The organism is Acidimicrobiia bacterium, assembly GCA_036271555.1.
In the GTDB taxonomy this organism is placed as follows: Bacteria; Actinomycetota; Acidimicrobiia; order IMCC26256; family PALSA-610; genus DATBAK01.
The window spans coordinates 1-57671 of the sequence record DATBAK010000020.1 but is presented as its reverse complement, the minus strand read 5'-3'; the positions used below and the strand labels follow the sequence as shown (position 1 = coordinate 57671).

51 protein-coding genes and 1 pseudogene (1 of these 52 running past the window's edge) are annotated in these 57671 nt (G+C 70.9%); 27 read left to right on the top strand and 25 right to left on the bottom strand.

The genetic code is table 11. The features are described from left to right. Positions 1 to 420, bottom strand: the 5' portion of a protein-coding gene (locus VH914_06945; protein ID HEX4490926.1) for a sigma-70 family RNA polymerase sigma factor. 66 nt of this gene lie to the left of the window's left edge; the window shows 420 of its 486 coding nt (coding positions 1–420); it begins with the start codon at positions 418 to 420; its stop codon lies beyond the left edge, outside the window. A 116-nt stretch (positions 421 to 536) separates the two neighbouring features. Next, entirely contained in the window at positions 537 to 2885 is a 2349-nt protein-coding gene (locus tag VH914_06940) for a UvrD-helicase domain-containing protein (GenBank protein ID HEX4490925.1), read from the bottom strand. A 345-nt stretch (positions 2886 to 3230) separates the two neighbouring features. On the opposite strand from VH914_06940, the gene obgE reads away from it, so the two are divergent. The 7 genes from obgE to rsgA all read left to right on the top strand — a co-directional run bounded on the left by obgE (position 3231) and on the right by rsgA (position 12290). Beyond that, positions 3231 to 4460 (top strand): GTPase ObgE, encoded by a 1230-nt coding sequence (gene obgE, locus VH914_06935; protein HEX4490924.1) that lies wholly within the window; start codon positions 3231 to 3233, stop codon positions 4458 to 4460. After that, positions 4460 to 5554: a glutamate 5-kinase gene (gene proB, locus VH914_06930; protein ID HEX4490923.1), complete on the top strand. Its 1095-nt coding sequence runs from the start codon at positions 4460 to 4462 to the stop codon at positions 5552 to 5554. Before obgE ends, proB begins: the two co-directional genes overlap by 1 nt. A 223-nt stretch (positions 5555 to 5777) precedes the next feature. Continuing rightward, positions 5778 to 7199, top strand: a complete 1422-nt coding sequence (locus VH914_06925) for a trypsin-like peptidase domain-containing protein (GenBank protein HEX4490922.1) — start codon at positions 5778 to 5780, stop codon at positions 7197 to 7199. Positions 7200 to 7348: 149 nt separating this feature from the next. After that, entirely contained in the window at positions 7349 to 8611 is a 1263-nt protein-coding gene (locus VH914_06920; protein ID HEX4490921.1) for a glutamate-5-semialdehyde dehydrogenase, read from the top strand. 42 nt (positions 8612 to 8653) lie between these two features. Beyond that, on the top strand, positions 8654 to 9550 hold the full coding sequence (locus VH914_06915; protein ID HEX4490920.1) for a MoxR family ATPase: 897 nt from the start codon (positions 8654 to 8656) through the stop codon (positions 9548 to 9550). Positions 9551 to 9722: 172 nt separating this feature from the next. Next, a complete protein-coding gene (locus VH914_06910) occupies positions 9723 to 11171 on the top strand; it encodes a VWA domain-containing protein (GenBank protein HEX4490919.1) in 1449 nt (482 codons plus the stop codon). Between the two features lie 78 nt (positions 11172 to 11249). Next, complete coding sequence (rsgA, locus tag VH914_06905; protein HEX4490918.1) at positions 11250 to 12290, top strand: ribosome small subunit-dependent GTPase A; 1041 nt, start codon at positions 11250 to 11252, stop codon at positions 12288 to 12290. Here rsgA and VH914_06900 read toward each other — a convergent pair. Continuing rightward, positions 12287 to 12970, bottom strand: coding sequence for an ACT domain-containing protein (locus tag VH914_06900; protein ID HEX4490917.1), 684 nt, complete (start codon positions 12968 to 12970; stop codon positions 12287 to 12289). The genes rsgA and VH914_06900 overlap by 4 nt on opposite strands. A gap of 133 nt (positions 12971 to 13103) precedes the next feature. Here VH914_06900 and nadD point away from each other — a divergent pair, with 133 nt between their 5' ends. The 4 genes and pseudogenes from nadD (at position 13104) to VH914_06880 (ending at position 16517) form a co-directional block, all read left to right on the top strand. Beyond that, positions 13104 to 13679, top strand: a complete 576-nt coding sequence (gene nadD, locus VH914_06895; protein ID HEX4490916.1) for a nicotinate-nucleotide adenylyltransferase — start codon at positions 13104 to 13106, stop codon at positions 13677 to 13679. After that, positions 13679 to 14860, top strand: a complete 1182-nt coding sequence (locus tag VH914_06890; GenBank protein ID HEX4490915.1) for a LytR C-terminal domain-containing protein — start codon at positions 13679 to 13681, stop codon at positions 14858 to 14860. Before nadD ends, VH914_06890 begins: the two co-directional genes overlap by 1 nt. Before the next feature lie 49 nt (positions 14861 to 14909). Continuing rightward, positions 14910 to 15236, top strand: a pseudogene (gene rsfS, locus VH914_06885) (ribosome silencing factor). 66 nt (positions 15237 to 15302) lie between these two features. Next, the gene (locus VH914_06880; protein ID HEX4490914.1) at positions 15303 to 16517 is read left to right on the top strand and encodes a hypothetical protein; all 1215 of its coding nucleotides are present in this window, start codon (positions 15303 to 15305) and stop codon (positions 16515 to 16517) included. Positions 16518 to 16535: 18 nt separating this feature from the next. On the opposite strand, the gene VH914_06875 is transcribed toward VH914_06880, so the two are convergent. Together VH914_06875 and VH914_06870 are read right to left on the bottom strand one after the other, a co-directional pair. Next, positions 16536 to 17159 (bottom strand): class I SAM-dependent methyltransferase, encoded by a 624-nt coding sequence (locus VH914_06875; GenBank protein ID HEX4490913.1) that lies wholly within the window; start codon positions 17157 to 17159, stop codon positions 16536 to 16538. Between the two features lie 11 nt (positions 17160 to 17170). Then, positions 17171 to 19087 carry an ABC transporter ATP-binding protein gene (locus tag VH914_06870; GenBank protein ID HEX4490912.1) on the bottom strand — a complete coding sequence of 639 codons (1917 nt, stop codon included), beginning with the start codon at positions 19085 to 19087 and terminating at the stop codon, positions 17171 to 17173. A gap of 243 nt (positions 19088 to 19330) precedes the next feature. On the opposite strand from VH914_06870, the gene VH914_06865 reads away from it, so the two are divergent. The 3 genes from VH914_06865 (at position 19331) to VH914_06855 (ending at position 23895) form a co-directional block, all read left to right on the top strand. Next, positions 19331 to 22360 (top strand): EAL domain-containing protein, encoded by a 3030-nt coding sequence (locus tag VH914_06865; GenBank protein HEX4490911.1) that lies wholly within the window; start codon positions 19331 to 19333, stop codon positions 22358 to 22360. 53 nt (positions 22361 to 22413) lie between these two features. Beyond that, positions 22414 to 22902: a carbonic anhydrase gene (locus VH914_06860; GenBank protein ID HEX4490910.1), complete on the top strand. Its 489-nt coding sequence runs from the start codon at positions 22414 to 22416 to the stop codon at positions 22900 to 22902. 111 nt (positions 22903 to 23013) lie between these two features. Continuing rightward, on the top strand, positions 23014 to 23895 hold the full coding sequence (locus tag VH914_06855) for an SDR family oxidoreductase (GenBank protein ID HEX4490909.1): 882 nt from the start codon (positions 23014 to 23016) through the stop codon (positions 23893 to 23895). A gap of 171 nt (positions 23896 to 24066) precedes the next feature. Here the strand turns inward: VH914_06855 and VH914_06850 are convergent, their stop codons facing one another. Together VH914_06850 and VH914_06845 are read right to left on the bottom strand one after the other, a co-directional pair. Then, positions 24067 to 25458: a hypothetical protein gene (locus VH914_06850; protein ID HEX4490908.1), complete on the bottom strand. Its 1392-nt coding sequence runs from the start codon at positions 25456 to 25458 to the stop codon at positions 24067 to 24069. Positions 25459 to 25662: 204 nt separating this feature from the next. Beyond that, a complete protein-coding gene (locus VH914_06845) occupies positions 25663 to 26097 on the bottom strand; it encodes an MscL family protein (protein HEX4490907.1) in 435 nt (144 codons plus the stop codon). A 110-nt stretch (positions 26098 to 26207) separates the two neighbouring features. Here VH914_06845 and VH914_06840 point away from each other — a divergent pair, with 110 nt between their 5' ends. The 3 genes from VH914_06840 to VH914_06830 are packed head-to-tail and all read left to right on the top strand — an operon-like array spanning position 26208 to position 29083. Then, a complete protein-coding gene (locus VH914_06840; GenBank protein HEX4490906.1) occupies positions 26208 to 27515 on the top strand; it encodes a chloride channel protein in 1308 nt (435 codons plus the stop codon). Then, positions 27515 to 27931: a MarR family winged helix-turn-helix transcriptional regulator gene (locus VH914_06835; protein ID HEX4490905.1), complete on the top strand. Its 417-nt coding sequence runs from the start codon at positions 27515 to 27517 to the stop codon at positions 27929 to 27931. Before VH914_06840 ends, VH914_06835 begins: the two co-directional genes overlap by 1 nt. An 18-nt stretch (positions 27932 to 27949) precedes the next feature. Beyond that, complete coding sequence (locus VH914_06830; protein HEX4490904.1) at positions 27950 to 29083, top strand: FAD-dependent oxidoreductase; 1134 nt, start codon at positions 27950 to 27952, stop codon at positions 29081 to 29083. A 6-nt stretch (positions 29084 to 29089) separates the two neighbouring features. On the opposite strand, the gene VH914_06825 is transcribed toward VH914_06830, so the two are convergent. After that, the gene (locus VH914_06825) at positions 29090 to 30694 is read right to left on the bottom strand and encodes a peptidase S8 (GenBank protein HEX4490903.1); all 1605 of its coding nucleotides are present in this window, start codon (positions 30692 to 30694) and stop codon (positions 29090 to 29092) included. A 183-nt stretch (positions 30695 to 30877) separates the two neighbouring features. On the opposite strand from VH914_06825, the gene VH914_06820 reads away from it, so the two are divergent. Continuing rightward, on the top strand, positions 30878 to 31258 hold the full coding sequence (locus VH914_06820; GenBank protein ID HEX4490902.1) for a hypothetical protein: 381 nt from the start codon (positions 30878 to 30880) through the stop codon (positions 31256 to 31258). Positions 31259 to 31364: 106 nt separating this feature from the next. Here VH914_06820 and VH914_06815 read toward each other — a convergent pair whose 3' ends face one another. The 5 genes from VH914_06815 to VH914_06795 form a co-directional block, all read right to left on the bottom strand. Next, the gene (locus VH914_06815) at positions 31365 to 32057 is read right to left on the bottom strand and encodes a DUF222 domain-containing protein (GenBank protein ID HEX4490901.1); all 693 of its coding nucleotides are present in this window, start codon (positions 32055 to 32057) and stop codon (positions 31365 to 31367) included. 378 nt (positions 32058 to 32435) lie between these two features. Continuing rightward, a complete protein-coding gene (locus VH914_06810; protein ID HEX4490900.1) occupies positions 32436 to 32645 on the bottom strand; it encodes a hypothetical protein in 210 nt (69 codons plus the stop codon). A gap of 74 nt (positions 32646 to 32719) precedes the next feature. Beyond that, entirely contained in the window at positions 32720 to 34279 is a 1560-nt protein-coding gene (gene ligD, locus VH914_06805) for a non-homologous end-joining DNA ligase (protein ID HEX4490899.1), read from the bottom strand. Between the two features lie 33 nt (positions 34280 to 34312). After that, positions 34313 to 35188 carry a Ku protein gene (locus VH914_06800; GenBank protein ID HEX4490898.1) on the bottom strand — a complete coding sequence of 292 codons (876 nt, stop codon included), beginning with the start codon at positions 35186 to 35188 and terminating at the stop codon, positions 34313 to 34315. A 29-nt stretch (positions 35189 to 35217) separates the two neighbouring features. Beyond that, positions 35218 to 36102, bottom strand: a complete 885-nt coding sequence (locus VH914_06795) for an aminoglycoside phosphotransferase family protein (GenBank protein ID HEX4490897.1) — start codon at positions 36100 to 36102, stop codon at positions 35218 to 35220. A gap of 245 nt (positions 36103 to 36347) precedes the next feature. Between VH914_06795 and VH914_06790 the strand changes: the two genes are divergently transcribed. Then, positions 36348 to 37418, top strand: coding sequence for a cellulase family glycosylhydrolase (locus VH914_06790; protein ID HEX4490896.1), 1071 nt, complete (start codon positions 36348 to 36350; stop codon positions 37416 to 37418). Between the two features lie 3 nt (positions 37419 to 37421). On the opposite strand, the gene VH914_06785 is transcribed toward VH914_06790, so the two are convergent. From VH914_06785 to VH914_06775, 3 genes are all read right to left on the bottom strand, one after another. Beyond that, positions 37422 to 38108, bottom strand: a complete 687-nt coding sequence (locus tag VH914_06785; GenBank protein HEX4490895.1) for a glycoside hydrolase family 16 protein — start codon at positions 38106 to 38108, stop codon at positions 37422 to 37424. A gap of 386 nt (positions 38109 to 38494) precedes the next feature. After that, the gene (locus VH914_06780; GenBank protein HEX4490894.1) at positions 38495 to 39523 is read right to left on the bottom strand and encodes an NADPH:quinone oxidoreductase family protein; all 1029 of its coding nucleotides are present in this window, start codon (positions 39521 to 39523) and stop codon (positions 38495 to 38497) included. Beyond that, a complete protein-coding gene (locus VH914_06775; GenBank protein ID HEX4490893.1) occupies positions 39520 to 40800 on the bottom strand; it encodes a hypothetical protein in 1281 nt (426 codons plus the stop codon). The genes VH914_06780 and VH914_06775 overlap by 4 nt, the downstream gene beginning before the upstream one ends. Positions 40801 to 40854: 54 nt before the next feature. Here VH914_06775 and VH914_06770 point away from each other — a divergent pair, with 54 nt between their 5' ends. Together VH914_06770 and VH914_06765 are read left to right on the top strand one after the other, a co-directional pair. Further along, positions 40855 to 41205: an FxLYD domain-containing protein gene (locus VH914_06770; protein HEX4490892.1), complete on the top strand. Its 351-nt coding sequence runs from the start codon at positions 40855 to 40857 to the stop codon at positions 41203 to 41205. Positions 41206 to 41303: 98 nt separating this feature from the next. Further along, positions 41304 to 42365 carry a hypothetical protein gene (locus VH914_06765; GenBank protein HEX4490891.1) on the top strand — a complete coding sequence of 354 codons (1062 nt, stop codon included), beginning with the start codon at positions 41304 to 41306 and terminating at the stop codon, positions 42363 to 42365. Positions 42366 to 42669: 304 nt separating this feature from the next. Here the strand turns inward: VH914_06765 and VH914_06760 are convergent, their stop codons facing one another. From VH914_06760 to VH914_06740, 5 genes are all read right to left on the bottom strand, one after another. After that, positions 42670 to 43254: a hypothetical protein gene (locus VH914_06760; GenBank protein ID HEX4490890.1), complete on the bottom strand. Its 585-nt coding sequence runs from the start codon at positions 43252 to 43254 to the stop codon at positions 42670 to 42672. Between the two features lie 104 nt (positions 43255 to 43358). Next, a complete protein-coding gene (locus VH914_06755; GenBank protein ID HEX4490889.1) occupies positions 43359 to 44930 on the bottom strand; it encodes an HD domain-containing phosphohydrolase in 1572 nt (523 codons plus the stop codon). Positions 44931 to 44958: 28 nt separating this feature from the next. Next, positions 44959 to 45240 carry a DUF4242 domain-containing protein gene (locus tag VH914_06750; protein ID HEX4490888.1) on the bottom strand — a complete coding sequence of 94 codons (282 nt, stop codon included), beginning with the start codon at positions 45238 to 45240 and terminating at the stop codon, positions 44959 to 44961. Between the two features lie 18 nt (positions 45241 to 45258). Beyond that, complete coding sequence (locus VH914_06745; protein HEX4490887.1) at positions 45259 to 45633, bottom strand: DsrE family protein; 375 nt, start codon at positions 45631 to 45633, stop codon at positions 45259 to 45261. Then, on the bottom strand, positions 45630 to 46049 hold the full coding sequence (locus VH914_06740) for a nuclear transport factor 2 family protein (GenBank protein HEX4490886.1): 420 nt from the start codon (positions 46047 to 46049) through the stop codon (positions 45630 to 45632). Before VH914_06740 ends, VH914_06745 begins: the two co-directional genes overlap by 4 nt. A 95-nt stretch (positions 46050 to 46144) precedes the next feature. Here VH914_06740 and VH914_06735 point away from each other — a divergent pair, with 95 nt between their 5' ends. The 3 genes from VH914_06735 to VH914_06725 all read left to right on the top strand — a co-directional run bounded on the left by VH914_06735 (position 46145) and on the right by VH914_06725 (position 49654). Then, on the top strand, positions 46145 to 47218 hold the full coding sequence (locus VH914_06735; protein HEX4490885.1) for an ABC transporter substrate-binding protein: 1074 nt from the start codon (positions 46145 to 46147) through the stop codon (positions 47216 to 47218). A 4-nt stretch (positions 47219 to 47222) separates the two neighbouring features. Beyond that, the gene (locus VH914_06730) at positions 47223 to 48269 is read left to right on the top strand and encodes a TIGR03857 family LLM class F420-dependent oxidoreductase (protein HEX4490884.1); all 1047 of its coding nucleotides are present in this window, start codon (positions 47223 to 47225) and stop codon (positions 48267 to 48269) included. A 158-nt stretch (positions 48270 to 48427) separates the two neighbouring features. Further along, positions 48428 to 49654, top strand: a complete 1227-nt coding sequence (locus tag VH914_06725) for a GAF domain-containing SpoIIE family protein phosphatase (GenBank protein HEX4490883.1) — start codon at positions 48428 to 48430, stop codon at positions 49652 to 49654. Positions 49655 to 49681: 27 nt separating this feature from the next. On the opposite strand, the gene VH914_06720 is transcribed toward VH914_06725, so the two are convergent. The 4 genes from VH914_06720 to VH914_06705 all read right to left on the bottom strand — a co-directional run bounded on the left by VH914_06720 (position 49682) and on the right by VH914_06705 (position 55520). Continuing rightward, positions 49682 to 52027: a CocE/NonD family hydrolase gene (locus tag VH914_06720; protein ID HEX4490882.1), complete on the bottom strand. Its 2346-nt coding sequence runs from the start codon at positions 52025 to 52027 to the stop codon at positions 49682 to 49684. A gap of 163 nt (positions 52028 to 52190) precedes the next feature. Then, positions 52191 to 53732 (bottom strand): alpha/beta hydrolase domain-containing protein, encoded by a 1542-nt coding sequence (locus tag VH914_06715; protein ID HEX4490881.1) that lies wholly within the window; start codon positions 53730 to 53732, stop codon positions 52191 to 52193. Between the two features lie 140 nt (positions 53733 to 53872). After that, positions 53873 to 54580 carry a hypothetical protein gene (locus VH914_06710; GenBank protein HEX4490880.1) on the bottom strand — a complete coding sequence of 236 codons (708 nt, stop codon included), beginning with the start codon at positions 54578 to 54580 and terminating at the stop codon, positions 53873 to 53875. Positions 54581 to 54842: 262 nt separating this feature from the next. Next, a complete protein-coding gene (locus VH914_06705; GenBank protein ID HEX4490879.1) occupies positions 54843 to 55520 on the bottom strand; it encodes a TetR/AcrR family transcriptional regulator in 678 nt (225 codons plus the stop codon). Positions 55521 to 55636: 116 nt separating this feature from the next. On the opposite strand from VH914_06705, the gene VH914_06700 reads away from it, so the two are divergent. From VH914_06700 to VH914_06690, 3 genes are all read left to right on the top strand, one after another. After that, entirely contained in the window at positions 55637 to 55780 is a 144-nt protein-coding gene (locus VH914_06700; protein ID HEX4490878.1) for a hypothetical protein, read from the top strand. Between the two features lie 20 nt (positions 55781 to 55800). After that, positions 55801 to 56934 carry an acyl-CoA dehydrogenase family protein gene (locus VH914_06695; protein HEX4490877.1) on the top strand — a complete coding sequence of 378 codons (1134 nt, stop codon included), beginning with the start codon at positions 55801 to 55803 and terminating at the stop codon, positions 56932 to 56934. Beyond that, positions 56935 to 57671 (top strand): cytochrome P450 (locus tag VH914_06690; protein HEX4490876.1); only part of this gene is annotated, 737 nt, incomplete at its 3' end.

Sequence of the window (57671 nt, the reverse complement as noted above, 5' to 3'; positions counted from 1 at the left end):
CGTCGACTCCGACACGCCGAGCGCGGCCGCGGCCGCCGGGTAGGTCCAGTCGTGCACGCAGATCAAGACGACCGCGCTGCGTTGGCGCGGCGACAGGTGCTCGAGCGCGCGCGGCAGGCGGGGGTCGAAGGTCGAGTCGGCGCCCGGCGCGGCGTCGGGCAGCCCGACCGGTCGCCGTCGATAGCGGCGCGCCGCCGACTGCCCGACGCGCACGAGATAGCCGGTCGGGTTCGCCATCGCGCCGACGCGCGCCCATCGCTCCCACGCGTACGCGAGCGCGTCGGCCGCGGCCTCGAGCCCGACCTCCAGCCCGTAGCGGGCCACCAGCACGCGCCGCAGGTCGGGTCCGCACCGGGCGACGAAGGAGTCGAAGTCCTCGGTGATCGCCACGACCTCGCCCTCACCCACGATTGCGCTCACTACCGCACGTAACCGCCGACGGCCAGCAATCCGTCACACGCGTCCGCCGGGCTCGCGGTGGTACTGCGTTGTTCGGCGATACGCCGACAACGCAGTACCACTAGGAACGGTGGGGCTCAGATGAGGTCGAGCGCCTCGGGCAGGGGCTGGGCGTGGACGACCGCGAGGGTCTTGGTCGCACGCGTGATCGTGACGTAGAGGAGGCGCAGCCCGGCGCGGTCGGTCTGCACGAGCTCGGCGGGCTCGACGACGACGACGTGATCGAACTCGAGGCCCTTGGCGTCGGTCGCGTCGAGCACCGCGATCGGCGCGTCGAGCGCGACTGCGGGGTCCGACGCCGCGCCGCGCGCCGCGAGCCGGTCGACGAGATCCGCGTGGCACGCAGTGGGTGCGATGAGCGCGACCTTGCCGCCGCGGTCCGACGCTTCGGCCGCAACCTCCGCGGCCCGCGCCACGAGCTCGTTCGCCGCGACCGCGACGAACTGCGGTCGCTCACCAGTGCTGCGCACCGATCGTGACGGCTCGACCGTCGGCGCCGCCGCCGCGAGCAGACGGTTGGCGACGTCCATGATCTCGCTCGGCGTGCGGTAGTTGACGGTGAGGGTCGTCGCTCGCGGCGGGGTGTGCCGCGGCAGCAGCGCCAGGATCGAATCCCAATCCGCGACCGCGGCGGCGCGGCTCGCCTGCGCAGGATCGCCGACGAGCGTCATCGATCCCGACGGGCATCGCCGCGACAGCATCCGCCACTGCATCGCGTTGAGGTCCTGCGCCTCGTCGACGAGCACGTGCCCGAACACGCGCGGCTCCGGGAGATCGCTCGGCTCACCGTCGCCGTTCTCGCCGTAGCGCGCGAGCAGGCTCGCGCCGCTGATCGAACGACTGAGACCGAGCTCGGCGACGACGCCCTGCGCAGTCTCGAGGGCCTCGGCGTCGTGCCCGCGTCGGCGCCGGGAGCGCGGACGCGCGGCTTCGACCGGGCCGAGCAGCGCGTCGGCCTCGTCGATGACCGCGACGTCGGAGTCGGTCCACGATGCGTGCGCGACGTCGGCCGCGCGGGGGCGGTGCAAGCGGTCCTGCTCGTCGGCATCGAGGATTCCGGAAGCCGCGGAGCGCACGAGCGCGCGGAACCCCAGGAGATCGTTCACGAGCTCCGGGCCGGAGATCACCGGCCACATGCGATCGAGCGCCTCGCGAACCTCCGGGCGGCGGCGGATGCGCTCGCCGAGATCCTTCTCCCACCCTTCGGGCAGCGGATCGCCTTCGGACAGCGCGCGGCCGATCAACGGATCGGGCCCGCTGATCGCGCCCCGCGATCCGCCGAAGAGCGTCAGGCTCGCGCTCCCGTTGTCGACGCGCGCTTCCTGGTACGCGCGGATCGCCGCGGTCTTGTAGCGCGCGACGAGCATGTCGATCGTGCGCCGCACCACACTGCGCCGGCGTTCGTTGTGGGTACCGCGCTGGCGGCGGGCGCCGTGCACGACGCGCGCGGAGTCGTCGCGGCGCAAGGTGACGCGCAGGCCGTCGATCACGAAGTTCAGGTCACGCGGCAGCGGGCGCTGCCGATCGCTCACTGCCTTCGCGATGATCTTCGCCATGCGTCCGTCGCCCTTGAGCGCGGCGACGGGGCGAGGGTCGCGACGCCGTGCGTCGAGCTGCGGCTTGAGCCCCGCGAGCGTCGAGAGCTGCACGTCCTGCTCGCCGAGCGACGGCAGCACCTGCTCGATGTAGCGGAGGAACACCGGGCTCGGCCCGATGAGCAGCACGCCTTGTGAGGCGAGCCGGCGCCGGTGCGTGTAGAGGAGGTAGGCGGCGCGGTGCAGCGCGACCGCGGTCTTGCCGGTTCCGGGACCGCCGCCGACGACGAGGATGCCGGGCAGCTCGGCGCGGATCGCCTCGTCCTGCTCGAACTGAATCGTCGCGACGATGTCGCCCATGCGACCGGTGCGATCGCGTTCGAGCGCGCCGAGCAGCGCGCCCTCGCCGCTGACCTGCAGGCCCGCAGACTCGCTCGCGTCGCGGTCGAACACCTCGTCGTCGAGCGCGATGATCTCGCGCCCGTGGCGGGTGATGAAGTGGCGCCGCCGCACGACGCCCATCGGCGCGACCGCGGTCGCGCGGTAGAAGGGCTCGGCGACGGGCGCGCGCCAGTCGATGACGAGCGGCGAGTGGTCGGCGTCCTCGACCGCGAGGCGGCCGATGTAGTACGGATCACCGGACTCGAGGTCGAGGCGGCCGAAGGCCAGCGGTGTCTCGCCGATCTCGAGGTCCGCGAGGCGACGCTGCGTGATGTTGTGGGCGATGTCGCGCTCGAGTCGGGCCTGGTGGGTGCCGCCCGCGCGCACGTCGGAGTAGGCGTCCTGGACCTGGCGGGCGGCACCGCGCATGGACTCGAGCCGCGCGTACGCCGCGTCGAGATAGGCCTGCTCGCTGTTGATTTCCGGGTCCCAGACCTGCTGCTCGGTCACGCACGACTCCCCGTGGGGGAAGAGAAATTCTACGCTTTCTGGTCGCACTCGCTGCGCTCGCCGCTCGGTGCTCTTGGTCGCGCTCGCTGCGGGCCGGGATACCCGTCCCGCGGGCGCTCGCCGCTCGGTGCTCTTGGTCGCGCTCGCTGCGGGCCGGGATACCCGTCCCGCGGGCGCTCGGCGCTCGGTGCGTTTGGTCGCGCTCGCTGCGGGCCGGGATACCCGTCCCGCGGGCGCTCGCCGCTCGTGCAGCGGGGTGGGAGCGCACGTGGTCGTGTGCTCGCGCCGCCCAGGCGCCCCTGCTTCCGGGGTGTCGACCGACCCGCTCCGTATCCTGTGGCGGCGATGTCCAACTTTGTCGACGAGGCCCAGATCAACGTGCGTGCCGGTGACGGCGGCGCCGGCGCGGTCTCGTTCCGCCGGGAGTCGCACACGCCCAAGGGCGGGCCCGACGGTGGCGACGGCGGCAAGGGCGGCGACGTCTGGCTGCGGGCGAACCGCAACGTCGCTTCGCTGCTCGCCTTCCGGGACCACCCGCACCGCCGGGCGACGTCGGGCACCCATGGCAAGGGCGACAAGCGTCACGGCGCCGGCGGCTCCGACCTCGTCGTCGATGTTCCCGAAGGGACGGTCGTCCGGGGCCGAGACGGCAGTCTCCTCGCCGACCTCCTCCGCCACGGCGACCGTTGGCTCGCAGCGAGCGCCGGCCGCGGCGGTCAGGGCAACGCGCGGTTCCTGTCGAACGCGCGGCGGGCGCCGGCGTTCGCCCAGCAGGGCGAGTACGGCGAGGAGCGCTGGCTGAAGCTCGAGCTGAAGTTGATGGCCGACGCCGCGCTCGTCGGCCTGCCGAACGCCGGGAAGTCGACCTTGATCGCGGCGGTGAGCGCGGCGAAGCCGAAGATCGCCGACTACCCGTTCACCACCCTGGTCCCGAACCTCGGCGTCGTTCGGTTCCACGAGCACGAGTTCGTGCTGGCCGACATCCCGGGGCTCGTCGAGGGCGCGGCCGAAGGCCGCGGGCTCGGCCACCAGTTCCTCCGCCACATCGAGCGGGCGCGGGTGCTCGTGCTCTTGCTCGACCTCGCGCCGGTCGCGGGACCGACGCCCGCGGAGCAGCAGGCGATCCTGCTCGGTGAGCTCGGCCGTTACCTGCCCGAGCTGCTCGACCGGCCCCGGCTCGTCGTCGGCAGCAAGGCCGACGTCGCGACCGAGCCGTACGACGGCCTGCGGGTGTCGGCCGCGACGCGGGACGGACTCGACGAGGTGCTCGGCCGCGTCGCCGCGCTGATCGACGACGCGCGCGCGGAAGCCGACGCGCCCGATCCCGTCGTCATCCTGCGGCCGCGCGAAGAAGGGATCTCGATCGAGCGCGAGGGCGACAACGCATGGCGCGTGCACGGGAAGATCGCGGAGCGCGCGGTCGCGGTGTCGGACATCGCGGATCCCGACGCGCTCGTGTACGTGCAACAGCGGCTGCAACGCATCGGCGTCGACCGCGCGCTCGCGCGCGCCGGCGCGCGCGACGGCGACGTCGTGCGTATCGGCGGCACCGAGCTCGAGTACGAAGGCGACTGATGGCGACAGGACTCTCGGTCGTGAAGATCGGCACGTCGTCGGTGACGCGCGCCGACGGCGAGATCGACGACGTCGCGCTCGCGAAGCTCTGCGCCGACATCGCGGTCGCGCGCGCGGAAGGGCATCAGATCGTCGTGGTCATGTCCGGCGCGGTCGCGACGGGACTGCCCGCGCTCGGCTTCACGCGCCGTCCGACCGACACGGGCACGTTGCAGGCGATCGCGGCGGTTGGGCAGCCGTTGCTCTACGCGCGCGTCGCCTCGCTGCTCGAGCCGCACCGCATCGTCGCCGGCCAGGTGCTGCTCACCCCGATGGACTTCTTCTCGCGGAGTCAGTACCTGCACGCGCGCGAGACGTTGCGCCGATTGCTCGAGCTCGGCGTGCTTCCGATCGTCAACGAGAACGACACGATCGCCGACGACGAGATCCGTTACGGCGACAACGACCGGCTCGCGGCACTCGTGTCGCACCTGCTCGGCGCGCGCACGCTCCTCCTGCTCACCGACACCGGCGGACTCTTCACCGCCGATCCCGGCCTCGACTCGGACGCGTCGCTCATCGAGGAGATCCTCGAGGTCGACGCCGCGCTCGAAGCGGTCGCGGGTGCGAGTCGTAGCGCGGCGGGGAGCGGAGGCATGGCGAGCAAGCTCGCAGCCGGGAAGATCGCGGCGTGGTCGGGCGTGCGCGCGGTGATCGCCTCGGCGAGAACGGAAGGCGTCGTGCTCGACGCGCTCGAAGGTCGTCCGGTCGGCACGGTGTTCCCACCGCGCGCGCAGCGACTCGCGAGCCGCAAGCTCTGGATCGCGTTCGCGCGCGGCGCCACCGGTCGCATCGTCGTCGACGCCGGCGCGCGCGACGCGCTGATGCATGGTGGTCGCTCGCTCCTGCCCGCGGGCGTGCGCGGAGTCGAAGGCGATTTCGACGTCGACGACGCGGTGGAGGTCGTCGGCCCGGACGACCGCGCCTTCGCGAAGGGCCTGAGCCGCTACCGGGCGCGGACGCTCGGCACGATCCTCGGTCGCCGCACCGCCGACCTCCCCGAAGGCGCCCCGCACGAGGTGATCCACCGCGACGATCTCGTCATGCTGCCGTGATCCTGGTCGCACTCGCAGACGCTCGCCGCTCCGGGACGCGGGATGGGAGCGAGTCGGGCCGTTCGCTCGCTCCGCTCGGCCATTCGGGCACTCGCCGCTCGGCGCTCGGCCCCTCGGGTCTGAGGCGCTCTCAGCTTCTGCAACGCTGTTCAGGATGCCCACAGGGAACTCACAACTTCGGTGGGGATGATCGGAGCATCGCCCGCCCTGCAATGGAGCGCCCATGTTCGACCCCTTCGGTGACCGTCTCGGCCGCGACCCCGAGTCGGAGGCAAACCCCGAGCCCGAATCGGAGCTGCAGACCGGTTCCGAGCCCCCCGCCGCGGCGGAGCCGGCGCAGCCGACCGAACCGACGCCCGCGGTCCCGCCGCCGAACGACCCCTTCGCGCCGCCCCGGTACGAGCCCGCCCCGCAGCCGGCGAGCCCGTACGACTCCGGCGCCTACCGACCTCCGGGCGATCCCGCGCCCGCGCCCGCGCCCGGCTCGACCTGGAGCGCGAGCACCCCGGCCGACGACACCGCCTCGTATGCGCCGGTACCCCCGGTCGCGCCGCCGCCCGCGCCGCGCCCGTCCGACGGAACCGGCGGGTCGTCGAGCCACTTCTGGACGCCGGTGCTCGCCGTGCTCGTCGTGCTCTCGGTCGTCCTGAGCAGCATCGCGGTCGCGCGCTCGTCGGGGCACACGACGAAGATCATTCAGGCCGGCACCGACGCGACGACCGCGACCGTTTCGACGAGCCCGACGGTGTCGGGGAGCGGCAAGAGCTCCGAGGAACCCGTCGCCGCGGTCGCGCAGACGCTCGCGTCGTCGGTCGTTCAGATCGAGACCAGCCAGGGACTCGGTTCCGGCTTCATCTACGACACCGACGGTCACGTCCTCACCGCCGCGCACGTCGTCGAGGGTGCGGGCAACACGGTGACCGTGCGCCTCGCCGACGGAACGAAACAGACCGGCCGCGTCGTCGGCTCCGACGAGAACACCGACGTCGCCGTGGTGAAGATCGACCTCGGCGGCACGAAGGCGAAGGCCGCGAGCCTCGCGCTCAGCAGCCCGTTGCAGGTCGGTCAGACCGCGGTCGCGATCGGCAGCCCGTTCGGTCTCGAGCAGACCGTCACCGCGGGCATCGTCAGCGCGGTCGACCGCGCGATGCAGACGCCCACGGGCGCGATCGACATGGTGCAGACCGACGCGCCGATCAACCCCGGGAACTCCGGCGGTCCGCTCGCGGACCTCAGCGGCCGCGTCATCGGCATCAACGACCAGATCGAGAGCGAGTCGGGCAGCAGCAGCGGCGTCGGCTTCGCGATCCCGATCGGCACCGCCAAGGCGGTCGCCGACAAGATCGTCTCGGGCCAGCCGGTCACGTTCGCCTTCCTCGGCGTGCAGAGCCAGGACTCGGGTCAGGGCATCGTCGGGAACGGCGCGCTCATCGTCAGCGTCGAGAACGGATCGCCCGCCGGCAAGGCCGGCATCCAGCAGGGCGACATCATCACGAAGATCGGCTCGACTCCGATCTCGGACGCCACGTCGCTGACCGCGATCATCCGCCAGGCGCAGCCCGGCGCGACCGTGCAGGTCACGTACCAGCGCAACGGCCACGCGCACACCGCGAGCGTCACCTTGGGTTCCACTTCCGGCACCTGACCCGGACGGGGAGGTCGATCGTTCCCGCCCGAACGGGCAGGTCGCTTCGCGGCGGCCTGCCCGTCGTCCTTCCCATCGCGCCTCACGGAGCGGCGACCGCGCCCGAAAGGGCGAAAGAGTGCGACCATGAGCACCGGTAGGCTCGGCGGATGGCTGAGACCCCGGCGGACCGGGTCGTCGACCTCGGGCGCCGGGCACAGGTCGCGAGTCGCGTGCTCGCCACGGCGCCGAGCGCCGCGAAGAACGCGGCCCTCCTCACGGCCGCCGATCTCCTGGCCGACCGCCGCGCCGACCTCCTCGCCGCGAACGAGATCGATCTCGAAGCCGCGGCCGCGAACGGGATGGAGGCGGGCCCGCTCGACCGCCTGCGGCTCACGGACGCCCGGCTCGCCTCGATGGCCGACGGGCTGCGCACCGTCGCCGCGCTGCCGGATCCCGTCGGCGAGGTGCTCGACGGCTGGCGCCGGCCCAACGGGCTGCTGATCGAGCGGGTGCGCGTCCCCCTGGGCGTGGTCGCGATCATCTACGAGAACCGGCCCAACGTCACGACCGACGCGGCCGGGCTCTGCCTGAAGTCCGGCAACGCCGCGCTGCTCCGAGGCTCGGGCAGCGCGCTGCGCTCGAACCTCGCGCTCGCCTCCGTGCTGCGCGACGCGCTCGTGAAGTCCGATCTCCCGGACGACGGCGTGATCCTCGTCGACGACCCGTACCACGAGACCGCGGTCCAGGTGATGAAGCTCACCGACTACGTCGACTGCCTCATCCCGCGCGGTGGGCCCGCGCTCATCCAGAGCATCCGCGAGCACGCGACCGTCCCCGTCATCATCGACGGCGACGGCAACTGCCAGATCTATGTCGACGCGTCGGCCGACCTCGACAACGCGATCGCGATCGTGGTCAACGCGAAGACGCAGCGGACGAGCGTGTGCAACGCGGCCGAGTCGTTGGTCGTGCACGCGGCGGTCGCCGACGAGTTCGTGCCGCGTGCGGCCGACGCGCTGAGCGAGCGGGGCGTGGAGCTCGTCGGCGACGACACCGCGCAACAGCTTGCGCCGCAGATCGCGCCCGCAACCGACGACGACTTCGGGCGCGAGTTCCTCGACCTGAAGATCAGCGTCGCGGTCGTGCCGACGCTCGACGCCGCGATCGCGCACGTCAACCGCTACGGCACCGGGCACACCGAGGCCATCCTCACCGCCGACCTCGACGCGGCTCGTCGCTTCACACGCGAGGTCGACGCCGCCGCCGTCGTCGTGAACGCGTCGACGCGCTTCACCGACGGCGAGGAGTTCGGCTTCGGCGCGGAGATCGGCATCTCGACGCAGAAGCTCCACGCGCGCGGACCGATGGGGCTGCGCGAGCTCACGACGTACAAGTACCTCGTGTGGGGCGACGGTCAGATCCGTAGCTGACCGCACCCACGACCGAGCACCGAAGAAAGCGAGACGCCCACCATGGCCCAACGGTTCGAATCCGTGGCCGACGTCACCGACCGGCTCCGCGGAGTCGACTACCTCGCCGACCCGTCGATCTCGGGCGCGGTCTATCTCGCGGACCGGCTCGAGAAGCCGGTGCTCATCGAAGGACCCGCGGGGGTCGGCAAGACGGAGCTCGCGAAAGCGGTCGCGCAGAGCTCGGGCGCGCGTCTCATCCGGCTGCAGTGCTACGAGGGCCTCGACGAGAGCAAGGCCCTCTACGAGTGGAACTACAAGAAGCAGCTGCTGCGCATCCAAGCGGATCGCGAGCACGAGCGCGACTGGGACACCGTCGAGAGCGACATCTTCTCCGAGTCGTTCCTGCTCACCCGTCCGCTGCTCGAGGCGATCCGCGCCGACGAGCCGATCGTGCTGCTCATCGACGAGGTCGACCGCGTCGAGATCGAGACCGAGGCGCTGCTGCTCGAGGTGCTCTCCGACTTCCAGGTCTCGATCCCGGAGCTCGGCACCATCGTCGGTACGCAACGGCCGTTCGTGTTCCTCACGTCGAACAACACGCGCGAGCTGTCCGAGGCGCTGAAGCGGCGCTGCCTCTACCTCCACATCGACTACCCGGAGCTCGAGCGCGAAGAGGAGATCGTGCGCATCCGGGTGCCCGAGATCGACGCGTCGCTCGCGAGCCAGATCTCGAAGGTCGTCGCGTCGATCCGCGCGCTCGACCTCAAGAAGGCGCCGTCGATCTCGGAGACGATCGACTGGGCGCGCACGCTGCTCTTCCTCGGTCGCAACGAGATCGGTCCCGAGACGCTGGGCGAGACGCTGCACGTGCTGCTGAAGTACCAGTCGGATCTCACCAAGGCGCGCAAGGACCTCGGCGTCGACGGCTCGCCGCCGCTGACGGGAACCCGGCGCTGACGTTGCCGTCGTGCAATGGGCGAAGCTCGATCAGGGACTTCGGATCGCTCGTGAGTCCCGACCCGCAGCGGGCGCGACCATGAACGCGGCGGAGCGCTCGAGCGGAGCGAGCGGCGCGGCCTCGGCTGCTCCCATCCCGCGTCACGGAGCGGCGAGCGAGGCGAGCGCGACCATGAGTGCGACCCTGCTCGACGTGATGCAGGGATTCGTGCAGGAGCTGCGCGCCGCGGGCCTGCCGGTGTCGATGACGGAGAACCTCGACGCGATGCGCGCGGCCGAGCACATCCCGTTCGACGACCGCGACGCGTTCAAGGCCGCGCTCGGCACGACGCTCGTGAAGCACCACGGTCACTGGCCCGCGTTCGAGACCGTCTTCGACGTGTACTTCTCGCTGTTCAGCGCGGGTGTCGACGCCGAGATGGCGGAAGGCGAGGGGGCCGACGGCGCGGAGGGTGACGGCGAGCAGTTCCGCGCGCCCGGCGACGGTGGCGGCGCGATGGGCGACGTGAGCAACGAGGAGCTCGCGCGCATGTTGCTCGAGGCGCTCATGCGCATGGACCGCGAGCAGATGCGCGCGCTCGCGGCCGCAGCGGTGAGTCGCTTCGCGGGCATGGAGCCCGGGCGTCCCGTCGGCGGCGCGTACTACCTGTACCGAACACTGCGGCAGCTCGACGCCGAGGGTCTCGTCGGCCAGATGATGCAGCGCGCGCAGGACGCGGGCGACATCGGCGACGGGGCGTTCGACGAGCGCCTCGCACGCGAGGACTTCGAGTCGCGGCTCGCGGTCCTCAAGCAGATGGTCGAGGCCGAGATCCGGCGCCGCCTCGTCGCGGACCGCGGCATCGAGGCGATGGCGCGCACGCTGCGCAAGCCGTTGCCCGAGGACGTCGACTTCATGCACGCGTCGCGCGACGAGATGCAGGCGTTGCAGCGCGCGATCTACCCGCTGACGCGCGCGCTCGCGGCGCGCCTCGCGCAACGGCGCAAGCGTCGCAACCGCGGCCACCTCGACTTCCGCAATACCGTGCGCCATTCGCTGTCGTACGGCGGCGTGCCCGCGGAGCTGAAGTTCAAGAACCCGAAGCCGTCGAAGCCGGAGATCATGGTGATCGCCGACATCTCCGGCTCGGTCGCGAGCTTCGCCCGCTTCACGTTGCAATTCGTCTACGCGATGTCGTCGGAGTTCTCGAAGGTGCGTTCGTGGGTGTTCATCGACGGCATCGACGAGGTGACGCGCTTCTTCGACGAGGCCGACGAGATCGGCGAGGCGATCCACCGCGTGAACACCGAAGCCGACGTCGTGTGGGTCGACGGCCACTCCGACTACGGCCACGCGTTCGAGATCTGGCACGAGCGCCACATCCGCGAGGTCACGAACAAGACGTCGATCATCATCCTCGGCGACGCGCGCAACAACTACCACGCGTCGCAGGCGTGGACGCTCGGCGAGATGGGCAAGCGCGCGCGGCGCGTGTTCTGGCTCGACCCCGAGCCACGCGGCTACTGGGACACCGGCGACTCGATCGTCTCCGAGTACGCGCGCTACACCGACGGCGTCCACGAATGCCGCAACCTCCGGCAGCTCCAGCGCTTCGTGACCTCGGTCGTCGACGGAAGTTGACTTGGTCGGGCTCGCTCGCGCCGCTCACGCGCTGATGCCTGAATCCGTACCTGGTACTGCATCGATTGCGCATACGCAATGAGTGCAGTACCGGCGGAGTTGGCGCGGCTGGGGTGGGACGACGAACGGGCCGCCGAGGCCGCGGCGCGGGTCGAGCCGAACGACGTCGTCGGGCGCGTGGGGCGCGTCGACCGCGGGTGGATCACCGTGTTCACGGGCCGCAAGCCGCTGCGAGCACGCGCCGCGGGCCTCGGCCGGCACCGTGATCCGATGCGCCGGCCCGCGGTGGGGGACTGGGTGATCGTGCGCGGCGACGCGCTCGTCGAGGTGCTGCCGCGTCGAAGCGCGCTCGTGCGCGGTGTGACCGAAGGCGGAACCGACGCGGCGGCGGCCCAGGTCGTCGCCGCGAACGTCGACCGCGTGTTCATCGTGCATGCGATCGACGTGCCGTTGCGGGCGCGCCGGTTGGAGCGCGAGCTGGTCGTCGTGCACGACGCGGGCGCGGAGCCCGTCGTCGTCTTGACCAAGGCGGAGCTCGTCGACGACGTCGACGCGCGCGTCGGTGCGGCGCGCGCCGTCGTCGGCAGCGTGGCCGTACACGCCGTGAGCGCGCGCACGACGGCGGGGATGGACGCACTGCGCGCGTCGGTCGAACCGGGCCGGACCGTCGCCATCATCGGGCCGTCGGGCGCGGGGAAGTCGACCCTCATCAACGGGTTCGTGGGCGAGGAGCTCCTGCCGACCGGTGAGGTGCGCGAGAACGATCGGCGCGGACGGCACACGACGGTCGCTCGCGACCTCGTGCTGCTCGACTCGGGCGGGATCGTCGTCGACACTCCCGGCTTGCGGTCGGTCGGACTGTGGGATTCCGACGACGGGTTCGAAGAGGCCTTCGCCGATGTCGAGGCGCTGGCGCGCGACTGCCGCTTCGCCGATTGCCTGCATCGCTCCGAGCCGGGCTGCGCGGTGCGCGCCGCGGTCGCGCGTGGCGACCTCGACGAGGATCGTGTCGACGCGTACGTCCACCTCGACGCGGAGCTCGACCGGCTCGCCGACCGCGAGGTCGAACGCGACCGCGAGGAGCGCCGGCGCGCGAACCAGCGCCCCCGCCCGAGTTAGGAGCCGGAGCCCGAACCGAGGGCGGGGAGGCGGTCGGCGATGCGCGCGAGCGAGAGGAGCTGACGGCGCTCCAGCGCGCGGAACGGGTGTCCCTCGCGACCGGAGAGCAGCGTCGCGCCGCGTGCGGGCATCGAGCCGACGGCGAGGTCGTCGGGGCCGGTGACGCCGCTTGCCACGAGGGGCGACGCGCCGGTGCCCGCGGCGAGCGCCTCGAGCACTTCGCGGTCGGGCGGCTCGCCCGCGGTCACGAGCACATCGGGCCCGACGATCGCCGACCACTGCGCGGTGAACTCGTGCACGATCGCCTCGACGAGTCGGGTCTCGAGCGTCGCGATGTCGGGCGCGGCGATCAGCTCCTCGACGAGACGGAGGAAGTCGATGCGCGGATCGGGAAAGTGGTCGACGCGCCGCCACGCCTCGACGGAGACGCCGTCGACCTCTTCGATCTCGCGCGCGAGCAGGTCGACGAGGTCGGCGCGCAGGAGCGTGATCGCGAACTCGTCGACCGCGACGCGGTCGCCCTGCTCGAGTACCTCGATGCCGACGATGTCGGCGCCGAGCGCCCCGATGCGCGACGCGACGGCACCGAGCGCGCCCGGCCGGTCGGGGAGCCAGACGCGTACGAGGAAGCGCGTGAAGGCGTCGCGCCGCTTCCGGTCGGGCGCGGCCGGAGCGTCCATGCGGGCAGCGTAGGGGGCGAGGTCGGCCCGCGCGTTTCGGGCGTATGACATGCGGGTTCGCGCCGGTGGGGCCGAGGTGGCGGCGAGGGCGAAGCGCGCCGGTCCGACCCGCGAAACTTCCTACACTCCCGCGATGACGGCCGAGCGGATCGGTGTGCTCGGCGGCACCTTCGACCCGATCCACATCGCGCACCTCGTGGCCGCGGTCTCGGTCCGCCACTCGCTCGCCCTCGATCGGGTCCTGCTCGTCGTCGCGGGCGACCCGTGGCAGAAGGAGGGCACGGTCGTCGCGTCGGCGCAGGATCGCCTGGCCATGGCCCAGGCCGCGGTCGAGGGCCTCGACGGGATCGAGGTCAGCGCCATCGAGGTCGAGCGCCCGGGCCCGACCTACACGATCGACACGTTGCGGGCGTTGGAAGGCGCGGATCGTGAGCTCTTCCTGATCGTCGGCGCCGACGTCGCCGCCCGGCTCGACAGCTGGCACCGGGCCGACGAGGTGCGCGCCGCCGCCACGCTCGTCGTCGTCACACGCGACGGCAACGGTGACGCCGCGTCCGAGCCCGGTGTCCGATGCGTCCCGATTCCGAGGCTCGACGTCGCGTCGCACGACCTGCGGGCCCGCGTCGCGCGCGGCGAGCCGATCGACGTGCTCGTGCCGCCAGGGGCGGTCCGCGTCATCCGCGAGAGGCGTCTTTACACTCGATCCTGATGCCGGACCCGCGCGACGACGCACCCCGCGCCGCGCGTTCCCGGACCGAGAGCGAGCGGACCACGCGGCACCGCCGCGACCGCCGGACGCAGCTCGCGGTCGTCGCGATCGCGGCCATCGTCGGGATCGTCGCGGGCGCGCTCGGCACGAACCGGAACGGCACCGCGCGCGCGGGCGCGGTCGAGCCGACCACGACGACCGCGCCGCCCCCGTCGCCGGCGCAGACGCTCCTGCTCGCGCACGTGAACGCGCGCGGTGCCGTCGACCTGCTCGCGCTGATGGGCGTGCGGCGCGGTGGGCGCGCGGGCGCCGTCGTGTTCGTGCCGACCGCGACGCTCGTGCAGGTGCCCGCGTTCGACAGCCAACGCGTCTCCGACGTGTACCGGCTGGGTGGATCGGGTCTGCTCGCGACGTCCGTGGCGAACGCGCTCGACGTGGGCGTCAACCGCGTCATCGTGCTCACCGACGCGCAGCTCACCGATCTGCTCACGCCCGCGGGTCGCATGGACGTCGACCTCGAGAACCCCGTCCAGGTGAACGACGCCGCGGGGAACCTCGGGTTCACGGCCGGCCGCGCGCACCTCGGCGCGGCCGACGCGATCCGGCTCGTGATCGGCCCGACGACCGGCGGTGGCCTCGCGCACCTCGCGGTCGTGCAGGACGTCTTCGAGGGATGGTTCGCGCGCCTGCGCGACCCGGCGGTCGCGCGCGCGACCGCGAAGGTGCGGAGCGCGGCGTGGTCACTCGTCGCGCTCGCACACTCCAAGGTCCGGTTCGACACCGCGCCGGTGACGACGCTCACGAGTGGCTCGGCGACGATCTACGAGCTCGAGGACCACGACACCGCGCGCCTCGTGCGCGCCGACCTGCCCGACGCGCTCATCACGACCGCGCACCGGCCGCGCGTCGAGATCCTCAACGGGACCGGAGCGATCGCGCTGACCCAGCAGGTCGCCCGGCTGGTCGTGCCCGCGGGTGGCGAGGTCACGCTCACCGGCAACGTGCCCGGGTTCGGCGTGAAGCACACCACGGTCGTGTACTACCGGCCCGACGCGCTGGCCGCGGCAAAGCGGGTCGCGGCCGCGCTCGGTGTTGGTAGCGTCGCCCTCGGCAACGTCCCGCTGGACGTCGTCGATGTGACCGTCGTCGCCGGGGCAGACTTCCACCCCGAGAGGCACTGAGGAGCGCACCACGGACGCGGAGCACCGAGCACTCGCCGCCGCCGCAGCGGCCGCCGACAAGCTGGCCCACGACATCGTCGTCCTCGATGTCGGCGACATCATCTCGATCACCGACTACTTCGTGATCGTGAGCGGCGGCAACACCCGGCAGGTCCGCACCATCGTGGACGCGGTCGAGGCGCAGCTGCACCAGCGAGCCGGCGTCGGGCCGCGCGCCGAGGAGGGCCGCGACGGCTCGTCGTGGGTGCTGCTCGACTACGGCGACATCGTGGTGCACGTGTTCCTCGACGAGACCCGCGAGTACTACGGGCTCGAGCGGCTGTGGGCCGACGCACCCCGCGTCGTCTGGGACTCCGCGAACGCCGCGTCGCAGTAGAGCTGTCGCCTCGCGTCGACGCCGCGTAGTCTCCGGTGCACGCAGCGCGGTGCCGGAGGGGACGCGATGACGGGGCGACGGGGGCTTTCGGTTCGGATCGGCGCGCTCGTCGCGGTGATCTCGGTGATCGCGGCGGCGACGGCCGCCGGTGCGGCACCCGCGCCGACGTGGAACGAGGTCACGAGCCCCCACGTCAGCGGCAACTCGAGCGAGATCGACGCGATGGTCACGACCGGCACCGACGACCTGTGGGCGTTCGGGTTCGACCGCGCCAACATCGCGGGCACCTTCGAGTGGCGCGTGCTCGGCGAGCACTGGAACGGATCGACGTGGACGCGCCTGAACACGCTCGATCGCGAGACGACGCCGGCGCACGACTTCATCGACGGCGCGGCGGCGACCGGGCCGAACGACGTCTGGATCGTGGGTCACTCGGACACGGCACCCGGGAACCAGGCGAGCCGGAACCTGGTCGAGCACTGGGACGGCGCGCACTGGACGATCGACAACACCGTGCCCGACCCGGGCGTGCGCCGCGAGTTGCTCGCGGCGTCGGCGAGCGGGCCCGGCGACATCTGGGCCGTCGGTGACGCGACCAATCCGGAAGTCTCCGACTACAACGCCATGGTCCTGCACCGCTCCGGCGGCACGTGGTCGCAGGTGCCGTTCGACCTCACCGTTCCCGGCTGCAACGCGGCGTCGCGCGGTGAGCTCGAGGCCGTCGACGCGGTCGGTCCGACCGACGTGTACGTCGCGGGCTGGTGCCAGTCGCAGCCGATCGGCCGCGAGCGGGGGTTCGTCGCGCACTGGGACGGCGGGTCGTGGACGCTCGTGCTGCGCGCCAACGGCGCGGCCGAGCTCAAGGAGCTCGCCACATACCACGGCGAGGTGTGGGTCGCGGGCAACACGTACTTCCGCGGCGAACAGGATGCGACCTTCCCGCTCGTGTTCCACGGAACCGCGGCCGCGGGCTTCACGCAGGTGCCGGTCCGCCATTCGCCGCACTTCGGCGGGCCGGTCGGCGCGCTCTCCGTCGGCCCCGGCGGTGTGTTCATCGCGGGTCAGCTCACGGCGACGCCGCACGGCAATCCGACCGCGAGCTTTGCGCTCCATCTGCTGCCGAACGGGAAGTGGCGCAAGGAGCTCGTCGGCACGAACAGCGGCGGTTACGCGCGGCTGCACGCGGCGGCGACCGAGCCCGACGGCACGAGCTGGTTGGGTGGCCTCGGGGTCGGCGGCACGAACCTCGACCCGGTCGCACTGCTCGATCGTCGCAGCTGAGCGTGACGCCCGGCGCGATCAGCGGCGCCGGGCTCGCACGACGATGTCGGCGATGTGCGGTGTGTCGGGAGGCGGGTCGACGCGCGGCTCGACCGTGTGCAGCTCGAGCGTGAAGTCGTCGCCGAGCAGACCGACGAGGTCGTCGGCGCCGACGTAGTCGTCGGGGTCGTGGCCGCGCGACTTCATGTGCGCGCGGTGCTCGTCGTCGAGGTCGTGGTAGACGGCGAGCAGCACGCCGCCGGTCTGCACCGCGGCGAGCAGCGTCCGCACGGCGGCGTCGCCCGCGGCCTTCGGCAGCGCGGGGTACTGCATCGACACGAGGTCGAACGCGCGTGCCGGCAACTCGGTGGTCTGCTGCGCGTCGCCGCAGATCCACTCGACCGCGGCGCCCGCACGCGCCGCGGCGGCGCGAGCGCGGTCGATGGCGACGTCGGACACGTCGATCGCGGTGACCGTCCAGCCCTTCTGCGCGAGCCAGATCGCGTCGGCGCCCTCACCGCAACCGACGTCGAGCGCGCGACCGGGAGTCAGCCCTTCGAGCTCTGCGACCAGCCGTCCGTTCGGGCGACCGCTCCACATCGCGTCCTTCTCGCCGTACCGCGCGTTCCATTCGGCGGTCTGGTCGGTCCGATGGTCGGGCATTCCCGAACCTCTCATTCTTCCGGCGGGGCCGGCTGCTGGTTCCGGAACTGCGTGCGGTAGAGCTCCGCGTACAGCCCGTCGGCCGCGAGCAGCTCGGTGTGGGTGCCCCGCTCGACGATGCGGCCCTCGTCGAGCACGAGGATCACATCGGCTTCCCGCACCGTCGAGAGCCGGTGCGCGATGACGATCGACGTGCGCCCCTCGAGCGCGCTCGCGAGCGCGTGCTGCACCGCGAGCTCCGACTCCGAGTCGAGGTGCGCGGTCGCCTCGTCGAGCACGACGATGTCGGGCGCCTTGAGCAGCAGCCGCGCGATCGCGATCCGCTGCTTCTCTCCGCCGGAGAGTCGATAGCCGCGGTCGCCGACGAGGGTGTCGAGTCCGTCGGGCAGCGACTCGACGAGCGGGAGGATGTGCGCGGCGCGCAAGGCCTCCGTGATCTCGGCGTCGGTCGCGTCGGGCTTCGCGTAGCGGAGGTTGGCCCCGAGCGTCTCGTGGAACAGGTGCGCGTCCTGGGTGACGACGCCGATCGCGGCGCGGATCGACGGCAGCGTCGCGTCGCGCACGTCGACACCGTTGATGCTCACCGCGCCCGCGCGCACGTCGTACAGCCGCGGCACGAGGTGGCTCAGCGTGGTCTTGCCCGCGCCGGAGGGCCCCACGAGCGCGACGAGCTGCCCGGGCTCGGCGCGGAACGACACGTCGAAGAGCACCTGCTGCGTCGGCGACTGCTCGAGCACTGCGACCGCCTCGAGCGAGGCGAGCGAGACCTCCTCGGCGCGGGGGTAGCGAAAGTCGACGTGCGAGAACTCGACGGTTGCGGGCCCGCGCGGCACGTCGACCGCGCCCTCGTGCTCCGCGATCATCGGCGGGAGGTCGAGCACCTCGAACACCCGGTCGAACGACACGAGTGCCGTCAGCACGTCGACCTGCACGTTCGACAGTGCGGTGAGCGGTCCGTAGAGACGCGCGAGGTAGGCGGTGAGCGCGACGACCGTGCCGACCTTCAGCGTTCCGTGCGCGGCGAGCACACCTCCCCAGCCGTAGACCAGCGCGGTCGCGAGCGACGCGGTCAGCAGCAGCGACGCCATGAAGATGCGCGTGTACATCGCCTGGGTCACACCGATGTCGCGCACGCGCCCTGCGCGATCGGAGAAGACGCGCGACTCCTCACGCGGGTCGCCGAAGAGCTTCACGAGCAGCGCGCCCGACACGTTGAACCGTTCGGTCATCGTCGTGTTCATCTGCGCGTTGAGCCCGTACGACTCGCGCGTGAGGGCGGCCATGCGGCGACCCATCCAACGTGCGGGCAGCATGAACACGGGCAGCAGCGCGAGCGCGACCAGCGTGATCTGCCACGACAGCACGAACATCGCGACGAGCGTCGCGGTGACCCCGACCGCGTTGCCGACGACCGACGAGAACGTGTCGGTGAACGCCTGCTGGGCGCCGAGCACGTCGTTGTTGAGGCGCGACACGAGCGCGCCGGTCTGCGTGCGCGTGAAGAAGGCGATGGGCATCTCCTGCACGTGGCTGAAGACCTGGTGCCGCATGTCGAAGATGAGGCCCTCGCCGATGCGCGCGGAGACCCAGCGCTGCCAGAGGGAGAGGCCGGCGTCGATGACCGCGAGGCCCGCGACGAGGAGCGCGAGGTCGACGATCAGCGACGTGTCGTGATTGAGGATCCCGTCGTCGATGATCGCCCGCAGGATGAGCGGGTTGACCACGCCGAGCGCGGCGTCGGCGAAGATCAGGCCGAGGAAGGTGAGCAGCAGGAACCGGTAGGGACGGGCGAAGCCGGCGATGCGGCGGACGATCCCGCGGGGCAGCTTCTCCTCGGTGACGCTCTCGTCGCGGCGCAGCGACCGGAGGACACCCCATCCGCTGGGGCCGGCGCCTCGACCGCCTCCGCCCCCGTGACCCATCGGCATGCCCATCGCCTCACGTTCCCACAGCCATGGCCATCCCCCGGACCTCGGTCGCCGCACGAACGGGCGGGTCGCCCGGCCGCCCGCCCGAGCCGGGCGCCGAGGTGTCGGCCGCGGCGAGCGAAGCGAGGCGACCAGTACACGCAGCGCCGATTTTTGACACGGGCCGGTCACGTTTTGCTCTCCGGAGCCCGATATACGGAGATGGAACGCGCGCGGGTGGCGAAGGTGCGCGAGGCGTTGGCCATGACCGTCCTCGCGCTGGCCGCCCTCCTCGCGCTCGACGTCGGCGGCGTCGACGCGGGCGTGCCGATCGCCGTGCTGGTCGCGGTGGTGCTCGGCGCGATCTCGCTCTCGATCGTGACCCAGCACTCCGAGCGCGTCCGTGAGGCGCTGCCGGTGAGCGTGCGCGTCGGCCTCCAGGTCGTCGGCACGACCTGCGTCATCTTCACGACCGGATGGGGGTCGATCCTCTCGGTCGGCTACGTGTTCTGCGCGGCCCAGGCCGTGGGCGCCGACGGATCGGAGGCGGTCTTCCCCGTCACGATCTGGACGCTCGTCTGCCTCGCGCTGGCGCAGGCCGGCGTCGCGCTCGGCTGGTTGCCGAGCATGATCAGCCGCGTCGACAGCACGGGCATCGCGGGGCTGATGGCGGTCGGGCTCGTGTTCGTGATGCGCATCCTCTGGGTGCAGGCGAGCGAACGGGAAGTGGCGATCAAAGGGTTGGCGCACAGCGAGGACCGCTTCCGCCGACTGCTCGCGAACGCGGCCGACGCGGTCGTCGTGCTCGACCGCTCGGGACGGATCGTGTTCGCGACCGACGCGATCGAGGCGCTGACCGGCTACGCGGTCGAGGAGCTCGTCGGAAACCTCGAGGCCAGCGACATCGTCGAGCCCGAGGACTCGGATCTGTTGCGGGTGCAGCAGCGCGCCGAGCTCTTCGAGGAACCCGGGAGCACCCTCCGATCCGACATGCGGATCCGGCACCGCGACGGCCGCATCCGGTGGTGCCAGGTGACGGTCACGAACCGGCTCGACGACCCCGTCATCGAGGGCATCGTCGCGAACGTCCACGACATCACCGAGCGCCGCGAGGCCGAGGCCGGCGTCGCCGCGGCCCAGGAGCGCTTCCGCTCGCTCGTGCAGAACGCGGCCGACGGGATCGTGATCCTCGGTGACGACGCGCGCTGCGCGTACGCCAGTGCGTCGTACGAGCGGATGACCGGCTACACGAGCGCCGAGCTGATCGGGCGCCCGATGCGCGACTTCGGGCACGCCGACGACCTGCCCGCGATCTCCGCGGCGTGGAGCCGCATGCTCGAGCATCCCGACGAGACGACGACCGTCGAGGCGCGGGTGCGGCACGCCGACGGCCGCTGGCACTGGCAGGCGATCTCGATCTCGAACCGTCTGGCGGACTCGTCGATCGGCGGGATGATCCTCAACATCCGCGACGTGTCGGAGCGCCGCGCGCTCGACGACCTGCTCGCCGAGGAGTCTCGTGTTCTCGAGATGATCGCGTGGGGCGAGCCGCTCGAGGTCGTGCTCGACCGCTCGGCATCGCTGACCGCGCTCTACACGGATGCGCGCTACTGCCTGATCCGTCTCTTCGACGGCGACACGCTGCGGCTCGCGGCCGCGCCCGGACTCCCGAGCGATGTCTTCGAGCAGATTGCGGAGATCACCGTCGACGATCCGCTGCCGTCGGGACGCGCGGCGAGCGCGCGCGACGAGGTGTTCGACCTCGTGTCGGCCGACTCACCCCGTCATGAGCTGGCCGAGTCGATCGGGATTCGCGCGAGTTGGAGCATGCCCGTCGAGCTGCCGAACCGGAACGCGGTCGCAGGCACGCTGACGCTGGTGTTCGATCGCACCGATGTCGACTGCGAAGCGCACCGTCCGATCGTCGACCGGGTCGTGTCGCTCGCGGCGGTGGCAATCGAGCAGGCCCAGGCGCGCGAGGAGCTCGAGCACCGAGCGTTCCACGACGAGCTCACGGGCCTGCCGAACCGCGCGCTGCTGAACGACCGGCTCGCGCACGCGCTCGCGCGATCGCCGCGGCAGGATCACGCGGTCGCGGTCGTGTTCTTCGACCTCGACCGGTTCAAGCTCGTGAACGACAGCCTCGGCCACGACGCCGGCGACCGGCTGCTCGTGCAGGTCGCGAAACGACTCCGCGGTGGTCTGCGCGCGACCGACACCGTCGGCCGGCTCGGTGGCGACGAGTTTGTCGTGCTCGTCGACGACATCCAGAACGACGACGACGCGCACGCCGCGGTGCAGCGCGTCGTCGACATCCTCGAGCAGCCCTTCGAAGTCGACGGCGAGACGATCTTCGTCAGTGCGAGCGTCGGCGTCGCGGTCGCGCGTGACGTCGCGCAGCTCACCGACGTGCTCCGTGAAGCCGACGACGCGATGTACCGCGCGAAGCAGCGCGGGCGCGGCAGCGTCGAGTACCAGTCGACGAACGGTACGACGAGCATCGCGAACCCGCTCGCGCGCATCACCGCGTTGCACCGCGCGCTCGAGCGTGACGAGCTCGTCGTGCACTACCAGTCGATCGTCGACATCGCGTCGCGCCAGCCGATGTCGGCCGAGGCGCTCGTGCGCTGGAACCACCCGGATCTCGGCCTCGTGCTGCCCGGCGAGTTCATCCCGCTCGCGGAGGACACCGGCCTGATCGTGCCACTCGGCTGGCGCGTGCTCGAGCACGTGCTGCGGCGGTTGCGGCATCGTCCCGACCTCAACGTGTCGGTGAACGTGTCGGCGCGGCAGCTGTCGGAAGCCGACTTCATGCCCCGCCTCACCGAGATGCTCACGTCGGTACCCCGCAACCTGCTGACGCTCGAGATCACGGAGAGCCTGCTCATCGACGAGCCCGAGCGCGTCGCGGCGACGCTCGCGGAGCTCGCCGACCTTGGCGTGCGGCTCGCACTCGACGACTTCGGCACCGGCTACTCGAGCCTCTCGTACCTGAGCGCGCTGCCGATCCACCAGCTCAAGATCGACCGCAGCTTCGTGGCCGGCCTCGGCGAGCGCGAGGACTGCGAGACGCTCGTCAGCGGCATCATCCACCTCGGGCACGGACTCGGGCTCGAGGTCATCGCCGAGGGCGTCGAGACCGCGCAGCAGGCCCAGCGGCTGCTCGACCTCGGCTGCCGGCTCGCGCAGGGCTACTTCTTCGGCCGCCCCCAGCAGTGGAACCGCAACGCGGTCGCGTCGCCCGTGGAAGCCATCCGCCCGATCCTGCGCTTGGTGGATTCGCAGACGGCGTGAGTGGTTCCTCCCCGACTGGCCGGAGGCGCGGGGGAGCGGTCACCATCGGGGCCATGAGTCTCTCCGACGAGTTGATCGCCGCGAACGCGCGCTACGTCGAGCATGGATTCCCGGGTGCGCGGCCGCTGCGGCCGCGCCGCGCGCTCGCGATCGTCGCGTGCATGGACAGCCGCATGGATCTCTTCGCGCTGCTCGGGCTCGAGGTCGGCGACGCGCACGTGCTCCGCAACGGCGGTGGGGTGATCACCGACGACGTGATCCGCTCGCTCGCGATCTCGCAGCGCAAGCTCGGCACGAAGGGCATCGTGCTCGTGCACCACACGGACTGCGGGATGACGAAGCTGCGTGACGACGAGTTCGCGTCGGAGCTCGAAGCCGCGACGGGGGAGCGGCCCGGCTTCGCGATCGAGGCGTTCCAAGATGCCGACGCGAGCGTGCGCGAATCCATCGCGCGCTTGCAGCGGTCGCCGTTCGTCGTCTCCGACGACGTCGCGGGGTTCGTGTTCGACGTCGAGACCGGGCGCATCCGCCCGGTCGCGTGATCGGTCGGGACGGTCGCGATTGAGGTGCCGTCGATCCCTCCGAGCGGTATTGGAGGCTCGTCGAACGCGAGCGGCGCTTGCCCCGAGGGCGGGCGTGGATGAGAGTGGCGCATGCCCAATGCGCTCGTGACGGGGACCTCGACCGGCATCGGCGAGGCGTGTGTGGTGCGGCTCGCCGAGCGCGGGTGGCGGGTCTACGCGGGCGTGCGCAAGCCCGAGGACGGTGACCGGCTGCGCGAGCGCGCCGCCGGCGATGTGCGGCCCGTCCGTCTCGACGTGACCGATCGCGAGCAGATCGCCGACGTGGTCGCCGAGATCCAGGGCGAGATCGCGCGTGACGGGCTCCAGGGTCTCGTGAACAACGCCGGGGTCGGCGCGGGCGGTCCGGTCGAGTACCTCGACGACGCCGACTGGCGGGGTGTGTTCGAGGTGAACCTGTTCGGTGTCGTCGCGATGACGAGTGCGGCGATGCCGTTGCTGCGCGCGGGTTCGGGTCGCATCGTGCACATCGGCTCGATCGGCGGGCGCGTCGCGTCGCCCGGGCTCGCGCCGTACAGCGCGTCGAAGCACGCGCTCGAAGCGCTCGCCGAGACGCAACGCCACGAGCTCGCGCGGGCCAAGACGAAGGTGCGCGTCGCGCTCGTGGAACCGGGCGCGGTCGCGACCGCGATCTGGGAGAAGGCCGACACGACCGTCGCCGACCTCGAGCGCCGGCTCGACGGCGAGGGCCGCGATCGTTACGGCTGGTTGCTCGACCAGTCGCGCGGCTTCATCGACGAGAGTCGCGAGCGCGGCGTACCGCCGAGCAAGGTGGCGGACGCGGTCGAGCACGCGCTGACGGCACGGCGTCCGAAGGCGCGGTACCTCGTCGGCCCGGACGCGCGGCTGTTCGGGCACGTGCTGCGGCTCGCCCCCGACCGCGTGCGCGACGTCATGGTCGGTGCCGGCGCCCGCCGCTGGGAACGCCGCGGCCGCAAGACGCAGCGCCGATAGCCGCTACTTCTCGACACTGAATGCCCGTACGGGCCATTGGATGTCGCAAAGTGGAGGGCGAGCGTGCGAGACGCGGTTCCGTTCCGCGAGGACGGGCGGGTCGCGCTGCGGCCGGCCCGAGGTGGGACTGAGGCGTCGAGGCGGGCGAGCTTGCGAGCCCGACCAGCGAGCTCAGATCTCCAAGGGCTCGTAGTTGAGCTGTTCGATGAGGTGCACGAGGTCGGTCGGCGCGACACCCTTGCGGACCCGGCGCACGAAGAAGAGCGCCATCACGAACAGGCTCGCGGCCGCGCCCGCGATCGAACCGAGCTCGACCCGCAGGAACAGCTCGTGCGTCGAGACCGCGGTCGCGACGAGGAACGTGATGAGGCCGACGAGCCACGCGTACATCGTGAGCGCGTGTCCCGAGAGGGCAATGATCGCCTGCGACATCGTGAGCGAGAGGATGAACAGCCCGCTGCCGGTTGCGAGCAGCGCGACGTCGCCCCGACCGAGGTTGAACTTCGAACCGAACAGCAGCTTGCCCGCCCACGGTCCCGCGACCCAGCCGCCGGCGACACCGAGCACGCCGATGCCGACCACGACGTACACGAGGCGGCGCACGCCGACTCGGAACTCGTCGCTGCGACCCGCGCTCACGAGCGACGTGAGTCCCGGGAGCAGCGCGGCCTGCACGGCCTGGAAGAGCACGATCGGAATGCGCGACAGGAAGAGGCCGACGATGAAGTCGGCGACCTTCGTGCGCTGTGCCTTCGTGGCGAGCGCCTGCGCACCGAGGAACGGCGCGTACCCGAGCACCTGGGCGAACAGTGATCCTCCGAGCAAATACCCGAGGTTCGCCGAGATCTCCTTGTAGGGCGCGGCGGGGCCGGGCTGCATGAGCTCCTTCGGTCCCTTGAGCGCGATCGCCGTCGCGAGCAGTGGTGGGACCGCGAGGCAGAGGCCGAACCACACCGGGTCCTTGGAGCCGACGATCGCGAGCGGGATGCACGGCAGCAGTCGCAGCATCGCCTCGGCCGCCATGCTGACGCCGTACGCGCCGAAGTGTCCGGTGCCCGCGAACGCGCCGCGCGCGAGGTACTCGACACCGAACGTGTACAGCGCGATCACGAGGCACACGACGAGCCCGACGTGCCCCGCGAACAAGCGCGACACGAGCGACGTCGTGAAGGCGACGACGAGCACCGCGACGGTGATCACGACGGCGAACCAGGCGCCGACCGTGCCGGCGCGCTGCACGATCGGCGCGCCGCCGAGCCCGTGCACCTTGCGCGCCGCCATCGCGCGCCCGACTTCCTGCTCGAGCGGCAGGAAGATGCCCGGAGCGAGCACGAACACGACGACCCAGAGCGTGTTGAGCGCTCCGTAGTCGAGCTTGTTCAGGTTGCGGAACGCGAGGATCTGGAACGCGTAGGTGGCGATCCCCGCGACGACCAGGCCCGCGCCGACGGCGAACGTGCCCTGGGGGACCGGTGCGCGCGCCGCGAGGCGCCGCCCGCGCTCGAGCCGGGACAGCGGAGCGGACTCGCTCACGGCGCCGCGACCGCCGTCATCGCTCTCCATCGAGATGGCGCTCCGCCCGCCGGGCCGGGTGTTCGTCATGGGGGTCCAGGGCTGCGACGCTACGCGATCGGCGCAGGGGAGGACGATTGGGCTCCGGCGCGCGGTCGCGCCGCGCCGGGTCGCGGCTCATGAGTGTCCTATCGGAGCGCGCCCGGGCGCGCGGAGCAGATGCGCGGCGCCGTCCGCCCCGCCGCGCCCGAGCGATCAGGCCGAGGCGGTCGCCGGCTGGTCCGTGCCGCAGTAGCGGCACTTCGCGGCCCCGCGGGGCAGGTCGTCGGAGAGGCAGGCGGGGCAGGTCTTCACCGGAGCCGGCTCACCGAAGACGCTCGCGCCGCTCCGCGCCATGACCGCCTTGTACGGAACCACGATGAAGAAGTACAGGACGGCCATGAAGACCACGAAGTAGACCGCCGCGGAGATGAGCGAGCCGATGTCGACGAACGTCTTCGGGTTGTTCTTCTGGCCGAGCTGAATGCCGAGTCCGATCCCGCCGCCACCCTGGAAGCGGTTCAGGATCGGCGTGATGATCGTGTCGGTGAACGCCTTGATGAGGGTGCTGAACGCCAGTGCCACCATCAAGCCGATGGCGACGACGACGACGTCACCGCGCATCAGGAAGTTCTTGAACCCCTTGACCATGGTGGGCCTCCTCGACTTCCGCCCGTCGGATCGGACGAGGCGGAATGTACCGGTGGCCATGCCGGAACGCTCGTGCCGGCTCACATTCATATCGTGCTACGATATGAATCGTGAGCTCGGAATCCCATCCGTTCCGCGCGCGCGGCCGGTGGATCTTTGCGCAGACGTTCGCGAATCCCGCGCGCCGCGTGTTCTGGATCACGCTCGCCGCGGGACTGCTGGGGGGCGGCATCGGTGCCGCGTACCTCGCGCTGCTGCACCTCTTGCAACATGGCCTGTGGCCGACGCACTCGGGTCTCCTCGTTCACGGCTGCATCCTCGTCGGCATCGGGGTGTGCGTCGTCGTGCTGACGCACGCGCTCGGTAACGGCGGCAACGTCGAGCTGCTCGTCGACAACATCCACGTGTCGGGTGGTGCGGAAGACCTGCGCGACCTCCCGGCGCTCATCCCGATCTCGTTGCTGTGCATCGCCGCGGGCGGCGGACTCGGTCCCGAGGCCCCGCTCGTGCAGACGACGGGTTCGGTCGGCTCCTGGGCGGCGAACCGCTTCTCGCTCGACACCGCGAGCGTGCGCGTCGTGACGATCACCGGGATGGCCGCGGGCTTCACCGTGCTGTTCGGCGCGCCGCTCGGCGCCGCGGTGTTCGCGTGCGAGATCCTGCACCGGCGCGGCCTCGAGTACTACGAGGCGCTCATGCCGGCGGTGTTCGGCTCACTGACGGGTTACGCCATCTACATCCTGATCACCGGAGTCGGCCTGAAGCCGGTGTGGCAGCTCCCGGCCGCGGGCGCGGTGCACGGTGGTGATCTGTTGTGGGCGGTCGCGTGCGGTGTCGTCGGCGCAGTGATCGCGACCGCGTTCACGTATTTGAATCAACTGCTGCGCGCCGTGTTCGAGCGCGTCCCCGACATCAGCCGGCCGGTGATCGGCGCGGTCGTGCTCGCGTTCCTCGCGTGGATGTCGCCGTACGCGCTGACCTTCGGCGAGGCGCAGCTCGGCCACCTCACGACCACTTCGCTCGCGCTCCACATCCTCCTGCTCGCCGTGCTCGCGAAGCTGCTGGCTTCGAGCGTCACGTTGTCGAGCGGATGGAAGGGCGGCTTCATCATCCCGCTCTTCTTCATGGGCGCGTGCCTCGGACAGGCGGGTCACATCGTGTTCCACGACACGAACGAAGCCGTGCTCATGGCCGCGTTGATGGCGGCCTGCAATGTCGGCGTCACGAAGACACCGATCGGATCGGTGCTCGTCGTGACCGAGATGGCCGGCGTCGCGCTGCTGCCGACGACGCTGATCGCGGCCGCGGTCGCGCTCGTGCTCACCTCGAACGTGGCGCTCATCGAGAGCCAGCGCCGCCGTACGGATACCTCGACGGGCACGACCTACGACCCCGAGCCCCTGCATCCGGACGACTGATGACGCGTCGTCGCACCGCCGAGCTCTCCGACGCCGAGTACCACGTGCTCGCGCGCTTCCGGCGGGCGCTGCGTCTGTTCCTGCACTTCTCCGAGGACGCGGCGCGCGCCGCCGACCTCACGCCCAACCAGCATCAGCTCATGCTCGCGATCCGCGGGTTCGACGACGGCGCGCCGACGGTGTCGGACGTCGCCGACTGGTTGCAGCTCCGTCATCACTCGGCCGTCGAGCTCGTCGATCGCGCGGTCGAAGCCGGTCTCATCGAGCGCCACACCGATGCGCGCGATCGGCGGCGGCAACGGCTCACGCTCACCGCGCGCGGCGAGCGCGCGCTCGCGCGGCTCTCCGCCGCCCATCGCGAAGAGCTGCGCCGCTTCCGCGAAGAGATGGCCGACCTCCTCCACGAACTGGGCTGACCGCCTAGATTGCGCGCCATGGAGCGGGTCGTGATTCTGGGGGCCGGCTTCGCGGGGCTGGAGCTGGCGACGCGATTGTCCGACGAAGTCGCCGACGAGGTGGAGGTCGTGCTCATCGACGCAGCCGACGCCTTCGTGTTCGGCTACTCGAAGCTCGACGTCATGTACGGACGGCAGACGCGCCAGGCGGTGCGCATGTCGTACTCCGACATCGACAAGCCGTCGGTCACGTTCAAGCAGGAGAGCGTGACCGCGATCGATCCGGAGCGCCGAACGGTGACGACCGATCGCGCAACGTACGACGCCGACGTGCTCGTGGTCGCGCTCGGCGCCGACATCGTGCCGGCACGCACGCCCGGCCTCGTCGAAGGCGGTAACGAGTTCTACACGGTCGCGGGTGCGGAGCGGTTGCGTGAGGTGATCCCGCGCTTCGACCGCGGCGACGCGATCGTCAGCGTGCTCGGGCCGTTCTTCAAGTGCCCGGCCGCACCGTACGAGTGCGCCATGATGCTGCACGACCACCTCGAGTCGCGCGGTGTGCGCGGCGCGACGACGATCAAGGTGCTCACGCCGATGGGGATGCCGATCCCCATCTCGAAGGAAGCTTCCGGTGGGATCCTCGGTGCGCTCGCGGCGCGCGGCATCGAGTTCTGCCCGGAGACCGTCGTCACCGCGCTCGATCCCGCGACGCACACTGCGACGCTCCGCGACGGACGCACGCTGAACTACGACCTGTTCCTGGGCGTGCCCGTGCACGAGGCGCCGCCCGTCGTCGTGGAGTCGGGGTTGACCGTCGACGGCTGGATCCCGGTCGACCCGAAGACGTTCGCGACGCGCTTCCCCAATGTCTACGCGGTGGGCGACATCACGAGCGCGCCGGTGCCGCGCGTCGGTGTCATCGCCGAGGGCGAGGCCGGCACGGTCGCCGACGTGCTCGTGCACCGCTTGAAGGGCGGCGACGAGCCGCCGCCGTATCCGGGTATCGCGACCTGCTACATCGAGTTCGGCGGTGCGGAGGTCGCCAAGTTCGAGGTGAACTTCCTCGGCGGCCCGACGCCCACCGGTGTGTTCCTCGAACCGTCGCTCGAGCTCGCGGAGTCGAAGAAGGACTTCGGCGCGACGCGGCGCCGCCGCTGGTTCAATACGGACTGACGCGCGTCACGGAAGGAAGCCGCCGAAGGTCGTGCCTTCGGCTTCGACCTCGATCGCGTCGCCGTGTGCGATCGGTTGATAGTGGTCGTAGCCGTTGCCGAGCTGGAACACGACCTGCGTCGTGCTCCACGACTGCAGGACGATGCCGATGCAGTCACCGGCCTGCCCCGCCGTCCAGCTCGCATTCGTATCGGCGAACCACAGGCCCGTCGATCCGAACGTGTCGCCGGTGTCGCCACCGAAGCAGTTGATCGCGGAGCCCGTCGGCGCGGTCGCGCCGAGGTTCGAGCCGCTGATCGTGACCGTCGGGGCCGACGTCGGTCCCGTGAACGCGACGCCGTCGATCGTCGGTGGCGCGACGTACGGCACGACGAACTCGCCGATGCCGTGCGGCGATCCGAGACCGGTTGGGCCGTCGTAGCCCTTCGCCGCCTTGCAGAAGTAGAGCGGTGAGCACGCGCCGGTCTTGCCCTTCGTGATGTCGTGCCGCGTGGTCGCGCGCGCCGCGTACGCGGCGGACGCGGGGATCGCGGCACCGCCCGGGTTGTTCGCGAGCCCGTAGAGCGCGGCGGTGATCGGCGACGACACGCTCGTGCCGAACTCGTAGACCCAACCGCCGCTGCCGTAGGTGTCGTAGCTGAGGACGTCGGCCGCGACCGCGCTCACGTCGGCGGTCATGCGGTTCGCGCACCCCGCGTCGGTCTGCCACGCGGGCTTCGGCTCGTACGCGGAGCAGCCGCTGCCCGAACCCTGCGTGATCGGCCGCCCCGGCGTGACCCACGCGGCCTCGGTCCAGCCGCGCGTGGTCGTCGCCGGCGTGAGCTCCGTGCCGCCGACCGACGTGACGTACGGCGATGCCGACGGATACTGCACGCCGCCGCCGTACGCGGCGTCGCCGGAGCTGAACGTGATCGCGACACCGGGGTGATCCCAGTCGCCGTCCCAACCCGTCTCGCCGTCGAACTCGCCCGTGCCCCAACTGTTCGAGACGACCTTGGCGCCGAGCGTCACCGCTTCGTTCTCGGCGGTGCCGAGATCGCCGAAGCCGTTGCTGTCGGCCTCGACGAGGAGGATGTGGCAGTGCGGGCAGACCGCCGACACCATGTCGATGTCGAGCGCGATCTCCTGCGCGTCGCCTGGATCGGCCGCCGGGTAGCTGCCCTGCACGCCATCCTGGTCGACCTTGCGGAAGCAGCCGTTCTTCGTGGTGCACTTCGGCAGCCCGTACGTCGCGCGGTACACGCCGAGATCGGCTTCTGCGCTCGGATCGTCGTTCGGGTCGACGACCGCGACCGTGACGCCCTTCCCGTGACTCGCCGACAACTTCGTGAGGCCGTACGCGGCCTGCAAGTTGCAGGGCGTGTAGCCCGCGGACTCGTCGACCGCACACGTCGTCGTCGAACGCGCGCTCGCCCGCGGTGCGTTCGCAGGCGCGACCGCGAGGTAGCAGTGCGCGCGATGCGTCCCGTGCGCGTTGGTGCACCCCGCGGCGCGCGCCCCGGCACCGGCTGCCTGTGCCGCGGTGCGAGTCACCGTTGGAGTCGCGCCGGCGGTCGACGACACGCCGACCGATGCCGCGAACGCGATGAACACGGCGACCGCCGTCGCCACTGCTGCCCACTTCCGACCCACGCCCCGCTCCCGCTGCGTATCCCACCGCCGCTGGATTCGTGCCGATGCTAAGCCCACGCGTCCGCGTGCGGAGGGGTGCCAGCACGAAACGTCGCGCCGGTCGGCAGTGGCCCGGCTCGAGCCGCGCCGTTAGCCTGGGGCGGTTCCGAGGTGGGGGTGTCGATGCGACGGCTCGTGCTTGCGGTGCTTCTCGGCCTGGCTGCCGTGACCGCAGCGCCGGCGGCAGTCAGCGCGGCTTCGGCCGCCCATGCGCCGGAGTTCGTCGGCACGTATCGGCTCCACGTCGAGTATCCGCCGAACGACTGGCGCGGTCGGGGCCAGATGAAGATCAGAGCCGATGGGACCGGCCTCATCGAGGGTGCTTACAAGTTCGTTTGGTCGAACCAGAAGAACGACATCACGATCTACTGCGAACTGTGCGGCACAACGATGTACGGAACGCTGACGCGGAAAGGCATCTCCCGCAAGAACGTGCCGGGAACGTTCAACGTGCGTGACTTGTACTGGTACGCGGTGAGGACGAACCAGTCGAGCAGCTCCTGATCTGGAATCCGAACTCGGGGGCCGTCGCGAGACCTGCGCCCCTCGTCGCATCCGTCGAGCCCACACTGCGCCGCGACCCGCGGGTCGATCGGAGGCCTGGGTTCGCTCACGCGGCAGCGAGGGCGCGAGCGCGTTCGCGTGCGAGTGCGGCGAGCTCACCGGCTCGGGTGAGGATGGGTGGTGGGCGCTTGCGGGGTCGGCTACTCCCGCGGCAGTTGCCGTCGGGGTCGGAGAAGGTGAGCTCGCCGTTCGGGTCGCCGCGCACGGTCCAGCCGCCTTCGTGCACGAGCTGGTGGTGGCCGCGGCCCCTGCACGCGGCCGAGCCGTTGTCGACATCGGTCAAGCCGCCGAGCGCCCGCTCCTTGCCGTGGTGGGCTTCGCAGTCGCGGGGTGGGGCGTCGCAATCGGGCCAGCGGCAGCCGCCGTCGCGCACCATGATCGCCCGGTACTGGTCGGGCGTGAAGGTCCGCGTCGCGCCACCCATCGCGAGCGGCACACCATCGCCGTCGACGATGAGGAGCTGACCGATCGAATCGCACGCGATTCGCCGCAACATCTCGGGGGAGACGCGGCGGCCGTCGAGCGTCTCGCAGATCCCGACCGCCCCACCGCTGATCGTCTCGACACTCACGACGTAGATGATGTGCGGCCGGTTCGTGCCGCGCGGTTGGCCGTCGAGGTAGTGACGGAAGATCTCCACGATCGCGTCGCTGCGCTGCTGCGCCGGAGTGCGCGGATCGCCGGCCGCGTGGGCCCGGTCGTAACTGCGTTTCAGGGCCCTTCTCCACGATCTCGGCACCCTCGGAGTCGAACGTGCCGTGGAGGAGTCCCATGCCGTCGAGCGCGCGTGAGAACTGCACGCCGCGGCGTTCGTGCTCACGATCCACGGGTGCGGCGCCGTCGCGATCCAACGCGTCATCGAGCGCGTCACGCCATTGCTTCCCCACATTGACGACATCGTCCGGCCGGCCGGCGCGCGCCGTGTCGACCAGCGCGGGCTCGAACACTGCGAACGCCGCGTCCGCGGCCGCGGCGTGGCGCACCCTCGCCAGCGCGGCGACGTGCGAGCTCCCGATCTCCCCGCGCTCCCACGCCGTACTCGCGATCGGCATCTGCCCGAGCTGACGCGCAACCTTCACCCGATGATGCGCCTCACCCGACCCGCAACGCGTGTGCTTCACGAGCACCCCGCCGCGGAACGCGCCCCGTCGAGCGACCACTCACCCGACCGATCGACCTCCGAGAGTCGCCGCGCGAGCTGGGCATCGAGCCGCGCCATCTCCCGCGCCAGCGCGATCACCGACTCACTCTGCGGCGCGGCCTCGATGGCTTCGCCGGCGAGCTCGTCGATCGCGGCGCGTAATCGCTCGAGCACCACCGTTGCCATGCGACGACCATACACGAACACACGTTCGACAACAAGCAAAAACCCAATGAATCCGGGCGCGATGTGCCCGCGGATCAGCGAAGCTCGGGCAGGTGTTGCGGGTCGGCGAGCGCCCCGGCCATGGGGTCGCCGATCGCCGCGATGCGCTCACCGATGTCGCGGATCGTCCAGCGGTCGGGCGTGAGGCCGGGGTCGTCGAGCTCGTCCCACTCGATCGGCGCCGACACCGGGGCACCGGCCGCAGGTCGCGTGCTGTACGGCGCGACGAGCGTCTTGTTGATCGCGTTCTGCGTGTAGTCGAGCCGCGCGAGCCCGTGGCGCGCGTCCTTCTGCCAACTCCAGCTCACGAGGTCGGGCACGGTCGCGCCGACCGCGCGTGAGAGCTGCTCGACCCAGTCGCGCGTCTCGTCGAACGTCGGGCCCGGCTCGATCGGGATCCAGATCTGGATGCCGCGCTGTCCCGTGACCTTCGGGTAGCCGCGCACCGAGAGGTGCTCGAGCGCGGTTCGGTGCAGGCGCGCGAGCATGAGCAGCTCGTCCCACGTCGTGTGCTCGCCGGGATCGAGATCGATGAGCGCGTACGTCGGTTGGTGCGCGTCGAAGACCGTCGACGTCCACGGGTGCAACTCGAGCGCGCCGTGATTCGCAAGCCACGCGAGTGCGGGCGCGCTGTCGGCGACGAGGTACGCCTCGCTCTCACCCGCGTCGGCGTCCTCGTTGCGCCAGCGCGGGATCCATTCGGGCGCGTAGTCGGGCGCAGCCTTCTGCCAGAACCCCTTCGTGCCCGCGCCGTTCGGATAGCGGTGCAGGTTGAGCGGGCGGCTCGCGAGATAGGGGAGCATCACCGGCGCGATCGTCGCGGCGTAGCGCACGAGATCGCGCTTCGTGACGCCCTTGCCGCGACCGCGCGCCGGGAACAGCACCTTGTCGAGGTTCGTCAGCGCGAGCTCGCGACCCTGGAGCTCCCAGTGGCCCTTCGCCCCGAGCGCGTCGAGCGCCGCGAGCTCGTCGTCGGTCGCGCCCGCGAAGTCGGCCGACGCGCTGGTGACCGATCCGGTCGTGGTCCACACGCGGTCGGGATGCGCGGCGACCTCGTCGTTCGTGCGACCACTGATCACCGAGCGCGGATGCGCTTCCGGATCCCAGCCTTCGACCGAGTGGTCGTCCTTCTTGTGCAGGACGAGCCATTGCTCTTTTCCGCCCTGCTCCTTCGTGCGGATGAGCACGATGCGCCCGCGGATCTTCTCGCCGTGCAGCTCCGCGTGCACCTCGCCGGCCTCGACCTCCGCGATCGGGTCGTCGCCCTTGTCGAGCTCCCACGTGCCGCGGTCCCACACGATCACGTCGCCGCCGCCGTACTCGCCCGCGGGGATCACGCCTTCGAAGTCGATGTAGTCGACGGGGTGATCCTCGACGTGCACCGCGAGATGGCGCGCCTTGGGATCGAGCGTGATGCCCTTCGGCACCGCCCAGCTCACGAGCACGCCTGCGGCCTCGAGACGGAAGTCGTAGTGCAGGCGGCGCGCGCGATGCCGTTGGATCACGAAGCGCCACCCGGGCGCGTCGCCGAGCGCGCCCTTGGGCTCCGGTGTGCGCCCGAAGTCGCGCTTGTCGTTGTAGCGGGCCAGCGTCATTGCGTACCTCGCTCGAGCAGGCGTGCGCCGAATCTACGCGCTCTTCCGCACCCGCTTCTTCGCCGGCTGTCGCGTCGCCGCGGTCCGCTTCGCCGGCTTCTTCGCGGCCGTCTTCTTCGCGGAACGTCGCGCCCGCGACGGCTTGCGGTCGAGGCTGGCGCGCAGCGCGTCCATGAGGTCGATCACCTGTGCGGTCTGCTCCTGCGGCTCGGCCTCGATCGTCTCGCCCTTCGACTTCGCCTTGATGATGGCGCGCAGCTGTTCCTCGTAGTCGTCGTGGTAGCGCGTCGGATCCCACGCACCCGCCATCGAGTCGACGATCTGCTTCGCCATCTTCTTCTCGCGCGGCTTCACGCTGGCCGTGCGCGTCGGGAAGACGTCGACGCTCTTGGGTGCCGCGACCTCGTCGGCGAACCGCATCGTCGAGAGCGCGAGGCCTTTGCCGTACGGACGGATCGCGGCGAGGTATTGCTTCTCGCGCATCACGACCTTGCCGATCGCGACGCGTTGCGTGTCGTCCATCACCGACGCGAGCAGCGCGTAACCCTTCGCCGCCCCCTCGCCGTCGGGCGCGAGCAGGTAGGTGCGCTCGTAGTACACGGGGTCGATCTCCGCGAGCCCGACGAAGTCCTCGATGTCGACCGTCTTCGTCGACGCGGGCTGGAGGTCGTCGAGCTCACCCTTGTCGAAGACGACGTAGTGACCCTTGCTCGTCTCGAACCCGCGACGGATGTTGTCGTAGTCGACGGCCTTGCCGGTCTTCTCCGAGACGCGCTCGTAGTGGATTCGCGAGCCGTCGGGCGCGAGCTGGTGGAAGTGCACGTCGTGCTCGTGGATCGCGGAGTACAGGCGGACCGGGATGCTGACGAGCCCGAAGCTGATCGAGCCCGTCCAGATCGATCGAGGCATCTCCGTGCGATACCCGCCCCGCCACCGGTTCAGTCGGGATCGGCGAGCACCTCGGCGATCAGGTGGCGGGCACGCGCGACGCCGAGCGGGTTCGTGTCGCGGTAGTAGGGGATGAAGAGCGCGGCCTGCGAGAGCGCATGACCGCGCCCGCGCGCCCACGTCGCGTCGTCGACATCGACCGCGCGCCGGAAACGCGCGCGACTCTCGCCCGAGAACAGCGCCCACGCGATCATCAGGTCGCACGCGGGATCACCGACGCCGACCGCGCTGAAGTCGATGACGGCGCGGACACGACCGTCGCGCACGATGACGTTGCCGGGGAGCATGTCGCCGTGGAACCACACCGGCGCGCGCCCCCACTCACCCGCTGCGAGCGCGGAGCCCCAGACGCGCAGCGCGGCGTCGACGTCGAGCTCGTCGCGCAGCGCTTCGAGCGCGGCGCGCGTATCGGGATCGCGCGGCGCGAGTGGCGCGCCGCGTTGTCCGGCGCGCGCGGGGAGTCCGTCGGTCGCGTCGATCGTGCGCAACGCGACGAGGAAGTGCGCGACGTCGCGCGCCGCGGCATCGAGACCTTCGACGCGACCGAGCGCGAAGTTCTCGCCCGGGATCCAGCGGTGTACGGCCCACGCCCACGGATAGCCCGCGCCGGGCGCGCCGGTCGCGACGGGTGTCGGGATCTCGAGCGGCAACGACGGCGCGAGACGCGGCAACCACTCGCGTTCGATCTCGACCTGGTGCACGGCCCATCCGATGCGCGGGAGCCGCACGACGAGCTCGTCACCGAGTCGATAGATCGCGTTGTCGGTGCCGGCCGATTCGACGCGCTCGAGCGGCAGCCTCACCCATTCGGGGTACTGCTGCGAGAGCAGCGCGCGTACGAGGTCGTCGTCGATCTCGACCTCGTCGGTGTGCATTCTCGAATGAGACACGGCCGCCGATTCTTCCGCTTCGCCGGCGAAGCGGCCGCCGAATTCCACCGCGTTGCACGATCGGCACAGCCGGACACGAGACGTCACCCGCCCCACTTCGGCGCGCCGCGGGACACGTTTCGAGTGCGCACGGGTGGACTCCGCGTACCGCCGGCGCCTACCGTTTCGACACCAGCACAGGCTGTGCGCCGAAGCGCGCGGGGATCGGCTCTCGCAGTTTGGAGACCCTGGTGAACAACGTCTCGGGGCGGGTTCGTACGCGCCTTGTCGTCGTGGTGACGACGATCACGATCGCAGCGTCGCTGACTGTGGTGCCGACGCGTGCGCGCGCGGTCGAGTCGGTTGCCGAGCAACGCGTGCAGGGCATCGGCGGCCAGCAGCCCGGGCTCGCATACGAGCGGCCGGCCGCGCTGAATCAGGATCTCGGCGCGATGCAGGCCGCGGGCATGACGTGGGTGCGCGCCGACTTCTTCTGGTCGTCGATCCAGAGCCGCGGACCGGGCTCGTGGTACTGGGGTCCGACCGACGCCTTCGTCAAGGCGGCCAAGGCACATCATCTGCACGTGGTCGGCATGCTCGCCTATGCGCCGCGATGGGCGCGCAGCGGTCCCGACGAGCACGACCCGCCGAAGAACCCGAACGACTACGCGAACTTCGCGCGCGCGGCGGCGCGCCGGTACGCGCCGATGGGTGTGCACACGTGGGAGATCTGGAACGAGCCGAACCTGGCGGTGTTCTGGGCGCCGCGGGCCGACCCGGTCGCGTACGCGGCCCTGCTGCGGCGTGCGTATCCGGCGATCAAGAGCGCCGATCGCAACGCCACGGTGATCTCGGGCGGGCTCGCACCGGCGAGGGATCGGGGCAACGACCTCTCGCCGATGTCGTTCATCGTCGCGCTCTACTACCACGGCGCGAAGGGCAACTTCGACGGGCTGGGTCTGCATCCGTACTCGTATCCGTACGCGCCGATGAAGAAGGCGTCGTGGAACGTCTTCTACAACACGCCGACCGTGCACAAGCTCATGGCCGACGTCGGCGACGGCAACAAGAAGATCTGGGGCACCGAGATCGGCTACCCGACGGGTACGAGCTCGAAGGCGGTGAGCGAGCAGACGCAGGCGAACGACCTCGTCGCCGCGATCACGGCTTGGCAGAAGTGGTCGTTCACCGGGCCGATGTTCATCTTCCAGCTACGCGACTCGTCGACGAAGAAGTCGGATCTCGTCGACAACATGGGCATCCTGCGGTGGAGCGGCCAGGCGAAGCCCGCGTACAACGCGATTCGCAACAAGCTGCGGTGACGATCAGGTCGTGACCTGGATCCAGTCGACGAGCATGAACGCGGGCTTCTCGGGTGGACTGATCGACTTCGACACCGCGAGGTTCAGCACGAGGTAGTGCGGGCTGTTCGCGAACGCGCTCGCCGACGCGGTGCCCACCTTCTTGCCGTCGTAGAAGAACGTCAACGACGACCTCGTGCGATCGAGCTCGACCACGTGCCACCCGCCGCGCGTCGAGGTGCACGCGCCCACCGTCGGCCGCGTGGTGTGCACGTGCCAGCAGTCACTGCCGCCGAGCCCTTCGAGCACGTCGATCTCGCCGTCGTTGGGCCAGTGCTGCCCGTTCGTCCAGATGCCGGGCCAGTCGACGGTCGATCCCTGCCCCGGCGGCAGCCACACCCGAGCCTTCAGGTCACCCGTGGTGTAGTGGAACTTGCCGTTCGTGTTCACGAGTCCCGACATGTACGCGCGCCCGAGACAGTTGTGCGGCACCGCGGCGAGCACGAGATAGCTGTTCTTCACGATCGCCTGGCGCGGGTCGTAGCAGTCGTTTTCCTTGCTGTTCACGGGGTTGCTCGGACTGTTGCCGTGTCCGAACCAGCTCGGGTTCCACTTCTTCGCGTCGAGCTTGTTGCCTCTGAAGTCGTCTCGGAAGAGGACCTTCGGCTTCGCGCTCGTCGAGCTCACGGCGTCGGCGAGGCGCGCGCGCACGGCAATGCACGGCGTCAGCCCGACGACGAGAAGAAGAGCGACGATTCGCCACGCGCGAGTCCAACGCGCGTGCGGCTGGATAGAGCTCATGCTGGTATGCCTCCGTGCGCGGATCACCGCGGCCCGCACCGCGTTCTCGGTCCATCGAGCCCGAAGCAGCACCATCCAACTCGCGCCCCGGGGAAGCGCGCCAGTCCTACCCCGGAAATCGCTCCGCATATGCGTGATGTCACGAACGGGTGACGCTCGTGTGGCGGATGACGCGTTGCGATGCCGACGATTGTCTTGCGGCGCGTCGCGACCGCCGACCCGAGCGCCGACCCGCGCTTCGGTGGTACTGCGTTGTCGGCGTACCGCCGAACAACGCAGTACCACGGAGACCGGCGCTACAAGCGCACGACGACGCGCCCGATGGTCGCGCGGCGCTCCATCGCGTCGAGCCCGTCGGGGAGCTCGGTGAAGGGCAGCTCGCGTCCGACGACCGGCCGGACCGCGCCCTGTTCGACGAGGCCGAGGATCTGCCGGTGCGTCTCCTCACCCTGCGCGTGCGACGGGAAGTTGAGACCCGTGAGCTTGCGGAACTCGAGCGCGTCGTCCGCGTAGGCGTGGCACACGCCGACGAGCGAGAAGTTGCCGAAGAGAACGGGTCGCGGCACCACGCCTTCGTCCTCGTGCTCGATGCCGGACGCGAACCCCGCGAGCACGTGGCGTCCGTTGAACGCCATGCATCGGAACGTCTGCACCGTGATGTCGCCGCCGATCGTGTCGAACGCGACGTCGACACCGCGCCCGCCGGTCTCGTCGAGCACTGCGGCGACGAAGTCGGTCTCGCGATGATCGATCGTCACGTGCGCGCCGAGCTCGCGGCAGAACGCGTTCTTCTCCGCGCCACCCGCGACCGCGATGACGCGCGCACCCGCGTGCACACCGAGCTGCAGCGCCGCGGAGCCCGCGCCGCCCGCGGCCGCGTGCACGAGCAGGGTCTCGCCGGGTTGCACGCGTGCGCGTTCGCGCAGCGCCAGCCACGCGAGGTGGAGAGGCATGTAGATCGCGGCGGCGTCGGGCAGCGGCAGCGAGTCGGGCATCGCGAACGTCATCGCGGTCGGCGCGACGACGAGCTCCGCGTAGCCGCCGTACGCGCCGGACGGAATCGCGACGACCCGCCGGTCGCGCCACGTCGACGCACCGTCGCCCGTGCCGACGACCCGCCCGAGCACTTCCATACCCGGTACGTACGGGAACGGCGTGCGGACGGTCGCGTAGCGGCCGTGGATGCCGTCGATGTCGTTGAAGTTGAGCGTGACCGCCTCGACGCGGATGAGCACCTCGTTCGCGCCGGGTTCGGGCGCATCGACGTCGTCGAGGCGCAGCACGTCGCGCGGCGCGCCCGGCTTCGTCGCGAGCCAGGCCTTCACGACAGCGCGGGCCAGAGGTCGCGGTGCACGTCCTCGTAGTCGGCGAGGATCCGGTCCGCAGCGCGCGCGGAGCCGACGACCGGGTCGAGCTCCAGGGCTTGCAGTGCGGCCGCGCGCGAGCCGAGCAGCGCCGCGTCGCTCACGAGCTGCTGGATCGTGGCCTCGGTGTGGAGCGCCCCCGCGATCGCGGTCGGCAGGTCGTTGCTGCGATCGCCGACGATGCCGGTCGCGGTCGCGGTGCCGCTCACCTCGACCGCGCTGTCGTGCGGCAGCGCGGGTACGAGGTCGTCGTTCGGCAGGATCGCCGACGCGATGCGCTCCGGCTCGCCCGAGATCGCGGCGCGCAGGATCGGGCGCAACGAGTCGTCGGTGACCCACGCGAGGAACGGCGCCATGTCGAACGTGCCGGTGAGGATGACGTCGATCACCTCGCCGATCATCGAGCGCATCTTGATCTGACGCGCCGCGATGTCGAGCGGTGCGGCGAACTCGGTCGCGTCGCGGAAGTACTCACCCGCGTGGCTGTCGCTCGTCGCGACCACGGCGTCGAAGCGATCGTGCAGATGCTTCACGAAATCGAACGTCTCACCGTCGCCGTTCTCGAGCGCGCTCACTGCGGCGTGCAGTTGCGGCGTCACGTCCTCGTGGGTCGCGCGATCCCACGCCTCGAGCAGGATCGTGAAGTGATTGAGGCCCGCGGCGCGCGTGTCGACGCGGCGACCCAGCAACTTCGAGAACCGATCGTTCGCGATCTTCACCTCGTGACACAGGCCCACGACGGGTTGGTCGAGGTGGCGACGGAACGCGGTGCAGATCCGCCCTTCAGGATTCGTGAAGTTGACGAGCAGCGCGTTCGGAGCGAGCCGTTCGACGTCGCGCGCGATGTCGACGACGAGTGGGACCGTGCGCAACGCGTGCGCGAGGCCGCCCGGCCCGCCGTTCTCGCCGTAGAGATGGTCGACACCGTGACGGCGCGGGATCTCGAAGTCGAGCAGCCAGCGGTTGACCCGATCGACCTCGACCGACACGACGACGACGTCGGCACCGGGCAACGCGTCGACGCGGTCCTGCCGGCATTCGACGGTGATGCCGCGTCCGGTCGCGGCTTCCATCGCGGCGGCGACCTTCGCCATCTGCTCGAGCGGCGCGCGCTCGAGGTCGACGAGGTACACGGTCGCGCCGGTGAACACCGGGTCCGCGTAGAGATCGTGGAGCGTGGTGAGCCCGAACGACGCACTGCCTGCGCCGATCAGGACGATCGTGGGCGCCTCCCGCACGCGGCGAAAGCTAGTCGTCTTGGCCGTCGACGTGTCTGGGTAGAAGGGGCGTTCATGCGAAGGACAACGTTCGTGCTCTGCGTGCTCGTCACCCTCGTCGCGTGCGCGGCGTGCTCGTCGAGCTCCGCGAAGAAGGATGTGTCGATCACCTCGTGCAAGGCCGATCCGGGCGGCGGCCACCCGACGGTCGCGGGCACGATCCACAATCACAGCAGCAAGGCGAGCACCTACGCGATCCACGTGAAGTTCGACGACGCCTCCGGCAACGGCGTCGGCGACGGTGTCTCGGCCGTCGGCCGCGTCGACTCGGGCGGCAACGCACATTGGGACGCGACGGGCAGCGAGGACGCCAAGGGTCCGGTGAAGTGCTCGCTCGACTCGGTCACTCGCACCGTCGCACCCTGACCGGTACCCTCGACCCGTCGTGATGGGCGACCAGCACACGGGGGTGGGTGATGTCCGGTACGGGGCGGCGTCAGCGACGCATCATTGTGGCGAGCAGTGTGGCCGTGCTGCTCGCGTTCGCAACCTTGGGCGGCACCGCGTCGGCTGCGCCGGCGTCGTGGACGTTCTCGCGCACACCGCACGCGACCCCTGGGCTGACCCAGGTCTCGTGTCCGGCGGCGCGCTCGTGTCTCGCTTTGACCGAGGGAGACCCGGAGCACGTCCTGCAGTGGAACGGCCGACGCTGGACCGTGCAGTCGACGTCACCGCGGTTCGCGGGCAGCCTCGACTGCCCGACGACGACGATGTGCGTCGCGGTCGGTCTGGCCGGCGATCGCGCGAGCGCGGATACCTGGAACGGCGCGGAGTGGACCCCGAGCACGGTGCCCGGTCCCGGCGGCTACTCGGAGCTCGACGGCGTCTCCTGCGTCAGCGCGACGTGGTGCATGGCGGCCGGCCGCGGCTCCAGGGACGCGTTCTTCGAACGCTTCGACGGCAGCAAGTGGACGCTCGTCGCCGCGCCGATGTCGTTGCACGGGAACGCGATGTACGACGTCTCGTGCACCTCGGAGACACACTGCGTCGCGGTGGGCGTCACCTTCAGTTGCCGGACGTGCCACATGGCAACCACGCGCGCGGAGACGTGGGACGGCGAGCAATGGACCGCGACCCATGCGCCGCCGAACCTGCCGGGCGGCGCGAACGTGCTGCTGCACGTCTCGTGTGGCGCGCCCGACCGTTGCCTTGCGGTCGGCCAGCACGATGAGGGCGCGTCCAACGACCCGCTCGTCGAGCAATGGAACGGCCACCGCTGGAAGCTGCTCACCGACCCGGTTCCGCCGGGTGCGATGGGGAGCCATGTCGACGACGTCTCGTGCGCGCACGGCGTCAACTGCGTCGCGGTGGGCACGTGGTACGGCCCCAATGGATCGGGAACGTTCGGCCAGCTCATCGCGGCCTGGAACGGGACCGTGTGGTCGTATCCGGACGTCGAGGTGCACCCGAGTGGCTGGCTGCACGGAGTCGACTGCTTCGACGTCCGTCACTGCGTGGCCGTGGGCACGGACGACCGGCCCAACGATCGGCCGCTCGCGTTCGTCGGCGCGCCGTCCACGTCGTGAAGGGCACGCGCGTCTGAGCGCGCGAGCGGAGCGAGCGGAGCGGCCACGCGGGTCGCGGCGCGCGTCGCGGAGGGCGAGCGCGTCTGAGCGCGTCTGAGCGCGCGAGCGGAGCGAGCGGCGCGGCCCCGCGGGTCGCGTCGCGCGTCGCGGAGGGCGAGCGCGTCTGAGCGCGCGAGCGGAGCGAGCGGCGCGGCCACGCGGGTCGCGGCGCGCGTCGCGGAGGGCGAGCCTGCGAGCCCGACCATGAGAACCGCGAGCCGGCGCGCGACGGGGGAGCGTCGCGCGCCGGCCAACGAGGTTCGGATCAGCCCGCCGGCGGGCAGTGGACGTTCGGGTTCCACGGCATGTACGTGCCGTGCGGGTTGTCCTTCCACACCCACACGTGCAGCGCGTAGAAGTCCGGCAGTCCGAAGCGGTTCGGCGCGGTGATCAACATGAACGGGTGGCCGGCGAGCTCGGGCGGTTGCGCGCCCTGCCACGCGTCCTTCGTCACGATGTACTCGACCGCCGTGAGCTGCAGGCCGCTCGCGGTGTGCTCGTAGAGCACCGCTTCCGGCTGGTCGGGATCGATCACGCCGTCGCCGACGAGGTCGCCGTTGACGTAGTGGATGCCCATGTTCCCCTGTCCCGGTGCGCCGTTGATGCACGTGACGCCGTTGACGTCGGAGAACTTCGCGTAGCCCGCGTGCTCGACCGCGTCCACGTTGTGGAAGTCGCGTGTCGCATGGCGCACCTCGGACACGAAGTCGCGCCGCGGGCCTGCGGCCGACGCCGACATCGCGACGCCGGTCGTGAGACCGGCGATCGCCAGCAGTGCGGCGAGGCCGGCGATGATGCGGGACCGCGTGCGTGAGGCGCGCGCGGGCGGTGAAGGCTGGCTGAGATCCATGGTCCCCTCCTGATGACCGGGACTTCCGGCCGTTGTGAGGAAGGTAAGGAAGAAAGCCGCCGCTGCCATCGGGCGCGCGTACCTATTTCGTCGGCACGCGCTGCTTATTCGGGTCGGTTGTCGCTCGCGGCCGGCGACCCGACGAGCCCGTGGTGCATCGCGTGCAGCGCCGCACCGGCGCGGTTCGAGACGCCGAGCTTCGTGTAGATGCGTTCGATGTGGGAGCCGACGGTCTTCGGGCTGATGCCGAGCCGGCGCGCGATGCCCTTGTTCGGCAGCCCGACCGCGAGCAGCCCGAGTACCTCGCTCTCGCGCGCGGTGAGGCCCGCGGGACCACCGGCGCGCGTCCGGCGCGGCGCGTGCCCCGCGGCCTCGAGCACCGCATCGACCGCAGCGGGATCGAACCTGCCGTCGGCGGCCTCGGCGCGCAGCCGGCGCGCCGCATCGGCTTCCGTCAACGCCGGTCGGTGCGGGCGCGGCTGCGTCATCGCGTGGTAGGCGTCGGCGGCCGCGAGCAGGCGCGCGGGCGCCGAGAGCATCGTGCCGCCCACACCGCGGTGATAACCGCTGCCGTCCATGCGCTCGTGATGTGTCGCCGCGAGCAGACCGATGCGGCGCAGCGGCTCGGGCCGGTTGAAGATGCGTTCGACGTAGTACACGTGCAGTCGCATCCGCTCGAGGTCGCGGTCGTTGAGCGGGCCCGCCTTGTCCCACACGGTCGCGGGCACGCCGAAGCGTCCGACGTCGTGGATCAGCGCGGCGCGCCGAACGAGCGTCGCCTCGGGCGCCGCGATGCCCGCGCGCTCGGCCGCGGTCGTGACGAGCTGCGCGGTGCCGGCGGCGTGGCCCGCGAAGTACGGGCAGCGCAGGTCGCAGAAGTCGCCGATCGCGGCGAGCGCGTCGTCGAGCGCGTCGTCGGTGAGCGCCGGACGGTCGACGGGCGCGGCATCGAGCAGCGCGTCGACCGTGTCGTCGTCGATGCCCGCGAAGAGCGACGTCGCGTCGCGCTCGACCGCCTCGACGACCTCAGGGTCGAAGTGCGTGCCCCGCCGTGATCGGGTCATGTCGACCGCGTCGTCGACGCTCGCAGTGCGCTGGAACACCTCGCACGCCTCGGCGACGTGCGAGATGCGCGCCGCGAGCGACACGCCGTCGCCCTTGAGGTGCGCGGGCACGCCCTTGCCGTCCCAGCGCGCGTACGACTGCTCGAGACCCGCTTGCACGTCGGCCCCGAGCCCGAGCCGCTGTGCGAGGGTGCCCGCGGCCGAGCAGTGGTTCGCCATCTGTTGCGCGACGGTGCGTCCTCCCGTGGCCATGAGCGTCGCCGCGGTGCGCGCCCGGTTCAGCGGCGATCTGCCCGCGCCCGCGCGTCCGAGCATGAACCTCATCGCCGGTATCCCGGCGAGGTCGACGTGGATCGCACGCTCGCGGAAGTCGATGTCGTCGCCGAAGACGAGCGCCGACTCGTTGCCGTAGATCGGACAGCCGACGTACGTGAGGATGCTCACGTCGTAGAGCGTCGCCAGGTCCGATGGCCCGAGACCGAGGCGCTCGCCGATCCGCATGCCCAGCCGCGCCGCGCGCAGCATGTGCTCCGACGGTTGACCGAGGCCGAGATCGGTGGCGAGCGACAGCGCGATCAGTAGGTCTGTCGTGCGTACGCCGGAGTCCGACACGCGCCAACCCTATGGCGCGGTCGTGACGTCAACGGGCGAGCGACTCCGTCGTCGGATCGATCGTCGCGCGCACCTCGAGCACCGCATCGATCGGGAACCCGCCGCAGCGCGCGTGCTCCTCGATGACGTTCGGGTCCGATGCGCGGTAGACGCACGTGATCTTGTCGTCGCTGACGTAGCTGTGCACCCACTGGATCTCGGGACCGAGGTCGCGCAGCACCGCGTTCGACTGGGCCGTGATCGCGGCGAGCGCCGCCGCGTCCATCTGCCCCGCGCCCGGAACCGTGCGCTCGATGACATAGGTCTTCACCGTGTTCTCCCTTCAGATTCAGTAGTTGAAGACGAGCGCGCCGCCGGCGGTGAACTCGTAGACGGCGGGCATGCCCTTGATCTCGCTGTTCGGGACCCACTCCGCGTCGTGCAGGTCGCGCGTCTTCACGCACACGGGACACGCGTAGAACCGTCCGCCCTTCGCCTCGTACTCGTCGTGCAGCGCGGCGACCGACGGCGCGTCGGGGATGTCGATCGCGTCGACGAAGCCCTTCGTCGCGATGTGGATCGCGTCCTTCGTGAGGAACATCAGCGCCTGCTTGCCCGCGCGCACGGCTTCCACGCCGACGAGGTACGCGATGAGGACGCTCTCGGGATCCTCGTCGCCGTGATTCAGGCAGACGAGGACCTTTTCGTCGGGTGCGGTGATCATGAGTCCTGCTCCTTGTGATCGGTGATGTGCGGTTGGGGCCAGAAACCCGTGCAGAGCAACGACAGGCGCGCGATGCGTCCGCTCGGGCCGAGATGTGCGCTCGCGTACTGCTCGACGACCATCGCCCGCGCACCGAAGCGTCCGCCCTGCACCCGCACGCGCCAGCGCAGCTGCAGGAGGTCGCCGATCCGGCCGACGGATGCGTCGGCGACCTCGAGCTCCTCGACGTCGCCGAACCAGCGTTCGAAGGCGGCCCGGACGCCGGCCGTGTCGTGCCATTCGTCGTAGCCGCGCGGCAGGAGCGCCGACAGCTTCGCGTCGGGCTCGAAGGCGTCGGCGATCCCGTCGAAGTCGTGGGCGGCGAGGGCGGTGAGCAGCGCGTCGGCGGGGGCCAGGCTCGCGGTGGTCGTGGTCATGGTGCTGTTGTACGGCGGGACCGCCCGCCCGCACATCGGGTGTTCACCGGATAGTGGGCTCGCACCGACGCCGCGCCGTCGTCAAAGATCGAGGAATGGAACCCATCAGGATCGGATGGCTGGGGTCGGCGCTCGACGGGCCCGGCGGGGGCTACGACAAGATCCACCGGCTCGCGTTCGACGACGCCGTCGAGTCCGGGCTGCTCGACCGGCCCTACGAGTTCGTCCTGCATCCCGAGAACGGGTTGCCGCAGGGCTCGGCGAAGAACGCGACCGACGGCTTCCGGTTCCTCGTCGACGAGGGCTGCATCGGTGTCGCGGGCGCGTACAGCTCCGACAACGCGATCACCGTCGGGCCGCTCGCGAACGCGCTCGAGGTCCCGCTCATCAGCTGGTGCGGCACCGAGCGGCTGCGCGGCGAGTACTGCTTCCGGCTCGGCAACGGCGACGTCGGCGGCGACGCCGCGCTCGTCGTCGCGTGGCTGAAGCAACACGGTCACGAACGGGTCGCGGTGCTGAGCGAGATCTCGCCGAACGGCGAGGAGTACTTCCGCTTCTTCCGACAGGAGTGCCGGCGGCGCGGTGTGCGCATCGGCGCGGTCGAGACCGTGAGCCAGAGTCCCGATCGGCTCGCCGACAACCTCGACAACCTGCGCCAGGCGAACCCCGACGCGCTCGTCTACATGGGCTACGGCATGCTCGCCGCGAAGGGGCTCCTGCGCGCCGCGCTCGACGAGCTCGCGTGGGACCCGCCGCGCATCATGGGTACCGCGTTCATGTTCTATCTGATGGGTTTCGACAAGTTCGAGGGTTGGGTCGGCGTCGACCAGCTCGACCTGCGCAACCCGTTGACGCGCAAGTTCCACGATCGCTACGTCGCGCGCTACGACAGCGAGCCTCCGCTCTGGCCGAACGCGGTCCCGGTGCTCGCGTACGACACTGCGCGCGTGCTCGTCGAGGGCCTCTTCCGCGCGCCGATCCTCTCGGGTCCGGGACTGAAGGCGGGACTCGAGACGATCCGGTTCATGCCGAGCACGACCGGCGCCGCGCAGACACACATCGCGTGCTCGCCGTACGAGCACGGCATGTTCCGCGGCGACTGGCTGCTCTACGGACGCGTCGCGAACGGCAAGCTCGAATTCGAAGGCCTCTTCGAGCCGTGGGAGTGAGCACGTGACCTGCGGAACCACGCTCGACGAGCTCGGCTTCTACACGCTCGCCGGACAACCCCGCACGTCGCGCGACCTCCTCGACGAGGTGCGCGACGGCGAGTCGCTCGGGCTCGGCACCGCGTTCATCTCGGAGCGCTTCAACAAGAAGGAAGCCGCGACGTTGAGCGGCGCGGCGGCGGCCGTGAGCGAACGCATCCGCATCGAGACCGCGGCGACGAACCACAACACGCGCCATCCGATGGTGACGGCCGGCTTCGCGCGCACGATGCAGAGCCTCACCGGCGGCCGGTTCGTGCTCGGCATCGGTCGTGGCATCCGGCCGCTCCAGGACGCGTACGGCATGAGCCACGTCACGACCGCGCAGCTCGAAGACTTCGCGAACCTCATGCGCCGGCTCTTCCGCGGCGAGGTGATCTTCGGTCACGACGGACCCGCGGGGAAGTTTCCGGTGCTGCACCTCGACTCGACGCTCGACGAGCACCTGCCGATGAGCCTCGTCGCGTTCGGGCCGGAGTCGCTCGCGCTCGGCGGCCGCGTGTTCGACGACGTCGTGCTGCACACGTACTTCACCGACGAGACGACGCAACGCTGCGTGCGGACGGTGAAGCGTGCGGCCGAGCAGGCGGGCCGCGATCCCGCGTCGGTACGCGTGTGGTCGTGCTTCGCGACCGTCGGCGATCACCTGCCCGAGGACGCGCGCCTCAAGAAGACGGTCGGTCGGCTGGGCACCTACCTCCAGGGCTACGGCGATCTCCTCGTGCGCACCAACGGATGGGATCACGCGGTGCTCGAGCGGTTCCTCGCCGACGACGTCGTGAAGCGCGTCCCCGGGCTCGACATGACCGCGACGACCGGGCAGCTCGAGCACGTCGCGACGTTGATCCCCGACGAGTGGCTGGCACCGAGCGCGACGGGTTCAGCCGAGCAGTGCGCGGCCGCGGTGCGCGGGCAGCTCGCGCTCGGGTGCGACGGCGTGATCCTGCACGGCTGCAGCCCCGCCGAGCTCCGCCCCGTCATCGCGGCGTACCGCGCGACGACGTCGGCCTGAGTCAGAGCCGGTTCAGAGCCGGTTCAGAGCCGGCTCCCGGCCAACGCCACCGCGCGGCGTCGCCGAACCGGCACAACGCTGCCCCCCGAACGGGGGTATTGCGCGTCACGGGTCCGTGCGGTCGAGCCGCGACGACCGTCGCACGGCATGATGAGGCGGTGACGGTTGCGAACCCGCCGCTCGACCCCACCGACGGTGCGGCCTCCGAGCATCTTGCGAACCTGCAGGCGCTGACCGACAGCTCGCTCACCCAGCTCGACGTCGACGACCTGTTGCGGGAGCTGTTGACGCGGGTGCGCGTGATCCTCGACGTCGACACCGCCGCGGTCCTGACGCTCCAACCGCAGTCCGACGCGCTCGTCGCTCGCGTCGCCCAGGGCATCGAGGACGAGGTGCGTCAGGGGGTGCGCGTGCCGCTCGGCGCCGGCTTCGCGGGGCGCGTCGCGGCGACGCGCGCGCCGGTCGTCCTCGACCACGTCGACGCGAGCACCGTCACGAACCCCATCCTCTGGGAAATGGGGATCGAGACGATGCTCGGCGTTCCGCTGCAGAGCGGGAACGAGCTCCTCGGCGTGCTGCACGTCGGCCGGCTCTCGAGGCGACCGTTCAGCGACCGCGAGGTCGAGCTCCTCCAGGTCGTCGCGGAGCGGGTCGCCGCCGCGATCCAGACCCGCCAGCTCAACATCGAACGCGCCGCGACGACGCTGCTCGAACGCAGCCTGCTCCCGTCGAGGCTGCCGGCGCCGCCCGGGTTGCGCGTCGCGACTCGCTTCGCGGCCGCCGAGGAGTACACGGTCGGCGGCGACTGGTACGACCTGTTCGAGCTGCCGTCGGGACAGCTCTGGGTCATCGTCGGCGACGTCGCCGGACACGGTCTCGGCGCCGCGGTCACGATGGGTCGGATCCGGAGCGCGCTGCGCGCGTACACGATGCTCGACATCCCGCCCGAGCGTGCGCTCGACCTCGTCGACCGCAAGGTTCGGCACTTCGAGATCGGCACGATCGCGACCGTGCTGTGCGCGGCGCTCGATCCGCCGTACGACTCGATGCGGCTCGCGGTCGCCGGGCACCTTCCACCCGTGCTCGCGGCGCCCGGCCGTCCGGCCGAGCTCGTCGACACGATCATCAGCGCGCCGATCGGCACGCCGTGGAGCATCGAGCGGAGCTCGACGACGATCCCGATCGAGCGCGGTTCCGTCGTCGCGTTCTATACCGACGGTCTCGTCGAACGGCGGGGCGAGGTCCTCGACGTCGGCATGGAGCGACTCCGGCGGGCGACGAAACCGGGTCCTCCCGAGGAGGTCGCGCGCGACATCATGCACCGGCTCATCGGCAGCACCGTCACGCGCGACGACGTGGCGCTCGTCGTCATGCAACGGGAGTAGTCGATCGCACGCCGCGGCGCGCGGAGGTTATGGCGCCTGGTACGTCCGGCAGGGTTCGTTGCGCAGGCTCGGGCACGCGGGCAGTCCGGCCGGCACGGCGACGTTCGGGACGACCGGCAGCACGAGCGACGACGGCATCGTCTTCGAGAACGCGATGCCGATCGTCGACGTCTTGGCGGTCGGGAGGGTCTGCGCGAACGCCCAGATCGGCTGGGTGCCGTTCGGCGCCGCGATCGTCACTCGGATGCGCGAGCCCGCGCGGTACGCGTGCCCCTCGTAGTAGAGCGGGATCGCGACCTGCACGAACTTTCCGTGCGGCATCGGCGCGGCGTCGGCCTTGGTGAACGTCGGGATCGGCTGGAGCTTGCTGCTGCGCTGCTTGAACATGTTGTTCGTGTTCGTCGACAGCTTGCGTTCGCTCGCGCGGAGCCAACCGTTCTGGACGAACGTCTCCTTGCCGTCGGGACGCACCTCGCTGATCGTCGCCTGGAGGTCGACGTCCGGCGTCGACGACTTCACCCAGACGTACACGGCGCCCGAGCCGACGACGACCGCGTTCTGCGTGAGCGGCGCGGAGACGTACGACACCGCGGTGCCGGCCGGGTTCTGCTGCCAGTTCCACGACCACTGCGACGCGTTGCCCCACAGTCCGCCGGTCCCGGTGTTCGCACCGAAGTCGTTGGCGGGCAGCGCGGTCGCGTCCGCGGTGAACGAGTCGTTCCCTGCCGTCTTCGACTTCGCGGCGTTGAGCGAGCCGTTCGGTCCGAGGAACCACGTGCGCGCGGTCGTACCGGGGACGGGCAGCGCGGCGAAGCTCTGCTCGAAGGTGGGGTAGGGGTCACCTGCGGCCTGCGTGCCCGTGGGCGACGCGCCCGCGCCGTTCTCGAACAGCACGCGCACGGGCGCGAGCGCCTCGAAGGCCTTGAGCGCGCCGCTGTAGGTCAGCTTCGTCTGGATCGGATCGGCCGGCAGCGTCGCGAGGTCGGTCGACGGGAGACCCATCGCGACCTGGAAGATCACGGGCGCTGCGGCCTGCACCACCGCCGAGTTCACGAGCGGCGCTTGGTGCGCGACGAACAATTCGAGGAAGTCGTACCAGCGGTTGAACGTCGCGGGATCGAGCGAGTCGATGTGCGCGCCGTTCGTGAACGTGAACCACTTCTCGCTGGTGCCGGTGAAGTGCCGGGCGAGCTCGGGGCAGTGACCGCCGGTCTGCTCGTCCTCGAACTGGCAGGCGAGGAACGTCGGCACGTTGATCTTGTGTACGAAGGTGACCGGGTCGAGCGCGTCCGCGACCGACGGTGTGTAGTGCGAATTGGCGGTGATCTTCGCCATCAGGTCCGCGGCCTCGGGGTGCAGCGCCTGGTTCGCCGCGCACACCGTGTCGCCCGACTGGATCTGTTGCCAGGCCCACGGCTGCCCCGTGGTCGGGCTCGCGGGTTGCGCCTCGTTCTGACGGTCCTGCGCCCACGCGACCGCGAAGCCGGTGTTGAGATCGCCGCCGGGATACAGCGTGGTCGCGGTGGCGTCGAGCACCGAGAGCGGTGCGATCGCCTCGAGGTCGGGCGGGTTGGTCGCGGCCGTGAAGAGCTGGCTGATGCCTCCGTAGGAGATGCCCATCATGCCGACCTTGTGGGCCTTCACCCACGGCTGCCGCGCGATCGTCTCGATCACGTCGTAGCCGTCGAGGCTCTGCAGCGGCTCGAAGAAGTCGAACGCGCCGCCCGAGCAACCGGTGCCGCGCATGTTCACGTCGACGACCGCGAAGCCCATCAGGTTGGCGAGGATCGCGATGCCGCTCGTCGGGCCCGCGGGGTTGGCGTACCCGTAGCCGGAGTACTCGATCAGCGTGGGGTAGGGCGGCGTGAAGTCGGCGTTGGTCGACGGCGGGTCGATGCCCGGCGGCACACCGGGCTCACCCGCGGGGCTCGTCGGCGGGTGGACGTCGATCGCGAGCTGCGTGCCGTCACGGGTGGTGAGGTACTGGTAGCCGTTGTCGGTGATCGTCTGGTTGTAGACGGACGCATCCCACGGCGCGGCGCGGTTCGTGTGCACGGCCAGCGCGGGGGAGTCGGCGCCGCCGGAGCGGACGTGGTAGCCGGGTCCCGGCTTCACCTTCCGGAACAGCGAACCGCCGAGCGAGTTCGCGGTCTGCGTCGCGACCGTGTGGCCCTTGGCGTCGATCAGCGCCACCGACGCCGCCGGTGCGAGCCCGGTGACGTCCACCTGCTCCGCGCTGCCGGCCGCCTTGAAGGTCGGCGTCGCCGCCGCCGAGGTCGTCGCCGTGGTCATCGATCCGACGGCGAACCCGACACACAACACCATCGTGAGCACCGGCGCGCTCCACCGGACGCTCGGTCGCGTCTTCGACATTCCGTCCCGCCTCCCTCGACGCGTTGACCGCGCTCGGACGAAGGCCGCGCGACCTCGTCCCGCGGCGGGCGCCCATCTACCCATCGGTAACGACGACTAATCAACCTCGTTGCGTGGGTCGCGCGCCAGTCGGCGCCGCCGCGCGGGCCGGGTTCGGCCCGATTCAGCGGATCAGCTGCGGCTGGGCGAAGGCGAGCAGCGCGGCCCGATCCTCGGGCAGCACGAAGCCCTGCTGGATGACGCGCTCGGCGTCGGCGTCGTACTGCGCGGTGTACCGCGCGCGCGACGGATAGAGCTGGGCGAGGCGCGCGCTCGTGAACGGCTTCGTCGAACCGAGCAGGAGACAGATCGTCGACTGCTTCGGACCCGGCGCGCCGGAGAGCGCGGCCACCGGCACGTCGACCGGAGGGGTGCGGATCCCGCCGCGCGCGATGCCGTCGGCGGTGCGCTTCACCGTCGGGGACGCACCCGGCGCGACGTTGATGCGTGGCGCGATGCGCGGCGGGGTGCCGTCGACGAGCCAGGTACCGAGCGCGCGCAGCGCGGCCTTGGCCACGAGGTGCATCGGTCCGTCGTTGATCGGCACGCCGCAGTCGATGTACTTCGACGACGCGCCGACCAGGTGCACGTCGGCGTGCGCGGTGCCCGCGACCTCCCACAGCCGGAACCGGTCGGTATCGGGCTGACGCGCCGCGTACGAGTCGAGGATGCTTGCGACGTCGGTCTCGGTCTGGATGTCCATCACCGGCGCCGACTGGTCGGTGCGGAAGATCGCGGAGCCGCCGGAGAGCGACCCCGCGATGTCGGCGTACTTGCCCGGCGCGACGAGCGGGAGGCCGACCGCGCCGCGGCTGTGCACGAAGAAGCCGTCGAACGCGTGCGTGAGCGGTTGCACACCGTCGTAGTACGTGACGAGCGCGAAGGCCGACTGCGACTCACCCGCGGCGACGATCCGCTGCGCGTGCAGTCCGCCGAGCCCGGCGCCGGTCCGCAGTGCGCGCGCGACCTGGGTGAAGATGTCGAACGCGTAGCCGTCGCCCGGGTGCACGAGTGAGCGGTACCGCGCGGGGTCGATCTTCTTCAGACCCTTGCCCGCGGCGTCGTTGCCGGGCACGTTCACCGACACGAGCACGGGTCCGCCCTCGACGCCGATGCGCTGCGCCGACACGCCGACCCATACGTCGCCGGCGCGCACGATCTCCTCTCGGAGGCTCACCCAGTCGGGGTCCGCGTCGGCGCCGCCGCTGACGTTCAGCCATTCGACGATCACGGTGCCGCTGAACTTCTTCGGGTCCTTGGGCGCGCGCACCAAGACGCGCGTCCGGTACGGCGCGGACGCCGCGGGCGCGAACGCCCAGCGACCGTCGTGCGCGAGCGGGCCGATCGCGCGGTACGACGTCGCGGTTCCGGCGGCGGCGTACTCGGTCTGTACGTAGCCGATGCTCGCCATGTCCTCGGGCGTGGCTGCCGCGATGTACGGGCCGCGGCCTCCGGTGAGCTCGGTGTCGAGGTTCGCGGCGGGGCCCGCCGGACGGGCGGTGGTCGACGGCGCCGCGGCCGTCGACGCGGTCGACCCGTTCGCCGTGGTCGTGGCGGTCGATTTCGAGTGCGAGCTGCTCGAGCACGCGCTCGCGAGGAGCACGACACCGAGGATCGCGGCGGCCGGGAGGGTCCGGCTGCGGACGGTGCGCGCAGCTGATGTCACAGCGCCTCCCCGGGTCGCGCGAGTGAGCAGAGCGGGACGGAGCGTAATTCCAGAACGTCGTTCTCGCTCCGAGCCGTGACGCGGGAGGCGCCGGCTGGCACCGGACGCCCCCCGCCGTCAACGGGTCTTGCTCGCACGAGCTAGGCGACCGATGCGCCGCCGATCCCGAAGGTCACCTGCTTGAGCCCGGTGCCCGCGCACAGCGCGAAGCCGTCGGTGCTGCCGAGACTGAACACGCCGTTGATCCAGCTCGCGTGGCCGGTATCACCGCCGGTGAAGTCCTGGTTCGCTCCCGACACGTTGATGTGGGTGGTGCCGTACGTCTGGCCGATCTGGAACTGGCCGTACGACGAGCCCCACGGGCCCTGTCCCGTCACCGCGTACTCGGTGCCGTTGACCTGTGACACCGAGAGCACCGACGCCGCGATCGTCTTCGCGCCGACGGTCTGCAGAGGCCCGAACTTGTAGCCCTTCGGCGCCTTCCACGCGATCGTGAGGGAGCCCGAATCGCCGGCCAGACCGAGCAGCGCGGTGCAGTTCGTGCCGCCCGACGACGTCAGTGTGCCGGTGAGCGTTCCGGAGAAGACCGACCCACCCCCGTTGACCGTCGAGGACGTACACCCCGCGACCGCGCCCTTGACGGTCGTCGTCAGGGCGCCCGTCGTGGCGGCGCTCAGAGTAAGTGGGGTCGAGAATTTCAGCGTGCCGGTGACGGTGTCGCACGCGACCGACGCGTTCGAGACATCAACATTCGTTGTCGACGCGCCCGCGGGCACCGCCGCGGCCAACGTTCCCCCGACGAGCGCGACCGCGGCCGCGCCGACGAGCATCCGACGAAAGCTCTTCACGGTTTCACTTCTCCTCTGTCGAAACATTCACGAGGTGAACCGCAACATCCGGCGCGTCGGATACGCGGATACGGCGCGAAAACGGTGAGCCCCGCCCACCGAGAACCGGCCCGTCCCCCCTTCCGTCCCCAGCCGATCTCGCCGCTGAGCGAGAACATTGCCACCGTCGGACGAGAGTCGCAATCTCTTCATATGGAGGAGCACTCTCGAAACGCGCTGAACCAGGCTCTCGCACCTCCGGAGTGGCTCCGAGGTGGCGGCCTCAGCCGCCGAGACCGCGCAGGCAGAAGTTCCAGGTCTCGTCGGCGCTGAAGCGACTCGTGTCGTCGTCGACGAGGCGGTTGCTGAACCAGCTGTAGATCACGGTCGACTGCACGAAGGCGGCGGCGCGGCGACTGTCGGAGACGTGCACGACCCCCGCGGCGGTCGCTTCGTCGATGAGCTCGCGCAGCAACTTCGAAGACGGCGCGAGCGACGTGCGCACGCGCTCGCTGTAGTTGCCCGCGAGCCGCATCGAGAACTCGGAGATCGCACGGCGGTTGTGCCGCCCGCGCTTACGCGGCGTCTCGCCGGGATCGCACCAGTCGTGCAGCCGCGTCGCGAACACGTGCAGCCGTTCGAGTGGGTCTTCTTCGGCTTCTACGGCGGCACGGATGTCGTCGTCGGCTTCGCGCACGGTCTCCTCGAAGAGCGCGAGCACCAGCTCGTCCTTGCCTTCGAAGTACTCGTAGAACCCGCGCAGCGACTGCTTCGACCGCTCGACGACTTCCTGGATCGTGAACTCGGTCGAGCCGCGTTCGTCGATGAGCTCGAAGGCCGCGTCGAGGAAGCGCTGGACGCGCAGCTCGGCGCGCGAGCGGGCGGCGTCGAGGCTGCGCGACACCGCCCGTTGCCGCCACTCGGGCTGGTCGGAGGCCGCTTCGGGGTCGCGTGGTTCCACGTCGTGAGAATACCGTTCGCGATTCAGGCTCGCCCAAACGGCAGAACGCCCTACACAATTGTCGAGAGAGCCGTTCTCCGCTACGGTCGCCGATACCATGGAAGAGGGGGGCGAGCATGAATGGTGGAGGCCGCGGCCCGCACCGGTGGAGACCGTTCGGCGGCTCCCAGCAGTCGGGGATCGGCCGGGAGCTCGGCGCCGACCGGCTGCTCGAGCACCCGCAGCTCGAGACCGTGTCGTGGTCGGCGGGCCGGCCCTAGCGACCCTCGAGCGCGCTCGCGTGGACGCGTCGGACGACGACCTGCGCGCGGAGCTGCGCGGGTGGCTCGCGCAGCATCCGCCGCCGCGCGTCGAAACCGCGACGACGCGCGCGGAGGCCGAGGAGTTGCGCGCGTGGCAAGCCGCGCTGCATCACGACCGTTGGGTCGGGATCCACTGGCCGGTCGAGTACGGCGGTCGGGCCGCGTCGGTCACGCAGGTCGCGGCGTACAACGGGGAGCTCGCGCGGGCCGGCGCGCCGCCACTGCTCGGGCGGGCCGGGGTGACGCTCGTCGGGCCGACGCTCATGGCGCACGGGACCGAGACGCAGCGAGCGCGCTGGTTGCAGCGGATCCTGTCCGCCGCCGACGTGTGGTGCCAGCTCTTCAGTGAGCCCGACGCGGGCAGCGACCTCTCGTCGCTCACGACGCGCGCCGAGCGGCGCAACGGTGTGTACCGCGTCACCGGCCGCAAGGTCTGGTCGTCGTACGCGGTGTTCGCCGACCTCGGGATCGCGCTCGTCCGCACCGATCGCGACGCGAAGCCGACCCGGGGCATCTCGATGCTCGCGATTCCCATGGACGCGCCCGGTGTCGAGGTGCGCCCGCTGCGCCAGATCACCGGCGACGAGGAGTTCTGCGAGGTGGTCCTCGACGATGTCGAGGTGCCGGTCGACCACCTCATCGGTCCGGAGCACGACGGTTGGCGCGTCGCGAACACGACGCTCGCCAACGAACGCGGGGCGTCCTTCATCTGGCGCGAGCAGGTGCTCCAAGAGCTCGCGGCCCGCGCGCTCGCGCGTGAGTGCGCGGGCCGCGGCCTCGCCACCGATCCCGGTGTCCGGCAGCGTCTCGCGCAGGCGTGGATCAACGCGGAAGTGTTCCGGCTGCACAACGCGCGCACGCTCGATCGGCTCGCGCGCGGCGAGGAGCTCGGATCCGAATCGAGCCTCGTGAAGCTGTTCTGGGCGGCGACGAGCCAGCAGCTCGCGGAGACCGCGGTCGCGCTGCTCGGCGAGGACACGCTGCTCGCCAGGAACGAGTGGGGGCGCGCCCTGCTGTCGACGCGCGCGAACTCGATCATGGGCGGCACGAGCGAGATCCAGCGCAACGTCGTCGGCGAGCGATTGCTCGGTCTCCCGCGGGAGCTGCGCTAGATGAGCGTGCGCGTCGACCCACTCGACCTCGTCGACCCCGCGCGCTATGCGCAGCGCGGCTACCCGCACGCGCTCTGGACGCAGCTCCGCGCCGAAGCGCCCGTCGCGTACATCGAGGCGCCCGGGTACCGCCCGTTCTGGGCGGTGACGAAGCACGCCGACATCGTGAAGGTCGCGTCGCAGCCCGAGCGGTTCTCGAGCGCGCAGGGCATCACGCTCGCGCGCGAGGGCGCGCCGCCGATCCCGCCCTCGGAGATCCTCGTGCTGCTCGATCCGCCCAAGCACGGCCCGGTTCGGCGGCTCGTCAGCCGTCGGTTCACGCCGCGCGCGGTGCGCGAGCGGCGCGACGACGTCGAGCGCATCGCCGTCGACGTGCTCGACGCGGCCGGAACGGAAGCGTGCGGTGACTTCGTCGAGCGCGTTGCTGCGCCTTTCCCGCTCGGTGTGATCGCGTGGATCCTGGGCGTGCCGAGTGCCGATTGGCAGCTGCTGTTCCGGTGGACCAACGAGATCATCGGCAAGGACGACCCCGAGTACCGGCGCGAGGGCGAGTCGCCGGGGCAGACGATCAAGCGCGCGCGCGGCGAGCTGCACGCGTATCTCGTGCGGCTGATCGACGAACGCCGCCACGCGCCGCGCGACGACCTCGTCAGCGAGTTGCTCCGCGGGGTCGTGAACGGCGAGCCGCTCTCGCCCGACCAACTGCTCGCGTACTGCGAGCTGTTCGTCGAGGCCGG

What these genes read in the sequence shown, in the direction of transcription:
- obgE (HEX4490924.1), top strand. Translation starts at nt 3,231, where the DNA reads ATGTCCAACTTTGTCGACGAGGCCCAGATCAACGTGCGTGCCGGTGAC.
- proB (HEX4490923.1), top strand. Translation starts at nt 4,460, where the DNA reads ATGGCGACAGGACTCTCGGTCGTGAAGATCGGCACGTCGTCGGTGACG.
- VH914_06925 (HEX4490922.1), top strand. Translation starts at nt 5,778, where the DNA reads ATGTTCGACCCCTTCGGTGACCGTCTCGGCCGCGACCCCGAGTCGGAG.
- VH914_06920 (HEX4490921.1), top strand. Translation starts at nt 7,349, where the DNA reads ATGGCTGAGACCCCGGCGGACCGGGTCGTCGACCTCGGGCGCCGGGCA.
- VH914_06915 (HEX4490920.1), top strand. Translation starts at nt 8,654, where the DNA reads ATGGCCCAACGGTTCGAATCCGTGGCCGACGTCACCGACCGGCTCCGC.
- VH914_06910 (HEX4490919.1), top strand. Translation starts at nt 9,723, where the DNA reads ATGAGTGCGACCCTGCTCGACGTGATGCAGGGATTCGTGCAGGAGCTG.
- rsgA (HEX4490918.1), top strand. Translation starts at nt 11,250, where the DNA reads ATGAGTGCAGTACCGGCGGAGTTGGCGCGGCTGGGGTGGGACGACGAA.
- VH914_06900 (HEX4490917.1), bottom strand. Translation starts at nt 12,970, where the DNA reads ATGGACGCTCCGGCCGCGCCCGACCGGAAGCGGCGCGACGCCTTCACG.
- nadD (HEX4490916.1), top strand. Translation starts at nt 13,104, where the DNA reads ATGACGGCCGAGCGGATCGGTGTGCTCGGCGGCACCTTCGACCCGATC.
- VH914_06890 (HEX4490915.1), top strand. Translation starts at nt 13,679, where the DNA reads ATGCCGGACCCGCGCGACGACGCACCCCGCGCCGCGCGTTCCCGGACC.
- VH914_06880 (HEX4490914.1), top strand. Translation starts at nt 15,303, where the DNA reads ATGACGGGGCGACGGGGGCTTTCGGTTCGGATCGGCGCGCTCGTCGCG.
- VH914_06875 (HEX4490913.1), bottom strand. Translation starts at nt 17,159, where the DNA reads ATGCCCGACCATCGGACCGACCAGACCGCCGAATGGAACGCGCGGTAC.
- VH914_06870 (HEX4490912.1), bottom strand. Translation starts at nt 19,087, where the DNA reads ATGCCGATGGGTCACGGGGGCGGAGGCGGTCGAGGCGCCGGCCCCAGC.
- VH914_06865 (HEX4490911.1), top strand. Translation starts at nt 19,331, where the DNA reads ATGACCGTCCTCGCGCTGGCCGCCCTCCTCGCGCTCGACGTCGGCGGC.
- VH914_06860 (HEX4490910.1), top strand. Translation starts at nt 22,414, where the DNA reads ATGAGTCTCTCCGACGAGTTGATCGCCGCGAACGCGCGCTACGTCGAG.
- VH914_06855 (HEX4490909.1), top strand. Translation starts at nt 23,014, where the DNA reads ATGCCCAATGCGCTCGTGACGGGGACCTCGACCGGCATCGGCGAGGCG.
- VH914_06850 (HEX4490908.1), bottom strand. Translation starts at nt 25,458, where the DNA reads ATGGAGAGCGATGACGGCGGTCGCGGCGCCGTGAGCGAGTCCGCTCCG.
- VH914_06845 (HEX4490907.1), bottom strand. Translation starts at nt 26,097, where the DNA reads ATGGTCAAGGGGTTCAAGAACTTCCTGATGCGCGGTGACGTCGTCGTC.
- VH914_06835 (HEX4490905.1), top strand. Translation starts at nt 27,515, where the DNA reads ATGACGCGTCGTCGCACCGCCGAGCTCTCCGACGCCGAGTACCACGTG.
- VH914_06830 (HEX4490904.1), top strand. Translation starts at nt 27,950, where the DNA reads ATGGAGCGGGTCGTGATTCTGGGGGCCGGCTTCGCGGGGCTGGAGCTG.
- VH914_06820 (HEX4490902.1), top strand. Translation starts at nt 30,878, where the DNA reads ATGCGACGGCTCGTGCTTGCGGTGCTTCTCGGCCTGGCTGCCGTGACC.
- VH914_06810 (HEX4490900.1), bottom strand. Translation starts at nt 32,645, where the DNA reads ATGGCAACGGTGGTGCTCGAGCGATTACGCGCCGCGATCGACGAGCTC.
- ligD (HEX4490899.1), bottom strand. Translation starts at nt 34,279, where the DNA reads ATGACGCTGGCCCGCTACAACGACAAGCGCGACTTCGGGCGCACACCG.
- VH914_06800 (HEX4490898.1), bottom strand. Translation starts at nt 35,188, where the DNA reads ATGCCTCGATCGATCTGGACGGGCTCGATCAGCTTCGGGCTCGTCAGC.
- VH914_06795 (HEX4490897.1), bottom strand. Translation starts at nt 36,102, where the DNA reads ATGCACACCGACGAGGTCGAGATCGACGACGACCTCGTACGCGCGCTG.
- VH914_06770 (HEX4490892.1), top strand. Translation starts at nt 40,855, where the DNA reads ATGCGAAGGACAACGTTCGTGCTCTGCGTGCTCGTCACCCTCGTCGCG.
- VH914_06760 (HEX4490890.1), bottom strand. Translation starts at nt 43,254, where the DNA reads ATGGATCTCAGCCAGCCTTCACCGCCCGCGCGCGCCTCACGCACGCGG.
- VH914_06745 (HEX4490887.1), bottom strand. Translation starts at nt 45,633, where the DNA reads ATGATCACCGCACCCGACGAAAAGGTCCTCGTCTGCCTGAATCACGGC.
- VH914_06740 (HEX4490886.1), bottom strand. Translation starts at nt 46,049, where the DNA reads ATGACCACGACCACCGCGAGCCTGGCCCCCGCCGACGCGCTGCTCACC.
- VH914_06735 (HEX4490885.1), top strand. Translation starts at nt 46,145, where the DNA reads ATGGAACCCATCAGGATCGGATGGCTGGGGTCGGCGCTCGACGGGCCC.
- VH914_06720 (HEX4490882.1), bottom strand. Translation starts at nt 52,027, where the DNA reads ATGTCGAAGACGCGACCGAGCGTCCGGTGGAGCGCGCCGGTGCTCACG.
- VH914_06700 (HEX4490878.1), top strand. Translation starts at nt 55,637, where the DNA reads ATGAATGGTGGAGGCCGCGGCCCGCACCGGTGGAGACCGTTCGGCGGC.